Origin of the sequence: Paraburkholderia sp. BL10I2N1 (assembly GCF_004361815.1) — a bacterium.
GTDB lineage: Bacteria > Pseudomonadota > Gammaproteobacteria > Burkholderiales > Burkholderiaceae > Paraburkholderia.
The window spans coordinates 1,600,134-1,656,286 of the sequence record NZ_SNWA01000001.1; the positions used below are offsets into that span (position 1 = coordinate 1,600,134).

General features: G+C 62.3%; 53 protein-coding genes, 1 tRNA gene and 1 pseudogene (2 of these 55 cut by a window edge). 23 read left to right on the top strand and 32 right to left on the bottom strand.

Features of this window, described 5'->3' with window-relative positions:
* The 3 genes and pseudogenes from B0G77_RS07465 to B0G77_RS07475 all read left to right on the top strand — a co-directional run.
* Window positions 1–945 carry the 3' portion of an NAD(P)/FAD-dependent oxidoreductase gene (locus B0G77_RS07465; RefSeq protein WP_133661538.1) on the top strand. It extends 162 nt beyond the left edge of the window, so only the last 945 of its 1,107 coding nucleotides appear in the window; its start codon lies off the left edge, out of view; its stop codon occupies window positions 943–945.
* 168 nt (window positions 946–1,113) lie between these two features.
* Entirely contained in the window at window positions 1,114–1,425 is a 312-nt protein-coding gene (locus tag B0G77_RS07470; RefSeq protein WP_133661539.1) for a high-potential iron-sulfur protein, read from the top strand.
* A gap of 128 nt (window positions 1,426–1,553) precedes the next feature.
* Window positions 1,554–1,916 (top strand): annotated as a pseudogene (locus B0G77_RS07475) (hypothetical protein); the annotation flags it as partial.
* Here B0G77_RS07475 and B0G77_RS07480 read toward each other — a convergent pair.
* Both B0G77_RS07480 and B0G77_RS07485 read right to left on the bottom strand, forming a co-directional pair.
* Complete coding sequence (locus B0G77_RS07480) at window positions 1,917–3,422, bottom strand: amidase family protein (RefSeq protein WP_133661540.1); 1,506 nt, start codon at window positions 3,420–3,422, stop codon at window positions 1,917–1,919.
* Between the two features lie 189 nt (window positions 3,423–3,611).
* The gene (locus B0G77_RS07485) at window positions 3,612–4,310 is read right to left on the bottom strand and encodes a dienelactone hydrolase family protein (RefSeq protein WP_133661541.1); all 699 of its coding nucleotides are present in this window, start codon (window positions 4,308–4,310) and stop codon (window positions 3,612–3,614) included.
* A 737-nt stretch (window positions 4,311–5,047) separates the two neighbouring features.
* On the opposite strand from B0G77_RS07485, the gene B0G77_RS07490 reads away from it, so the two are divergent.
* Window positions 5,048–6,193: a branched-chain amino acid ABC transporter substrate-binding protein gene (locus B0G77_RS07490; RefSeq protein WP_133661542.1), complete on the top strand. Its 1,146-nt coding sequence runs from the start codon at window positions 5,048–5,050 to the stop codon at window positions 6,191–6,193.
* A gap of 390 nt (window positions 6,194–6,583) precedes the next feature.
* On the opposite strand, the gene B0G77_RS07495 is transcribed toward B0G77_RS07490, so the two are convergent.
* Window positions 6,584–7,795, bottom strand: coding sequence for an MFS transporter (locus tag B0G77_RS07495; protein WP_133661543.1), 1,212 nt, complete (start codon window positions 7,793–7,795; stop codon window positions 6,584–6,586).
* Window positions 7,796–7,990: 195 nt separating this feature from the next.
* Here B0G77_RS07495 and B0G77_RS07500 point away from each other — a divergent pair, with 195 nt between their 5' ends.
* The 3 genes from B0G77_RS07500 (at window position 7,991) to B0G77_RS07510 (ending at window position 10,859) form a co-directional block, all read left to right on the top strand.
* Window positions 7,991–8,653, top strand: a complete 663-nt coding sequence (locus B0G77_RS07500; RefSeq protein WP_133661544.1) for a pyridoxamine 5'-phosphate oxidase family protein — start codon at window positions 7,991–7,993, stop codon at window positions 8,651–8,653.
* 391 nt (window positions 8,654–9,044) lie between these two features.
* The gene (locus tag B0G77_RS07505; RefSeq protein ID WP_133661545.1) at window positions 9,045–9,344 is read left to right on the top strand and encodes an H-NS histone family protein; all 300 of its coding nucleotides are present in this window, start codon (window positions 9,045–9,047) and stop codon (window positions 9,342–9,344) included.
* 270 nt (window positions 9,345–9,614) lie between these two features.
* Window positions 9,615–10,859 carry a cation diffusion facilitator family transporter gene (locus B0G77_RS07510; protein WP_133661546.1) on the top strand — a complete coding sequence of 415 codons (1,245 nt, stop codon included), beginning with the start codon at window positions 9,615–9,617 and terminating at the stop codon, window positions 10,857–10,859.
* Between the two features lie 52 nt (window positions 10,860–10,911).
* On the opposite strand, the gene B0G77_RS07515 is transcribed toward B0G77_RS07510, so the two are convergent.
* The 3 genes from B0G77_RS07515 to B0G77_RS07525 form a co-directional block, all read right to left on the bottom strand.
* A complete protein-coding gene (locus tag B0G77_RS07515) occupies window positions 10,912–11,370 on the bottom strand; it encodes an Lrp/AsnC family transcriptional regulator (protein ID WP_133661547.1) in 459 nt (152 codons plus the stop codon).
* Between the two features lie 96 nt (window positions 11,371–11,466).
* Window positions 11,467–12,093: an exonuclease gene (locus B0G77_RS07520; RefSeq protein WP_133661548.1), complete on the bottom strand. Its 627-nt coding sequence runs from the start codon at window positions 12,091–12,093 to the stop codon at window positions 11,467–11,469.
* The gene (locus B0G77_RS07525) at window positions 12,090–12,734 is read right to left on the bottom strand and encodes an MBL fold metallo-hydrolase (RefSeq protein WP_133661549.1); all 645 of its coding nucleotides are present in this window, start codon (window positions 12,732–12,734) and stop codon (window positions 12,090–12,092) included. Before B0G77_RS07525 ends, B0G77_RS07520 begins: the two co-directional genes overlap by 4 nt.
* Window positions 12,735–13,361: 627 nt before the next feature.
* Between B0G77_RS07525 and B0G77_RS07535 the strand changes: the two genes are divergently transcribed.
* On the top strand, window positions 13,362–13,958 hold the full coding sequence (locus tag B0G77_RS07535; RefSeq protein WP_133661551.1) for a septal ring lytic transglycosylase RlpA family protein: 597 nt from the start codon (window positions 13,362–13,364) through the stop codon (window positions 13,956–13,958).
* 111 nt (window positions 13,959–14,069) lie between these two features.
* On the opposite strand, the gene rsmI is transcribed toward B0G77_RS07535, so the two are convergent.
* Window positions 14,070–14,942 carry a 16S rRNA (cytidine(1402)-2'-O)-methyltransferase gene (rsmI, locus tag B0G77_RS07540; protein WP_133661552.1) on the bottom strand — a complete coding sequence of 291 codons (873 nt, stop codon included), beginning with the start codon at window positions 14,940–14,942 and terminating at the stop codon, window positions 14,070–14,072.
* Between rsmI and B0G77_RS07545 the strand changes: the two genes are divergently transcribed.
* From B0G77_RS07545 to B0G77_RS07570, 6 genes are all read left to right on the top strand, one after another.
* Complete coding sequence (locus B0G77_RS07545; RefSeq protein WP_133661553.1) at window positions 14,941–15,429, top strand: YraN family protein; 489 nt, start codon at window positions 14,941–14,943, stop codon at window positions 15,427–15,429. The two genes, rsmI and B0G77_RS07545, sit on opposite strands and share 2 nt — an antisense overlap.
* Before the next feature lie 188 nt (window positions 15,430–15,617).
* Complete coding sequence (locus B0G77_RS07550; RefSeq protein ID WP_133661554.1) at window positions 15,618–16,205, top strand: phosphoheptose isomerase; 588 nt, start codon at window positions 15,618–15,620, stop codon at window positions 16,203–16,205.
* A 20-nt stretch (window positions 16,206–16,225) separates the two neighbouring features.
* Entirely contained in the window at window positions 16,226–17,023 is a 798-nt protein-coding gene (locus tag B0G77_RS07555; RefSeq protein WP_133661555.1) for a BON domain-containing protein, read from the top strand.
* 62 nt (window positions 17,024–17,085) lie between these two features.
* Entirely contained in the window at window positions 17,086–17,379 is a 294-nt protein-coding gene (locus B0G77_RS07560) for a c-type cytochrome (protein WP_243751108.1), read from the top strand.
* Between the two features lie 63 nt (window positions 17,380–17,442).
* Window positions 17,443–17,518 (top strand) — tRNA-Ala (locus B0G77_RS07565).
* A gap of 120 nt (window positions 17,519–17,638) precedes the next feature.
* Window positions 17,639–18,730, top strand: a complete 1,092-nt coding sequence (locus B0G77_RS07570) for a site-specific integrase (protein ID WP_133661557.1) — start codon at window positions 17,639–17,641, stop codon at window positions 18,728–18,730.
* 180 nt (window positions 18,731–18,910) lie between these two features.
* Here the strand turns inward: B0G77_RS07570 and B0G77_RS07575 are convergent, their stop codons facing one another.
* The 4 genes from B0G77_RS07575 to B0G77_RS07585 all read right to left on the bottom strand — a co-directional run bounded on the left by B0G77_RS07575 (window position 18,911) and on the right by B0G77_RS07585 (window position 23,714).
* Complete coding sequence (locus B0G77_RS07575; RefSeq protein WP_133661558.1) at window positions 18,911–20,335, bottom strand: hypothetical protein; 1,425 nt, start codon at window positions 20,333–20,335, stop codon at window positions 18,911–18,913.
* Window positions 20,332–21,516, bottom strand: a complete 1,185-nt coding sequence (locus B0G77_RS07580) for a caspase family protein (RefSeq protein WP_166656122.1) — start codon at window positions 21,514–21,516, stop codon at window positions 20,332–20,334. Before B0G77_RS07580 ends, B0G77_RS07575 begins: the two co-directional genes overlap by 4 nt.
* Window positions 21,517–21,520: 4 nt before the next feature.
* Complete coding sequence (locus tag B0G77_RS43085) at window positions 21,521–22,708, bottom strand: hypothetical protein (RefSeq protein WP_166656123.1); 1,188 nt, start codon at window positions 22,706–22,708, stop codon at window positions 21,521–21,523.
* Between the two features lie 637 nt (window positions 22,709–23,345).
* On the bottom strand, window positions 23,346–23,714 hold the full coding sequence (locus tag B0G77_RS07585) for a hypothetical protein (RefSeq protein WP_133661560.1): 369 nt from the start codon (window positions 23,712–23,714) through the stop codon (window positions 23,346–23,348).
* A gap of 159 nt (window positions 23,715–23,873) precedes the next feature.
* Here B0G77_RS07585 and B0G77_RS07590 point away from each other — a divergent pair, with 159 nt between their 5' ends.
* The gene (locus B0G77_RS07590; protein WP_133661561.1) at window positions 23,874–25,694 is read left to right on the top strand and encodes a hypothetical protein; all 1,821 of its coding nucleotides are present in this window, start codon (window positions 23,874–23,876) and stop codon (window positions 25,692–25,694) included.
* A gap of 222 nt (window positions 25,695–25,916) precedes the next feature.
* Here the strand turns inward: B0G77_RS07590 and B0G77_RS44130 are convergent, their stop codons facing one another.
* Genes B0G77_RS44130 through B0G77_RS43790 form a run of 3 tightly spaced genes read right to left on the bottom strand, consistent with a single transcriptional unit; the run spans window position 25,917 to window position 27,380 of the window.
* On the bottom strand, window positions 25,917–27,014 hold the full coding sequence (locus tag B0G77_RS44130) for a DUF29 family protein (protein WP_133661562.1): 1,098 nt from the start codon (window positions 27,012–27,014) through the stop codon (window positions 25,917–25,919).
* Window positions 26,996–27,196 carry a hypothetical protein gene (locus B0G77_RS07600; RefSeq protein ID WP_133661563.1) on the bottom strand — a complete coding sequence of 67 codons (201 nt, stop codon included), beginning with the start codon at window positions 27,194–27,196 and terminating at the stop codon, window positions 26,996–26,998. The genes B0G77_RS44130 and B0G77_RS07600 overlap by 19 nt, the downstream gene beginning before the upstream one ends.
* 16 nt (window positions 27,197–27,212) lie before the next feature.
* Entirely contained in the window at window positions 27,213–27,380 is a 168-nt protein-coding gene (locus tag B0G77_RS43790; protein WP_208116403.1) for a hypothetical protein, read from the bottom strand.
* Between the two features lie 524 nt (window positions 27,381–27,904).
* Between B0G77_RS43790 and B0G77_RS07610 the strand changes: the two genes are divergently transcribed.
* Entirely contained in the window at window positions 27,905–28,150 is a 246-nt protein-coding gene (locus tag B0G77_RS07610; RefSeq protein WP_133661564.1) for an AbrB/MazE/SpoVT family DNA-binding domain-containing protein, read from the top strand.
* A complete protein-coding gene (locus tag B0G77_RS07615) occupies window positions 28,147–28,545 on the top strand; it encodes a type II toxin-antitoxin system VapC family toxin (protein ID WP_133661565.1) in 399 nt (132 codons plus the stop codon). The genes B0G77_RS07610 and B0G77_RS07615 overlap by 4 nt, the downstream gene beginning before the upstream one ends.
* Window positions 28,546–29,321: 776 nt before the next feature.
* Here the strand turns inward: B0G77_RS07615 and B0G77_RS07620 are convergent.
* From B0G77_RS07620 to B0G77_RS07670, 11 genes are all read right to left on the bottom strand, one after another.
* Complete coding sequence (locus B0G77_RS07620; RefSeq protein ID WP_133661566.1) at window positions 29,322–30,335, bottom strand: IS110 family transposase; 1,014 nt, start codon at window positions 30,333–30,335, stop codon at window positions 29,322–29,324.
* 374 nt (window positions 30,336–30,709) lie between these two features.
* Window positions 30,710–30,973 (bottom strand): hypothetical protein, encoded by a 264-nt coding sequence (locus B0G77_RS07625; RefSeq protein ID WP_133661567.1) that lies wholly within the window; start codon window positions 30,971–30,973, stop codon window positions 30,710–30,712.
* Between the two features lie 555 nt (window positions 30,974–31,528).
* Entirely contained in the window at window positions 31,529–31,792 is a 264-nt protein-coding gene (locus B0G77_RS07630; protein WP_133661568.1) for a hypothetical protein, read from the bottom strand.
* 674 nt (window positions 31,793–32,466) lie between these two features.
* Window positions 32,467–32,730: a hypothetical protein gene (locus B0G77_RS07635; protein WP_133661569.1), complete on the bottom strand. Its 264-nt coding sequence runs from the start codon at window positions 32,728–32,730 to the stop codon at window positions 32,467–32,469.
* Between the two features lie 414 nt (window positions 32,731–33,144).
* Complete coding sequence (locus tag B0G77_RS07640) at window positions 33,145–33,363, bottom strand: YXWGXW repeat-containing protein (protein ID WP_133661570.1); 219 nt, start codon at window positions 33,361–33,363, stop codon at window positions 33,145–33,147.
* Between the two features lie 57 nt (window positions 33,364–33,420).
* Entirely contained in the window at window positions 33,421–34,569 is a 1,149-nt protein-coding gene (locus B0G77_RS07645; RefSeq protein WP_133661571.1) for a DUF1501 domain-containing protein, read from the bottom strand.
* 5 nt (window positions 34,570–34,574) lie between these two features.
* Window positions 34,575–36,026, bottom strand: a complete 1,452-nt coding sequence (locus tag B0G77_RS07650; protein ID WP_133661572.1) for a DUF1800 domain-containing protein — start codon at window positions 36,024–36,026, stop codon at window positions 34,575–34,577.
* 74 nt (window positions 36,027–36,100) lie between these two features.
* Complete coding sequence (locus B0G77_RS07655; RefSeq protein WP_133661573.1) at window positions 36,101–36,595, bottom strand: periplasmic heavy metal sensor; 495 nt, start codon at window positions 36,593–36,595, stop codon at window positions 36,101–36,103.
* The gene (locus B0G77_RS07660) at window positions 36,592–37,011 is read right to left on the bottom strand and encodes a hypothetical protein (RefSeq protein WP_133661574.1); all 420 of its coding nucleotides are present in this window, start codon (window positions 37,009–37,011) and stop codon (window positions 36,592–36,594) included. Before B0G77_RS07660 ends, B0G77_RS07655 begins: the two co-directional genes overlap by 4 nt.
* Entirely contained in the window at window positions 37,008–37,568 is a 561-nt protein-coding gene (locus B0G77_RS07665) for an RNA polymerase sigma factor (protein WP_133661575.1), read from the bottom strand. The genes B0G77_RS07660 and B0G77_RS07665 overlap by 4 nt, the downstream gene beginning before the upstream one ends.
* A gap of 262 nt (window positions 37,569–37,830) precedes the next feature.
* On the bottom strand, window positions 37,831–39,513 hold the full coding sequence (locus B0G77_RS07670; RefSeq protein WP_133661576.1) for a SulP family inorganic anion transporter: 1,683 nt from the start codon (window positions 39,511–39,513) through the stop codon (window positions 37,831–37,833).
* A gap of 467 nt (window positions 39,514–39,980) precedes the next feature.
* Between B0G77_RS07670 and B0G77_RS07675 the strand changes: the two genes are divergently transcribed.
* A complete protein-coding gene (locus B0G77_RS07675; protein WP_133661577.1) occupies window positions 39,981–41,492 on the top strand; it encodes a sensor domain-containing diguanylate cyclase in 1,512 nt (503 codons plus the stop codon).
* Window positions 41,493–41,750: 258 nt separating this feature from the next.
* On the top strand, window positions 41,751–42,107 hold the full coding sequence (locus tag B0G77_RS07680; protein ID WP_133661578.1) for a hypothetical protein: 357 nt from the start codon (window positions 41,751–41,753) through the stop codon (window positions 42,105–42,107).
* Window positions 42,108–42,180: 73 nt separating this feature from the next.
* On the opposite strand, the gene B0G77_RS07685 is transcribed toward B0G77_RS07680, so the two are convergent.
* Window positions 42,181–42,822 carry a glutathione binding-like protein gene (locus tag B0G77_RS07685; RefSeq protein WP_133661579.1) on the bottom strand — a complete coding sequence of 214 codons (642 nt, stop codon included), beginning with the start codon at window positions 42,820–42,822 and terminating at the stop codon, window positions 42,181–42,183.
* A gap of 73 nt (window positions 42,823–42,895) precedes the next feature.
* Between B0G77_RS07685 and B0G77_RS07690 the strand changes: the two genes are divergently transcribed.
* A complete protein-coding gene (locus B0G77_RS07690; RefSeq protein ID WP_133661580.1) occupies window positions 42,896–43,555 on the top strand; it encodes a TetR/AcrR family transcriptional regulator in 660 nt (219 codons plus the stop codon).
* Window positions 43,556–43,764: 209 nt separating this feature from the next.
* Window positions 43,765–45,072, top strand: coding sequence for a solute carrier family 23 protein (locus tag B0G77_RS07695; protein WP_133661581.1), 1,308 nt, complete (start codon window positions 43,765–43,767; stop codon window positions 45,070–45,072).
* Between the two features lie 166 nt (window positions 45,073–45,238).
* On the opposite strand, the gene B0G77_RS07700 is transcribed toward B0G77_RS07695, so the two are convergent.
* The gene (locus B0G77_RS07700) at window positions 45,239–46,903 is read right to left on the bottom strand and encodes a Na+/H+ antiporter (RefSeq protein ID WP_133661582.1); all 1,665 of its coding nucleotides are present in this window, start codon (window positions 46,901–46,903) and stop codon (window positions 45,239–45,241) included.
* Window positions 46,904–47,272: 369 nt separating this feature from the next.
* On the opposite strand from B0G77_RS07700, the gene B0G77_RS07705 reads away from it, so the two are divergent.
* Entirely contained in the window at window positions 47,273–48,574 is a 1,302-nt protein-coding gene (locus tag B0G77_RS07705; RefSeq protein ID WP_133661583.1) for an EAL domain-containing protein, read from the top strand.
* Between the two features lie 4 nt (window positions 48,575–48,578).
* Here the strand turns inward: B0G77_RS07705 and B0G77_RS07710 are convergent, their stop codons facing one another.
* The 4 genes from B0G77_RS07710 to B0G77_RS07725 all read right to left on the bottom strand — a co-directional run bounded on the left by B0G77_RS07710 (window position 48,579) and on the right by B0G77_RS07725 (window position 54,056).
* Entirely contained in the window at window positions 48,579–50,789 is a 2,211-nt protein-coding gene (locus tag B0G77_RS07710) for a glycoside hydrolase family 3 C-terminal domain-containing protein (RefSeq protein WP_133661584.1), read from the bottom strand.
* 36 nt (window positions 50,790–50,825) lie between these two features.
* Window positions 50,826–51,890, bottom strand: coding sequence for a porin (locus B0G77_RS07715; protein WP_279571345.1), 1,065 nt, complete (start codon window positions 51,888–51,890; stop codon window positions 50,826–50,828).
* Between the two features lie 207 nt (window positions 51,891–52,097).
* Window positions 52,098–53,450 (bottom strand): GntP family permease, encoded by a 1,353-nt coding sequence (locus B0G77_RS07720; RefSeq protein WP_133661586.1) that lies wholly within the window; start codon window positions 53,448–53,450, stop codon window positions 52,098–52,100.
* A 78-nt stretch (window positions 53,451–53,528) separates the two neighbouring features.
* Window positions 53,529–54,056, bottom strand: coding sequence for a gluconokinase (locus B0G77_RS07725; RefSeq protein ID WP_347814155.1), 528 nt, complete (start codon window positions 54,054–54,056; stop codon window positions 53,529–53,531).
* 175 nt (window positions 54,057–54,231) lie between these two features.
* Between B0G77_RS07725 and B0G77_RS07730 the strand changes: the two genes are divergently transcribed.
* Window positions 54,232–55,260 carry a LacI family DNA-binding transcriptional regulator gene (locus B0G77_RS07730; protein ID WP_133661588.1) on the top strand — a complete coding sequence of 343 codons (1,029 nt, stop codon included), beginning with the start codon at window positions 54,232–54,234 and terminating at the stop codon, window positions 55,258–55,260.
* A 60-nt stretch (window positions 55,261–55,320) separates the two neighbouring features.
* Here the strand turns inward: B0G77_RS07730 and B0G77_RS07735 are convergent, their stop codons facing one another.
* A protein-coding gene (locus B0G77_RS07735) for an indolepyruvate ferredoxin oxidoreductase family protein (RefSeq protein WP_133661589.1) crosses the window boundary here: on the bottom strand, window positions 55,321–56,153 show its final stretch. The gene runs 2,788 nt beyond the window's last position; only the last 833 of its 3,621 coding nucleotides appear in the window; the start codon falls outside the window, past its right edge; its stop codon occupies window positions 55,321–55,323.

The window sequence follows — 56,153 nt, forward strand, 5'->3', positions numbered from 1 at the left end:
TACTACCCACGTGGCTCGCTGAAGGCAACGCTTTGCGTGCGCGGCCGCGAAATGCTCTACGAATACTGCGCGGCGCACAGCGTGCCCCACCAGCGCTGCGGCAAACTTCTTGTCGCGACGGCGCGCAACCAGATTCCGCAACTCGAGGGCATTCTGGCGCGCGGCAAGGAAAACGGCGTGCTCGACCTGATGCGGATCAGCGGCGAAGCAGCGCAGGCGCTCGAGCCTGCCCTGCAATGCGTCGAGGCAGTGTTCTCGCCGCAGACGGGTATCGTCGACAGTCATCAATTGATGCTCGCCATTCAGGGCGACGCCGAGCGCGATGGCGCGGTGTGCGCGTTCCACGCGCCCGTGGAAGCGATCGAGGCGAACAACGGACGCTTCGTCGTGAAAGTCGGCGGCACGGCGCCCACGACGATCATTGCCGCCTGCGTCATCAACAGTGCCGGTCTGCAGGCGAATGCGCTGGCGTGCCGGATCCGTGGGCTCGACGCCCGTCACGTTCCGCCGCTCTATCTCGCGCGCGGCAACTACTTCAGCGTGTCCGGCCGCGCACCGTTTAGCCGTCTGATCTATCCGATGCCGAACGACGCGGGGCTTGGTGTTCATCTGACCATCGATCTCGGCGGCCAGGCGCGCTTTGGTCCGGACGTCGAATGGGTCGACAGCCTCAACTACGATGTCGATCCGCATCGTGCCGAAGCCTTTTACGCCGCAATCCGGGCCTACTGGCCGCAACTCCCGGACGATGCACTGCAGCCCGCCTATGCCGGCATTCGTCCAAAGCTCTCCGGGCCGGGTGAGCCGCCTGCAGACTTTCTGATCCAGGGGGCGGCTGCGCACGGTGTGCGTGGCCTCGTCAACCTTTTCGGCATCGAATCGCCGGGATTGACGGCGTGTCTCGCGATTGCGCAGCGCGTCTGCGAACTGGCGGGACGCGGCTGAAGGGACGTCCCCCAGTTGCGCCGGGCGCAAGTTCCGCGCCCAGGCGCTCCCGTGCGGATTCGCTTATTCCAGGCATTTAAGGGAACCCAGGCGGCCGCTTCATTGTTATTCTTGGGGAAGCGCTGTCGTCAGAACGGCGTTCAGTTTAATAACATGGAGTGTGTCCCCATGAAGTCATCCCGTCGTACGTTTTTGATTACGAGCATCGGCGTTGCGTCGACGCTCGCTCTGTCCCGCCAGGCGTTCGCCGATGCACCCAAGGTAGCCGAAACCGATCCGACCGCTGTGGCGCTCGGCTACAAGAGCGACGCAAGCAAGGTCGACAAGGCGAAGTTCACGAAATTCGTCGCCGGCCAGAACTGTGGCAACTGCAGCTTCTTTCAGGGCAAGCCTACTGACGCCTATGCCGGATGCCCGATGTTCGCCGGCAAGCAGGTCGCGAACACGGGATGGTGCAGCGCATATAACAAGAAGGCCTGATAGTCTGAAGAAGCGCATTCATGCTGCGTCTCGTCTGAAAAGGCGGCGCAGCATGACATTGTGCCCTCTTCCGCTCGTTACGGAAGCGCCTGTCGCGGAATGCGTCCGGCGCTTTTTTGTGCCTTGAAATCTACGTGCTGATCAGCTATCTGCCCGCCTTCGCCGTCAAGAAACTGAAGCTGCCCTACGCGCAGTCGTTCTACGCGGTGATCTTCGGCAATCTGCTGTTGATGGTACTTTCGCCGATCGCGGGCGCATGATCGGATCGCCGGGGGCGCAAGGGGCTTACGCTGTGGTCGCCGATCACTACGCTGGTGCTGATCTATCCGCTCTTTCCATGGCTCGCTGGCGCGCCAAGCGCGTCGAAGCTGATTCTCGTGCAGGCGATCCTGTTGGTGACGCTGGCGGGCCTCACGCTGTCGATCATCGCGGTGGCCTGCATTCCGGCGATGCGCCACGTCGATCTCGACGCGCGGCGCAAGCCAGCCTGATCACGCGCGAGCCTGCATGAGCGGCGGCCGCCGGTCGAACCACGGACGCGCCGCCTCGAGTTGTGCGGCGAGCCGAAATAGCGTGGCCTCGCCACCGTCGCGGGTCGCGAACTGCACGCCGACCGGCAGGCCGCGCGAGTTCCAGTAGAGCGGCACCGACATCGCCGGCTGCCCGGTCAGATTGAACAGTTCGGTGCAGCCCGCCCATGCGAACGCCTTGTTCGACGCTTCTTCCAGCATCTTCTTCATCAGCGCTTCGATCGGCATGGCGGTGACCGCGCGCATCTGCATCCGTTCGAACTGGGTGGGCAGCATTTCGCCGATCTTGATCGGCGCGCCGGCGAGCGTTGCACACAGGATCACGTCATAGCGCGTCAGCAGATTGGTCACCTTCGCCGTGACGCGACGCTGCTCTTCAAGTGCGGCGGGCAGGGCGCGCTCGCCGAGCTTGCGGCCGATATGCGCCATCGCCCACGTCGATATCTCGAACTCGGTTCGCAGCGGCTTGCGGCCCGTCACACGTTCGGCATTCAGCACGATGTCTTCCGCCACAACCGACCAGATTGTGAGGAACGGCTGCCGGACGGCTTCGAAGTCGATGCCGAGCGAAACGGGCTCGACGCGATGCCCGAGCGATGTCGCGAGCTGCGCGGCATCTGCGAGCGCGGCACGCACATCGGCAGACAGGGTTGGTGCGAGCATGGGATCGGTTACGTAAGCGATGTGCAACGGTTTGCACGGCTCGCCGGTTGCGCTGAGAAACGTGCCGGGTGCGCCATGCGGGAGTGCTGCGTTGCCGCCGGTGAGATCGAGCAGCAACGCGCTATCGCGCACGCTGCGCGACACCGCGTGGTCGACGCCGAGTTCGCCTGGCGTTTTCAAGGCTGCAGGCGGTTGCCGGCTGCGCGACGGCTTGAGTCCGAACAGGCCGCAGCACGAGGCGGGAATGCGGATCGAGCCGCCGCCGTCGGACGCGTGCGCGATCGGCACGATGCCTGCCGCGACGGCTGCCGCTGCTCCGCCGCTCGAGCCGCCCGGCGTGTGATCGAGGCTCCATGGATTGCGGCACGGACCGAACAGTTCGGGCTCGGTGTAGGGCATCTGCCCGAGTTCCGGCGTGCTCGTCTTGCCGAAGATGTTGAAGCCGGCCGCCTTCGTCAGCGTGACGATAGGCGCGTCTTCTGTGGGAACATAGTAGCGGTAATGACGGCTGCCCATCGTCATTCGCAAGCCAGCAATCGGTGCGCCGAGATCCTTCATCAGATACGGCACGCCGGCGAATGGCCCATGTTTCGCACCGTTCGCACCATTTGCACCGTTCGCGCCATGGTTCGATGCGCGCTGACGGGCCGCATCGTAGTCCTTCAATATCAGTGCATTGATCGCGGGGTTGACCGCTTCGGCACGCGAGATTGCAGTGTCCAGCAATTCGCGCGCGCTGACTTCGCCTTTTCGCAGGAGTTCGGCAAGGCCGATGGCGTCATGGGACAGATAGTCTGATTGCACGACGGATGCGCCCCCGCGGTTGAGTGTTCTTGGCTGCACGTTACATGCAATGCATGTGACGTCGCCGTGACAGCCAGATGAGCGTTGGCTGCATTATTTGTGTCATCGTTCCGGCGACGCGTAAGACCCGACGCATCGCAGGATACACGCGGCGCCGTGTGTGCTGGCCGCGTGCTGATGGATTGCAGCTTACAGGCGTTCGCCGAGGAACGTCAGCGTGCGGCCGTGCGCGAGCGCAGCGGCGTGCTGATTGTATGAAGCACGGTCCGGACAATTGAAGCCATGATCGGCGTTCGGATACAGATGGAATTCGGCGTCGTCGCGACCGGCGAAACGTTCTTTCACCTGACCCACTGCGTCGAGCGGGATGCCTTGATCGAGTTCGGCGTAATGGAACTGCATCGGTACCTTGATTTGCGCGGCCAGATCCAGGTGGTTCTGGATGCCGCCGCCGTAGTAGGCCACTGCGCCGTCGACCGTGCGCTGTGCCGCCGCCAGATACGCAAGGCGGCCACCGAAGCAGTAGCCGATCGCCGCCACCTTGCCGGTTACCTCGGGCATGGCTCGCAGCGCCTGCGCGCTCGCGCCGATGTCCGCAACGGCGAGGTCAACGTTGGTCTTCTGCAGGATCTCGATACCCTTGTCGCGGTCGGCGCCCGCGTAGGCCAGTTCGACACGCGGCTGCGTGCGCCAGAAGATATCCGGTGCAAGGGCGATATAGCCATCCTGCGCGTACTGGTCGGCGACGGAGCGGATATGGCTGTTCACACCGAAGATCTCCTGAACGATGATGACGGCCGGCCCTTTGCCGCTCTTCGGCAGCGCCAGGTAGCCCTCGAAGCTGTCATTGCCGGCAGCGATGTCGATCCATCGGGAAGTTATGCTCACGTCGATCTCCTTGAACGAATGATGAAGCGGTTGATGCGAAATGCGGCCGGTCAGTGTGCCACCAAAAGTCCGGCGTTGCAGTGGCGCTCGACCTTGCGTACGAGGCCGTCGTGGCGTGGCGCTTCCCGCAAGCGGATTGAAACGATCCGGATTGTTCACTTTTCCGCCGCGGGCGGCTTTGGTAGGGTGGGTCAACGCCTGCCGACAGCGACTATGTGCCGTTGTGGGCGGGCAAGGCGCGAACCGCAGCGCAGCGACGGTCTGACCGCTGCCGGGCTGGTCGATCAACTGCACGACCCAAGGCGTGCGGCAGCAGCGAAAATCGCTGTTGCCGCGGACTGCCAGAGGCCACTTCGTGCTCGTTTGAATTAATAAAGGTGTTGCAAATACAGACCCTTAGCGATCTTCCTGCGGCCCTTTTAGAAGAAACCTTCACGTAGCGGAAACCCGCATGGGCTGGCGGTTTCCGCGTGACAGACCGGACCCCCGACGCGGTTTTGGGATAAACACTATTAGTAGTGATCCCACTTTCTCAAAAAAATCCCACAAATTAATTTGATGGCCTACACTTGCGCGCAAGTACGGCTGGCCGCCTGCCAAAAACAGACTGGCTGACGTACTTGCCAAGTGCATGAACGATGCAACCGGCGTGATCGTCCACGGGATGTAACGACACGTGCAGGAAGCGGGGACACAGGGCGATTACGTTGTTTTTGGGACCGAAACTGGAGACTTACATGAACATCAAGATTCAAAAGCTGTTGCCGATTAGCGCTGCGGTGATGCTGTTCGCGACGTTGGCAACATCGGCTGCCGCCGACACGGTCGTCAAGATCGGTCACGTTGCGCCGCTGACTGGCGGTATCGCCCACCTGGGTAAAGACAACGAAAACGGCGCACGTCTCGCCGTTGAAGAAATCAACGCGAAGGGCCTGACGATCGGCGGCCAGAAGGTCACGCTGGAACTGGACGCGCAGGACGACGCGGCTGACCCGCGTACGGCTACGCAGGTTGCGCAGAAGCTGGTTGACGACAAGGTCGTGGCAGTGGTTGGCCACCTGAACTCGGGCACGTCGATCCCGGCTTCGAAGATCTACAGCGACGCAGGCATCGTGCAGATCTCGCCGTCGGCAACGAACCCGGCTTACACGCAACAGGGCTTCAAGACGACGTACCGCGTCGTGGCGACCGATGCGCAACAAGGTCCGGCACTCGCTAACTACGCGTCCAAGACCATGAAGGTGAAGAGCGTCGCGATCGTCGACGACTCGACCGCTTACGGCCAGGGTCTGGCAAACGAATTCGAGAAGACCGCCAAGTCGCTCGGCCTGAACGTGGTGTCGCATGACGCGACGAACGACAAGGCAGTCGACTTCCGCGCAATTCTGACGAAGATCAAGGGCGAAAACCCGGACGCGATCATGTACGGCGGCATGGACGCCACCGGCGGCCCGTTCGCCAAGCAAGCGAAGCAGCTCGGCCTGCGCGCGAAGGTGCTGGCAGGCGACGGCGTGTGTACCGACAAGCTGTCGGATCTCGCTGGCGACGCAACCGACAACATCGTCTGCTCGGAAGCCGGTATGGCGCTCGAGAAGATGTCGGGTGGCGCAGCGTTCCTCGCGAAGTATCAGAAGCGTTTCGGTCAGCCGATCCAGATTTACGCTCCGTTCACGTATGACGCTGTGTACATCGTCGTCGACGCCATGAAGCGTGCAGGCTCGACCGATCCGGCGAAGATCCTGGCGGCAATGCCGGCCACGGACTACAAGGGTGTGATCGGTGAAACCACGTTCGACTCGAAGGGTGACCTTCAGCACGGCGTGATCTCGCTGTACAACTACAAGTCAGGTAAGAAGACGCTGCTCGACGTAGTGAAGATGTAATACCGGCTAGCGGGGAGACCGGGTTCGCCTGGTCTTCGCAAAGTCATGAACGGCACGCGAGGCGCAAGCTTCGCGTGCCTTTTCTTTTGTTGTTCGGGCGGGACGCTGACGCTACATGCGAGCGTGTCGACGTTTTTGCACGGGAAGTGCAGGCGCAATCGTTTGCGCTGGTTTGATCTGGCGTTGCAGGGTGGACACGCGCACAACATGGCGGTTTGTTGAGCAGCACTACTTCCGGAACTGGCTCGCGATGCTCACGCGTATGAAGACGACGATCATCGCGAGTTCATCTGCAACCTCGTGTCGCTGGAAGCAGCCCGCCAAACGGGTCAATGAATATCGGTGCCCAATTCGTGATGTGCCGGCAAAGCGTTCGGCGCGACAATCACATCAAAGCTTCAGCCACCGCAGCACCCTCGGCCCCGTGACCGCGATCAGCGCGGAGCACGCCGCGACAACTGACAGTCCGATGGACAGGTTCGTCACCTGCGCGACGCCGCCGATAATCACTGGCCCCAGCATCAGCCCGAAGTAGGCGAGCCCCGCGACGTGCGCGAGCCCTTCAGCCGCATGGATGCCGTCGACGCGCGCGGCGGCTGCGAACAGCACCGGCATCATGTTCGCCAGACCGAGACCCATCAGCGTGAATCCGGTTAGCGCCGCGACCGGATACGGCAGCAGCAGTGCGCCGATCATCCCCGCGCAGGCGAGCGATGCGCTCGCCATGATCAGTTGCGGCGCGCCGAAGCGGGCGCGTACAGCGTCACCGGCGAAACGGGCCGCGGCCATGCCGCCCGAAAACGCCGCGTACGCGGTGCTCGCGAGAGCGGGCGTCGAGACGACGACATCGCGCATGTAGACGGTGGCCCAGTCGTACATCGCACCTTCGGCGATGAGCGCAATCAGCGCGATCCCACCAAGTGCCCACAGCGCAGGCGAGCGCCAGCGGTTCGCGCGCGGCATGCCGGCATCCGGACGTTCGTGGTGTGGCACGTGCGGCAGCACTGAGGGGCAGGCAATCAGCAGGACCAGCGCGCTGAGCAGCGCGGCGAGCAGCAGATGCACAGCGGGTGCCATCCCGCGCGAAAGCAGCGCGCCGCCGACCGCCGCCCCAGCCATCCCACCGATGCTGAACATGCCGTGCAGCGCCGACATGATGGGCCGCCCGAGTGCCTCCTCGACGGCGCTTGCCTCGGCGTTCATCGCGACATCGAGCGTCGCCATCGCGGCGCCGAACACGGCAAGCACGACGAGCAACAGCCAGTAAGCCGGCACGACCAGGATCAGCGCGCCGCAGAAGGCCATCGTCAGGCCGCCCGCGAGGCACGCGCGGCGCGAGCCGACGCGTGCAATCCACTTAGCATTAAGCGCCATCGCGGCAATCGAGCCGACCGCGACCGCAAGCAGCGCGAACGACAACAACGCTGGATTGAGATGAAAACGGTCGCGCACCGTAGGGACGTACACCCCCCACGACGCGTACATCATGCCGGCAACGAAAAAGAGCGCCATCGTCGCGTAGCGGGCGCGCCGACGCGCGGCGACTGGCAGACTGGCGTGGGCGGCGGGAAGCGCAGCGAAATCGGAGGGGCGATCGGACACAGGAATCTCGCTGAAAAAGAAAGCGCGCTGAAAGCGAAATGTCGATTCTATCGAACCGATCGATCCCATGCTGGAAGGCCCTGAACTAATATCTACTTCTACATGAACGCGACGATGCCGTGCGGCCGACTCACGACGCCGCGTGATGCCGTGCGATCCCGTTCTCCGCTACCGTCTTCCGTCGAGGCTTTCCGCTTGAAACTCCCCGCTCACGCTCCGCTTCATCTGTTGCATCAGGCCGCCGCCGGCACGCTTGCCACGCATTCGCGCCAGCCGGAGGGTTATCCGTATCCTTCGGTGCTGCCGTTCGCACCGGACGCACGGCATCGGCCTACCATCCTCGTCAGCCGGCTTGCCGAGCACACGCGCAATCTGCAGGCGGATCCGCGCTCCGGTTTTCTGATCGTGCACGCGCCAGATGGAGACGTGCTGAACGGTCAGCGGGTCACGCTGCTGGGTTCGTTCGAACCGGTCGAGCCGGCGCCGGAAATCGCGCGACGCTATCTGCGCTATCACCCGGATGCCGAACGCTATCTCATGCTCGGCGATTTCACTTTCTGGGTTCTTTCGCTGGAGCGTCTGCGCTATATCGGTGGCTTTGGGGCGATGGGCTGGCTCGACGCGGATGAACTCGATCCCCTCGAACCGCTTTCGTTCGAAGAAGAAGAGGTGCTCACTGAATTTTTTGATCGACATCCCCGGCGCGGCGGGGATGTCGACCTGGCTGGCATCGACCGTTACGGAGCCGATCTGAAAATCGGCGGTCAGCGGGCGCGCTTCATCTTTGATGCGCCGAAAATGGATTCGTCATCCTTGCATGAGGCGCTAGCTGATTGCATCGAGCGTCACGCGGATTAACTCTGTTGCATCGGGAAAACACTGGTTTGCGCCGCGGAGTATCCCGATAGTAGCGGTCCACGCGTGGATGAAATGAGAAAACTCTCACGCCGTGAAATGTTTTTGTTAAAAAGGTAGATTAATTTTCATGATTCGATAATTTTAACGAGATATTTATAAGACTTGGTAAGGGTTTTTCGGAAAACGATGAATTCCCCTGAAATGAAAAGCACTTGTCTGAGAAGGCGCTACGCGAATTCTTTTGAAACGGGACATAATAATTTTTGGTTGTGGCTTTTCTCCGGTTTCGATTTTGTGTTAATCTCGCCAGCAAATTCCGAGGCATGAACATCTTCAAAGGGCAAGCCAGCACCGAGACTGGCAGTCATTTAACCGAACCACAAGGGAACCTATGTCTTCCTACAAGGAACTACTCGCGCAGCGAGAGAAGCTGGAAAAGCAGATCGAAGAAGCAAAGTCGCGCGAATATGCGGAAGTGCTGAACGAAATCAAGCAGAAAATGGCCGACTACGGCATTACGCTTACCGAACTCGGTGGCGGCCGTGGCAAGGCTGCAAAGGCGGGTCGTCCGCGCGCTGGCGTGGCGCCGAAATATCGCGATCCGGACAGCGGCAGCACATGGTCCGGCCGCGGCAAACCCCCCCGCTGGATTGCGGGCAAGGATCGGGAAAAGTTTCTGATCTCGAAGTAAAGAAGATATTCAAGGGTTGCCGTTTCGCCTGAGAACCGGAAAGCCGCAACCGCTGCAAAGAACCGTGCTACCACAAGGAGCGCGGTTTTTTTATTATTCGCCGGACGGGTCAGGATTTCCCGGCGAGCAGCGCGGTTTCCCGGGAAGCGGAATGCGAATGCTTCGTGTTTTTATAACAGGCTGATTTAAAAGGGAATTTTTCGAGGGCGACCGGTATTTCGACCTTCGGCCCGGTAGAATGACGGCATCGAATAACCCGTTTGCCTTCGTATGTCTTTCGCTGCCACCGAACCTTCCGCAGAAAAACATCAAGTCGCGCGCCGGACCACGTGGGTCAGTATCGCGTTAAACGCGATATTGATGGCGCTGCAAGTCATCATCGGCGTGTTTGCGCACTCGCAGGCACTTGTCGCCGACGGCATCCATTCGCTTGCCGATCTCGTTTCCGATTTTGTCGTTCTATTTGCGAACCGTCACAGCGGGGCGAAGCCCGATGCCGATCACAATTACGGACACAGCCGGTACGAAACGGTGGCCTCTCTGTTCCTTGGCGGACTGCTGATCTCGGTCGGCGTCGGGATGTTGTGGCGCGCCGGTACGCGTCTCGCCAATCTTGGCGATATTCCTGCCGTCCATGTGAGTGCGCTCGTGGTGGCGGTGCTGGTGCTTGTCTCTAAAGAGGGCCTCTTTCGTTACATGCTGCGCGAAGCGCAGCGCGTGCGCTCCGCCATGCTGATTGCCAACGCGTGGCACGCGCGCTCGGACGCGGCTTCGTCGCTGGTGGTCGCGATAGGGATCGTCGGCAGCATGGCTGGCGTGCGCCTGCTCGATCCGATTGCGGCAGCGATCGTAGGCTTCATGGTCGCGCGCATGGGATGGACCTTCGGCTGGGATGCGCTACAGGATCTATCCGACCGCGCGCTGGACGAGGCTTCCGCCGCCGACGTGCGCGCCCTGCTGATGGCAACGCCCGGCGTGCGCGACGTGCATGAGCTGCGAACCCGCAAGATGGGCGACCTTGCGCTGATCGATGCGCATATCCTGGTCGATCCGATGATCTCGGTGTCGGAAGGGCATTACATTGCCGAGTCGGCAAGGGCGCGTGTCCTGACTGACAACCGCGTACTGGACGCGTTGATTCACGTGGATCCAGAAAACGACGCGGTGGCGCGACCTCCGGTCAATTTGCCGCCGCGCGAGCGGATTGTCGCGAACGTTGAGGCGGCGCTTGCCACCCATGGCGCAAAGCCGCTGGCGGTCAACTTGCATTATCTGAGCACGGGTCTCGACATAGAGGTCACGCTGCAACCACGAGCAGGCGATGTTCGCGAAACGGATGCGCAGCTACTGGCGCGTCTCGATGTGGCCGGACTAAAGCGCGAACTGGGTGCGCGCAGGCTGAGCTTGGTTCGGGCACTGTCGGCGCCGGGAGCGTCCGGCGCCGACAGCGAGTCGGGTATCTCACGCGCGTCAGGCGCGAGCCCGGCTGTGCAGGAACGGCACGAGGCGGACTGAGCGTGGCGGGCGGGTGTCGGTTGTTTCGGGCGGAGCGGTCACACCAACCGGGCTAGAGCGGCAGTTGCGTATCGAACTTGATCTCGCGCAGCACGACGCTTGTGCGGACCTGCGCCACAGCGGGAATCTTGAAGATGCGATCGTGCAGGAACGTGTCGTAAGCCTTGATGTCCGGGGCGACGATCTTGAGGATGTAGTCGGATTCGCCGGTGGTGCTGTAGCACTCCGTCACCTCCGGACACGTCGAGATTTCCCGTTCGAACTGCTCGACCCCACCCTCGGTGTGCCGTGTCAGATGGATATGTGCAAGCGCGCAAACGTGCAGCCCGAGTTTCTCGCGATCCAGCAAAGCCGTGTAGCGCTGGATCACGCCGGACTGCTCCATGTCCTTGATGCGCCGCCAGCAGGGCGTGCTGGACAGGCCGACCTGGTCGGAGATCTCCTGCACGGAACGGCGTGCATCGAGCTGCAAAAGGCGCAGGATTTTTTGAGAGAACGTATCGAGTGTCAACTGCGCCTCCGTTTGCTTCGCCAGGTTCCTGAAGCTGAATGGTAGAGGTCGCGAAAACGAAACGCAATGTAAAACGCTGCTGACGAGGGAGATTCCCTAATTTGCTGGTTCGTCGGCGGCTTTTTGTCCTGAGCCGTCCCCATCTTCGTCGATCACGCGCGCTTGTTGCGTGGTGCGCAATTCCGCCAGCATGTTGCAGAAGAGCGCGCCCTGCTCGATTGCGTCGTCGAGCGCGACGTGGGTGTGGGGATGATCGTCGAACCAGTGCTTCGGAAGGCGCGGCTTGATGCACTTTCGGTACGGCAGGCCGGTCATGGCGAACGCGAGCGTCTTGATGTCGAGCGCGGACCAGGAAAACGGGCAGCGGCCGGTAAAGCGCATCATGTACCAGAACATGAAGGTGAAATCGAAGCCCGCCGGCATCGCAACGAACACCGGCTTGCCGGGCAGCGCCTCGACCCATCCGACATAGGCATTGAGCGCCGCGTCGGGTTTCTGAAGGTCCTTGCGGCAGGCAGCCCACGCGTCGGGTTGCGTTTGCCACCACGCGGCCTGCACCGGATGCGGCGCGGCGCCGTCCAGCAATTCGAGATTGGCGGAGAACGTGGCGACGAGCTTTTTGTCAGCGGTATAGGCCGCCGACGCGAAACTGAGCATCGAGTGCGGGCCAGGAATCGGGCCGTCCGCTTCGACGTCAGTGCTCACATAGATTTCAGCGGTCATGCGCCGGCTCCGTCTGCGACGTAAGGGTTCGTGCGCCGTTCGGCGCCGAAGGTCGACGTTGGCCCGTGGCCGGGCACGAAGGTCACATCGTCGCCGAGGGGCCAGAGCTTTTCGCGGATCGCACGGACCAGGTCGCCATGATTGCCCCGTGGGAAATCCGTACGTCCGATTGAGCCGGCAAACAGCACATCGCCGACTAGCGCAAGCCGATGCGCGCGGCTAAAGAAGATCACGTGGCCGGGCGTGTGGCCAGGGCAATGGTAGACCTCGAGCGTCTCGTTGCCGAACTGGACCGATTCGCCATCCCGGAGCCACCGGTCCGGCTCGAAAGCCTCCGCGGCCGGAAAGCCAAAGCGCGCGCTTTGCGTCGGCAACTGATCGATCCAGAAGCGCTCTTCTTCATGCGGGCCCTCAATCTGCACGCCGTAGTGCGCGGCGAGTGTCTTCGCGCCAGCGCAGTGGTCGATGTGACCGTGCGTGAGCAACACCTTCTCGACGGTCACCTTCTGGCGCGCAACCTCACCCTGGATCACGTCGAGGTCACCGCCGGGGTCGACGATCGCGGCGCGCCCGCTCGACTCGCAGACGAGCAGCGAACTGTTCTGCTGGAAGGGGGTAACGGGGATGAGAGTGACTTTCATGACGACGCCGCAACGCTGCAAAAGCCCTGATTGTACCGGCCGCCGTCGCCCGCCGCCCATGTGCCGAATGGCGGATAGGTAGTGCTCATTTTTGCATCAATAGTGAAAATGAATCAAGGTTTTGAGTCGCTCGCCATCCCGAAAAACTGTTTTGGGTATAATGACCGAATCGTGCACGGAAATCGTGCTGTCATCAGGCGATGTGTCACCCTTTTTTGGGGTGGCTGAATTGGTCGTCATCAAGTAAGTGCCGTCGGTGTTCGACGGCAAATCACGCATCGACTGCGGTCGATGCGCACGTCTTGTCCAGCCAGACGCAACGCGTCTGCAACGGCCTTGCTGCCGTGCTGCTGGATGGGGCCTACGCCGCTGTTCCTGCGTCCTGCGTTCTGGACGCAAGAACGTGATTGCCACGTTCGATGGCGGCTTGTGGGGTCTGGTCAGGCTGCCGGGGACAGGTTGCGCCAGACGTGAAAACTAACCGTGCGGTAGCGGCAGAGTGTGTCGCATCCGGGCTTTCGAAGCTCTGCGCATAGCGCAGCGTTTCGCTTTGCCTTGGCCGCCGGAGTCGCATGCAATCCGTAGCAACTGGCTGCGAGATGCGGCTCGACAACGAAAAAACGTCTTATGAATGTCCGACTAGCTCGACGTATCGGGAGTCTTTTTGCCTTTTTAGTGCTGACAGGGTGCGCGATGCCCCCTGGCCCGGCCGAACAGACCGGAGGCGCGTCGCTGCCCACAAAGGGTGCGCGTCTGGCGGGCACCGGTGCGCCTCAGGCGTACGGCGCGGGAACGGGCGCGTCGGGCGACGCGAACGGCACGTTGCTTGCCAACGCCGAACCGCTCTCTGACAAGGGCACCGACGTTTCCGATTTCCATCAGACGGGCCGCGCTTCCTGGTACGGCCGATTCTTCCATGGCCGCCGCACTGCAAACGGCGAACGCTACGACATGCACGCCCTCACGGCCGCGCACAAGACGCTGCCGCTCGGCTCGTACGTCCGTGTGACGAATCCTGACACCTCGCGTTCGGTTGTCGTACGGATCAACGACCGTGGGCCGTACGTCCGCAGCCGCGTGATCGACCTGTCGTATGCGGCCGCCAAGGCCATTGGCATGCAGCACCTCGGCACGGCGCGCGTGAAAATCGAAGGGCTGACGCAGCAGGAAGCGAAGACGGAAATCAATGAGACGTTGGCGTCGAACTCATCTGCAGATAAGTGACGGAAAACCGGCGGCGCGTTGTCTACCGGATGCATTGAGAGCCGATGTCGGGATCTGAACGATCCGTCCGTCAACCGGTTGTGACTGAGGAAGGGCCGCTGCGTGCGGCCCTTAGTTTTTTCTGAGCGCGAGAGCGCGCGTGTAAAGCGCGTTGCGTGATGCACCGGTGATGGCCGCGGCCACTTTCGCTGCACTGCTCACTGACATTTCCTCCATCAGGATGCCAAGTAGCGCGTCGTGATCGGCTTCGCCCGCCGTCTCAGGTCTGGCGCCTTCCACCACGAGCACAAATTCGCCGCGCTGACGGTTGGGATCGGCCTCGAGCCACGTTGGCCCTTCGGCCAGGGTGCACGGGTGCAGCGCTTCGTGTAACTTCGTTAGTTCGCGTGCAATCAGCAGCCTGCGTTCGCCACCGAATGCATCGGCGAGGGCCTGCACTGTTTCCATGATGCGATGCGGCGCTTCATAGAACACCATCGCGTGCGTGTGAGCGGCGAGTTGCTGAAGCGCGGCCGCTCGTTGCTTTGGTTTCGAAGGCAGGAAGCCGAGAAACGAAAACGTCTCGACCCAGTCGCCGGCGGCGCTCAGTGCGGTTGCGAGAGCGCTTGGCCCAGGCAGCGGAATGACAGGCAGGCCGGCGTCGCGCACGGCGTCGACGAGTTTCGCGCCAGGATCAGAAATGCCGGGCGTGCCTGCGTCAGAGACATACGCTACGCGTTCGCCCGCCTGCAGATGCTCGATTACACGCTGCGCGGCTGCCCGCTCGTTGTGCTGATGCACGGCCACGAGCGGCTTCGAGATGCCATAACGCGAGAGCAGTTGTCCTGTGTTGCGCGTGTCTTCGGCGGCGATCCGGTCCACCAGCCCGAGCACGTGCAGTGCGCGCACTGTGATGTCGGCGACATTGCCGATCGGCGTCGCCACCACATACAGCGCGGCCGCAGGATAGTGCTGCGCTTGCGCGAGTTCGGAGAGAGGAGTCATGAGGCAGAAGACGCAGACAGACAGAACAAGGCCGACATTGTGCCACGCAGCGGTTCGCGCGCCGGAGCCGGCGCGCGGCATATCGGTCGCCGCTGCCGGTGGCGCCGCTGCCGACAACTTTTCGGGACACGGTAGGTCCAATGACGTCGGAGCAGCGTTCGAGGCGCGCGCGCTGGAGTTCCTACGGCGTCAACGTCTGCGCTTCGTCGCTCGCAATGTGTTGTGTCGTGGCGGCGAACTCGATCTCGTGATGCGCGAGCGCGACGGCACACTGGTCTTCGTCGAGGTGCGTGCCCGCAGTCGGCGTGGCTACGGTGGTGCAGCGTCGAGTATCGGCTGGCAGAAGCGCCGGAAGATCGTGCACGCCGCACAGCACTTCCTGATGACGCGAACAGCGGGTACAGTCGCGTGCCGCTTCGACGTCGTCGCGTTCGAGGCGGGCAGGCTCGTATGGTTGCGCGACGCGTTTCGTGCCGATGAAGTGTGAACGTACGTTCCGGACGCTCGCGTGAGTACGCTAAACTTGCGGACGCGTGCGGGCCGTTACGGGGCCGTGCGACGTCGGACACGCGACGGGCAGCCTGCATGTCCGAAGCCCTTTGCATCGTTACGAACAAGCCGCGTGCGCTGCGGCCTCGTCGCAGTACCAACCTTGCGGCACAAGATAGAGACTCGATGTCAGTCGAACGCATTCAACAGCACTTCCGCGACAGTGCGGCGGTCAAACTCGAAGCACTTGAAACCCTGTCGATGCCGATCGCCGCAGCGGTCGACACGATGTTCGCCGCGCTTGCCAATGGCAATCGCATTCTCGCGTGCGGAAACGGCGGTTCGGCAGCCGACGCACAACACTTTGCGGCCCAACTGATCGGCCGTTTCGAGCGTGAGCGCCCTGGTCTCCCGGCGATTGCGCTGAGCACGGATTCGTCGGTTCTCACCGCGATTGGCAACGACTATTCGTTTGAGCAGATTTTTTCGAAGCAGGTGCGTGCGCTCGGTCAGCCCGGCGATGTGTTGCTCGCGATCACTACGTCGGGCAATTCGGCGAACGTGCTGGCTGCTGTCGAAGACGCGCATGAGCGCGAGATGATCGTCGTCGCGCTGACCGGCAAGGGCGGCGGACGGATGAACGAAGTGTTGACCGACACCGATATTCAAATCTGCGTACCTTCCGATCGTACGGCGCGCATTCAGGAAGTGCATTTGCTAACCATCCACTGCCTGTGCGACGGCATCGATGCCATGTTGCTGGGCGAAGACTAATTTCGAAGGGGAACGGGTTGATGAGCGGAAACCGCGTCAAGAACACGCTTGCGAGGACCACGCTGGTGGTTAGCCTGGCTGCCGGACTGGCGGCGACATTGCAGGGCTGCGTGCTGGCCCTGGCGGGCGCAGCGGGCGGCGGCGCGTTGGTCGCGACCGACCGGCGCACGCTTGGCGCGCAGACCGAAGATCGGGAAATCCAGGTCAAGGCGTTGTCGCAGATCAACGATAACGTGCCGGACGCGTCGCATGTCAACGTAGCGGTGTTCAACCGACGCGTCCTCATCACCGGTGAAGTGCCGAGCGACACGTACAAGCAGAAGGCCGAGGCTGTGGTGCGCAATATCAACAACGTGAACGCGATCATCAACGAACTGGCCGTGGCGCCGGCAAGTGCGTTCTCGTCGCGCACCAACGATACGTACCTCGAAGGCCGGGTCAAATCGGCACTGATCGCGGAGAAGGGCATCTCGGCGAACTACTTCAAGGTGGTCAGCGAACGCAGCAATATCTATCTGATGGGGCTTGTGACCGCCGACGAAGGCAATCGCGGCGCCGATGTCGCGAGCCGTGTGCCGGGTGTCGCGCAGGTGGTGAAGGTGTTCCAGTACATTCAGCCACAGGAAGCCGCGGCGGCGAACGCTGCGGCAGCTTCGTCGGCGAGTGCGCCGGGCGCCTCGCAGCCGCCTTCTGAAGAAGCCACGACCGGCGCGGTGCCGGATTCGTCGGTGAGTTCGCGTCCGCTCGAGACGCAGGCGCCCGCGCCGGTCACGAATTCGACCTCCGTGCAGCCCGGCAATCCGAAGGCGAGCCAATGAAGAGAGTGGTTCGTTTGCAGCGTGGCGTGCCGGCCGCGTGTATCGGATTGGGGCTGTACGTCATGGCATCGACGGCCGCTTTTGCTGCCGATGCTCCGCGCGGGATGACCATCGCCCGCAGCAACGCGTGCATGGGATGCCACGCCGTCGACCACAAGCTCGTCGGGCCATCGTTCCAGCAGATCGCCGGCAAGTACAAGGGCGATCCGCAGGCGCCGGGAAAACTGTCGGAGAAGGTGAAGGACGGCGGCTCAGGCGTCTGGGGCGCGATTCCGATGCCGTCGCACCCGGCAATGAGCGATGCGGATATCCGCACGGTGGTGGACTGGGTGCTCGCCGGCGCGCCGTCGAAGTGACTTCTGGCGGCGTAGCTGGGCGTCGCAAAAGAAAAAAACGTTGTGCTAGAATCGACGCGTCGTGGGGCGGTAGCTCAGCTGGGAGAGCGTCGCGTTCGCAATGCGAAGGTCGTGAGTTCGATCCTCATCCGCTCCACCAATAGAATCAAGGGCTTAGCTGATGGCTAGGCCCTTTTTGTTTGGTAGATTCGATTTATTGCGCCAATTTTGCGCCACTCGGGCAGTCGAAGGCTGGGGCGCAGCACTTGAGGAGCAGTGAATGGCATCTATCACCCGTCGAGGCGATCTTCAGTGGCAGGCCCGCGTTCGCCGCAAGGGCTACCCCGTACAGATCAAGACCTTCAATACGCGAGCTGAAGCCGAGGCTTGGGCCCGACAGATCGAGTCCGAGATTGATCGCGGCGTCTTCGTCAGCCGAGCCGAAGCAGAGTCGACCACACTAGCCGAAGCGCTCGACCGGTACGACCGCGAAATCGCCGCCTCCAAGAAGGGATACGCCCAGGAAGCATCACTGCTGCGCACTTGGAAGAGCACGGCCATCGCGTCCAGACCGATGGCATCGGTGCGGAGCGCAGACATTGCCAAACTGAGGGACGATTGGCTGAAACAGGCCAATTCTCCGCTGAAGCCGGCCAGCGTGCTTCGGCGCCTCGCAGTCCTCTCCCATGTCTTCAGCATCGCTCGAAAGGAATGGGGTATGGAAAGCCTGCTCAATCCCGTCGAGCTCGTGCGCAAGCCGCACGCCAACAATGCGCGCACCCGCCGGATTGTTGCTGCCGAAGCAGACACAGCGTCCGCTCGCCAAACGGAGGCGGGGGAGCTGGAGCGCGTCGTCGCGGCAAGTGGTTCGGACTTGCTGCCTGCCATTATCTGGCTCGCCGTCGAAACAGCTATGCGACGCGGGGAAATCGTCGACCTCCTATGGGAGCACGTCGATCTACGTCGGCGGGTCGCACATCTCCCGGAGACCAAGAATGGGAGTTCCAGAGACGTTCCCTTATCGACACGCGCCGTCGAAGTGCTCAAGGAGCAACGAAAAGCTGCCAAGATGCGTGAAGACGATGGCAGGGTCTTCCAAATCCGTGGCGATGCGGTAACGCGCGCCTTCGAGCGGGCTGTTGAGCGTGCGCGGTCCAGCTACCTAACCGAATGCAAAGACGCTGGGAAGGTGCCCAGCAAATCCTATCTGGCGGATCTCCGGTTCCACGATCTTCGCCATGAGGCGACTTCCCGGCTGGCGTCGATATTCCCGATGCACGAGCTTACCAAGATTACCGGACACCGTGACCCGCGTATGCTCATGCGGTACTACCATCCTCGTGCTGAGGATCTAGCGAAACGGCTGAAGTGACCAAACGTAGCAAGATACCCCGTTAAGTGGGCCATGCGTTGCTTGCCACGGGAGTACCGGGAAGCGCATGGCGCCAGCCTCTCGTCCTCACGGCAGCCTCGTTGAGGGCGGCCTGCCATGGCCAGGTTGGCGGCTACCGAGTACTGAGCGTGGAGGGCGAGAGCTTGCGCGGAGGACCTGTCAGGGCGACGAGATCTGCGGCACTGTCTCGAGCACGTTCTGCAGGAACAGTGTCTTCGCCGCACTGCCTGGCACCGTTTGCCGCGGCACGGACTCCAGCACGTCGACTCCCAGTCGAAGTGTTTCCGCGGCAATGCGAAGCTGTCGGCGGGTTGTCTCGTTGTCCAAACTTGGAGGAAGTCTCACAGTCTCGAAGTCCGTGAGGACGACCATCTGCCGAACTGCTTCAGCCAGTAGCTGGCCACCTCGCACCTCTTGCCGCCGCTCGAAGGCCTGGTGAGCCGACATCGGTTTGTCGGGCGCCTTCCCCGCGAAACCGAAGCTCAGCCCGAATGGGCGGGAGGAAGCGAGCATCATTCGCAGCGTTTTTGCAGTGTGCGTATTCAGCGGCCGCTCTGCCTTCTCGGCCAGTGCGAGGAGGTCGCTGAGCAGCGAGCTGGCCTCCGCGAACAACGGGATGCCGTGATCCAGGAAGGGCGACAGCGTTTCGACGGCAAGATTGGCTGCCTCGTCCATGGGCATGCCACGTTCGATCTGGCTTGTGGCGCGAATCAGCTTCGCATCGGGGATCCCTTCATACCATCGGGTCAGGTTGTCCAACCATCGAGCGGGCAAGCGATCCCAATCGCGCTTGCGCAGCAGGTAATAGGCTGCGGCCGTCGCCGCAATGGGATCCGTGATCTTGTCTTGCAGCAGCCGATGCGCCAAGTCACTACCGGGATCGAGCATCGATTCAACCGGGCTGAGCTTGCCTGCACGCAGGAACTCCATGATGGCCTCGGCATTGGGGCTATAACTGCCCACCACCACCCGCGGTGTCACCACGCCCGACAGGGTCCGCAACGACGTTACGAGGACGCTGGTTTGCGCACTGGGAAGTGACACGACCTGTGGCGTGTCACTGTCGAGGCGCACCACCAATGCACGTGGGTTGGGTGAGTGCCGAAGCTCCAGTTGAATCGCTTCCTGTGAGTGCGGAAGGCTTGTCAACTGCTCGTCCATGGGGATCTGCCGCCAGCGCAAGGAATCAGGCGTCTTTTCCCAGAGTTGGAACCAAGCTTCTCTCATGCCTGGTTGGCTGAGCAAGGCGCCACCGTGCCGCTTCATATCCAGGCGCACCGCTGACCATGCCATCCAATCGGAAGTTGCGGCGTCGTCACCAATACTGAAAGCCACTTCGTCGCGCCACATGCGATCAGGCGTTTGGAGTGGCCGCGTCTCGCTGGTGCCGTTGGGCAGGGTCAGTCGAACGAAGAGCGGTGCCTCGCCTCGTTCGTAGCGCAACTGCGCAGCGCGTGCTGTGCTGACCGTGCCTGTACTGAGCACCTGGCCGCGTGCGTCGATGACGTTCACAGGGAGGAAGGACGGGAAGTGTCCGCGCTCGCCACGCACGTTCAGGTGGATTTGCAGACGCTGCTGGCTCATGGCTGGACCTCCACGGGCAGGTGGTAGAGCGGCGGCTCGAGGTACTGTGCTCCGCTGGCATAGGGTTGGTGCATCACGGAAGCAATCCGGACTTCATACATGCCCTTGTTGGCTTCGGTGCGCCAGATGCCCTCGCTTAGGCCTCCCGTGAGCGGCGGCACCGTGGAATCGACAAGGTTGTGGATCTCGTAGCTGCTGACGATGCGAAGTACCTCTGGTGTCAGTTCAATCTCCACCTTGACCTTGGGCGCCGCGGTCGTCACGTGCAGCGGCACGTCCACCGCGCCGGAGGGATGTGGAGTGCAGGACTGGGGCTCGCCGCCACGCTCCTTGTTCACCATGGCCAGCAGCTTGGGAATGGCCTGTGTAAGCGCGCTGCCATTGACCAGCCAGTTCGGTGTGCCGGGCTGCGGGGCTCCGCAGTAGCCGCCCAGCGCCTGCAGCAACGCAGCCGTGAAGCGTGAGACTCCGTTGCTGTCGCCGTAGGCCGGTTCGCCTTCGGTGGTGGATTCGATCCAGGTCGTTCCACGATTGACGTTGGCCGAGGAGGCTCCATCGTCCAACAACGCCGCCGGCCGTGAACCGAGTCGTTCACCCACACGCCGGTCATAGGTACGGCAGGCGTCGATGAAGACGTAGAGCTGCGCCGGCACCTGCCGCCAGAGCGCGCGCACCGTGTTGGACAGATCGAAGCTACCGGTCTGGAAAGGGCGATTGCGATTGGCGCCGTGATCATCCAGGAGCAGGATGTGCTCTGGGCCATTGCCCATCACACCGTGGCCGCAGAAGTACAGTACGCCCACATTGTTGGGGTGGCGTTGCACCTCGTCGAGCCAGCGGTCGAAGCCTGCCTGGACTAGGGGCAGCGAAGCCCGCTCGATGTCATGCACGGCACCGGCCGCGTTGAGTTGCTCGCCCTGTTCCGAAGAAACAAGGATCTCCAGCGTCGTCAGCGGCGAGTTCGGGTTGTGCAGGCCGCCGCCTGGTGCGCTATTGCCGTTGACTACCCAGCGCGCCAAGTGCATCGCAGAGATCGGCGGCGACTGCAGGACATTGAGTCCGAGGTGCACCCCGTTGCGGGGTTCCGGGCCACCACGCAGATGGCGGTAGTAGCCGACGCCGATGATCAGCACATGCGTGCCCGGTGTCTCATCGCTGGAGCGCAGTCGAATCTGTGTCATCGTATCATTGTCCTTCCAAGCGCTGGGCCAGCCGCTTGTAGAAGCTTGGCCACTTGAAGTAGCCGGAATGCGCGCCGGTGACGGGGTAGCCGGTGTTGTACTTGAAGTCATGGACTGTGTCGGGCACGGCCGCGGTGAAGACCGGCAGGACCAGGAAGCCCAGCACGTCATTGGTGTCGACGATATTCAGCCAGCGCTTGGCCCGCGTCGGAGATGCGATGGCTTCGCGAGGGGTTGCTGCACGGTCCACGCGACCGGGACTGCTCCACAGCAGCGACATCTCCTCGAACAGGCCGACCTGCGAGCCGACGGTTACCCAGGCGTCGATTTCCAGGTCTGAGTCCTTGGCATAGTGGGTCAGGATGTCGTAGACGATTTCGCCACCGAAGCTGTGGCTGATGACCACCAAGGGCTCCTTCTTTTCGCGCGAGAGTGCTGCAGCCTGCTGAAGTGTCTGAAGGACGGTCGAAGCAATCGGGCCTGGCTGCGCGCCATCCTCCCGTTCGGTCAGGTAGCGGAAGGCGTCGCCGATGAACGTGGCGAGTTTGCGGGTCAGGGGCCGGCGCGAACGGCCGACGATGGCGTGGGACAGTTGATCCGGCCCCAGCAGCTTCAGCCGTTTGGCACCTTCTTCCAGCCTGGCCCAGAAGCCGGCGCCGCCAAAGGTCTCGTCCTTGCCTGTGGGCTGCTGCGGACTGATGACATCGAGGACCTGGTCCAGTACATCGTCCTTCGTGGCCTGCGCCAGCCAGGGCTCTCCCGTATCGGCCAGGCGATCCTGGGCCAGTTGATACGCCTTGGCCACGGCCAGGATGTCCGCATCGGTTTTGGCATCCTGGATAAGGGCATCGAACAGCAGATCGATCGCCACATCTGGATGCTTGCGCGCTAGGGCGTGCAGTGTGTCTCCTGTCTGCACGGCGCCCTCGGCCACCGCAATCCCCAGCGATGGCGGCAGTTCGTTCTCATCCGGTCCGAATGTCTCGACCTCACTGCCTTTGGGAATCACCGCCAGGTCGCGCCAGAAGCTGACCCCAGCGCCGCCCCAATACGGCGCGAATACCGGGTGTGCTGGATCGATACCGACGACTGGGGCGACGATTTCCGTGAGGAAAGCCGCCCGCACCTTCTCTTCCCGCAGATAGTCGGTATCCTGGCGATTATTGACGCCGTGAACAAACACGAATGGCATGAAATCCCCTCCTAACGCAGTTATGACGTTACCTTAGCCGATAGTTGGGAGCGAATACAGAGATCCGCACCGAAGTGCGTCGCGCAGAACAATCGATCGCGATCAGTTGGCCGACCACGGAGGCGGCGCAGTGTGCTGCCTAGTCGTAGAGCGAAGCAAAGACGCCAATTCAGCCCGTACAGCCCCGTAGGTGCGGCTTTGACTTCCATGTAAATTTCCGGGTAGGGGCACCTTGGTCTGGTAAGGCTTTGCCTTGCGTCCCCAAATTAAGTTGTATATTAAGCAATAGCTTGCCGACTCATGTTTTTGTGGGATGTCGGACGCAAAGAGACGGCAGAAAGCGGCCGCCAATTGCGCTCCTACGCGACAGGCCGCTTTGGGGGAGCGTGTTTCTCGGGGATTTACATTGCGCGATGTGGGCGAATAGCGATGTCCCGCTGCGTTGGCGACACTCCACGTTGTGCGATGGACAAGAGGTCCGGCCATGCCCGTCAGCAGGCAAGACATCGCCAAGAACTGTCGCTTGTGCGACTTACCGTCCCGGTTGGTTCCTTCCCGAATCGCCACACAATCATAACGCCACGCCCGCGGCGCAAACCGCTGCGGACAGGTTTGCGCCGTCACTCCCGCTGGCCGATCAGTCCGGCTCGCACGTATCCGGGGGAAGCGACGTGCAATCTTCCAAGGTCTCGTGAGCCTCTATCACAATGGCGCGTGCCTCGTTGAATGCGGCCATCGAGACCGACTCCGGCTCGAGCAACCGGGCTGCATGACACAGGCTTGCAGGCAACCCCTTCGTGCGCACCATCTCTTCGCCGTACGGCAGGTCGTCGAGACTAAGCCGGCGGTGTTCATTCACCTTCCTGAAGTCGTCGTCGATATCGCCGGCGCACGTTCGATAGTGTGATACCGCTTCCTGCATCTCGGCGACGGCCTGCTCCAGTTGCTCGGTCTGCTCCGAGTTTGGATTGGAGTCGGCTTCGTCGGGAATTAAAATATCGGGCATCTTCTCACTCCAATTGTTCAAAAGGCGAAGGCCACGCCGCGCCTACGATTGATAAATAAAGAAAAACTCCCCGTATGAAGCAGCGAATCGCCGTCCCACTCGGGAAGGCCGATGCTAGATGGCTGCGGTTTTTTCGGGAACCGGAAAGGACAAGAGGCGATGAATACGCCGGCAGATAACAGATTCGCGACGATCCCGACCTACGCAGAGCTGATCGAGGAATTGGCCGTTGGATTCGGGCTGGCAGACTCGCCCGCTCGGAAGCTGTCGACGGCGCGCTCCTGGATCGTCAAGCAGGCACGCTACGCGACAAAGACTCCCCACCCCAAAAACCGCGGATTGGCGGATGAACTGGTGATGCTGCTAGCCGGTGAAGCGCCGGAGTTGGCCACCAAATTGGACAGCTGCTTTCGCCAGTACGAAGGGCTGCTGTCGCATCTGCGGGGCAGGGCTCTCTTCAGCAGGCGCAGCCATTTACATGGGCTCGCATATTTCCTGACAGGATGGGTATTTCCGCAGGTGGCAGTGCTGCTTTGGCGAGGAAAGGACTGGTACGGACCGTCTTCGCCGCTATTCCACATTCCGGATCTGCTACCGCCATTCGGGGACGGCGACTACGACGCCGTGAGGCGCGTCAAGCAAGCGGTAAGGGCGCAGCTACATGTAGAAGGTGAAGTCTCAACGGCCGATTTCCGCAACGCATTGAACAAACTCGATGCCCGATCGGACAAGAAGCTGACTACTATGAATCGGGAGCTTAAGGCGCTTGGCGATGAGCTGCGCCCCCAGACCGATGCTGTGTTGTTAGCGAGCGTGGTCTCCAAGGCGCGCGCTGCCTATGTCGCGGGCATTGCCGTCAAGCGCTTCCTTGGACGCCTGCTCAGGCTCGCGCCTGGCAATCCCGCGCAGTTCTTGGGATCGGTTCGCTACTACTATGAGATGTTGCAGGATCCTGAAAAGGATCCGGAAGGGGCCCGCTTTATCAGCAGCCATCTGCAATTGTTCAATGAATTGATGTCATCGGACCTGCTCGATGTCGTGGATCCGGACCGAGCGGACTCGCCCTTCCTGCTATTGGTCGATTGCCATTGGAAAGCCGTCGGGGAGATCGTGCCGGGCGAATGCGCGCCCCTCAGATCGTTGTGGGCGCTCTTCAACGAGAGGAGAGTGAGCTCCGCCGCGTTCGAGTTGGCCAGCACGGCGTTCGAGCACCATACAGACTACGCCGTACTGATGCCTTACGCGGCCGCTGCCCACGCGTGTTTTGCCTTGGCGCGAGGAGATGTCCCCAATGCCCAGGCGGGATTCCATCGCGCCTTGCAGCGCGCTGACCGGCAGCAGCTCGGCGAGCTAGGCGAGTTAGCCGCGAACTGCGCGATAGCGCTGGAGGTCATGTTCAGCGCGCACTGGCGGCCAGGTTGTCTGGACCCTTTAATCACGTACCTCGCGCAGACGAAGAAGCAGCGATCGACTCTGTCGCTGGGACACCCCACGCCCTTTTGCACGTTTTCCGACCTTCCCGCCCGCACGGCGGCGGATGAACTGGTGCTGGACGCCATCTGCTATTTCAATGCCTGGCAGTATCCGACCGTCGTCGGTGTGGAGCGGATTTTCTGCAATCCGCTCGCCCGGTTCGACGGTACGATGGGGACCTTCTTCTCCTACTTCGATCGGGAGATCGACCAGCACGTGGGCCGCGATCTGGCAATCCAGAATGCAGTCGATCGGACCTTCAACACGACAGCGAGAGCACAGACCGTCATACGGTTTTTGCATGTCACACCATATGAAGCGTTACGGGATCTCTGGTTCTATATGCCCCGCCTATTCGGCAGCGACGGCATCGTCCGCTTTACCGCGCTGAACCCGTATCTGGAGCGCTACATAAGACTTCCGGAGAGCGAGGAGCGCGCCATATTACATGCGCTGGATGCTGCCTGCCACGACAAGGATATCGGCCGGTATCATGGCCGCCGATGACTGGACGCGTCCGCTCCCTGCGCGGGTGCCGGATTCGCTCCGCCGGCGCACGACCCAGCAGCTTGCGAGGTGATGTAAGACTGCGGAACTGCCTGAGCCAAGACCCGCAGTCATGTACCTATGCCCCTCGCGGCGCCGCTTCCCATTCGCGCTTCACGTTCGCTGGTCGCGTGGGCCTAAACTAGAAACGGCGACTATGGTAAGCCTCTAATGGAAGTTCATTCATAGCTCGAACCCGTGCGGGAAGGGCAATCGCACTAACTGGTTCAGACCAGTCGCGAAATTGTGGCGCCAGTCTAGTCGCACATACTCTGGCGCCCTATCCAACAGTGCGCACACGTCATCGTGTACAGCACCCACGTCACGCCTGAGACGCCGCGCGAGTTCTTCAATGGACTCCGGGTCGGCTCCTATGACGGCCTTGATGATTGCCCAGCGCCGTGGTGTGAGCGCCTGAAACAAAAGCTCAGGTGTCTCAAACGTGATGAATTCCCCCTGGGCTGAGCCTTTCATCGCGGAGACAAAGCGCGCGGAAACCGCGTCGCGAGAATCGACGCCTAGAGTCACGGTGCGCATATCGGGCCGCGCATCGAGATTCATATCGCCTATCGTTACTGACCGCTCCGGTTTGCCGATGATGCCTTTAAGAGCGTCCTTCGGTTTGGTGTTCATGGGCACCGTGGGGTCGACTATTTCGAGCGGTGCGTTGAAGTCGTCCGACACGCTGAGGTTGCCAGCTAGTGCACCGAAGCGACGACGCGGTGCGCCTTCGATGCCCGGCTGAGTGCCGCCGAGATTGGCAAGCAGCTTGGCGGATCGAGAAGCGCGCTCCAACGATGTAGGGCCTTCCTGTTTGTTGTTCCACTCACCAGGCCAGAATGCAGGATCAAGCGCTTGAGAAGGGCTGTAGGGGCACGTTTCAGGAAAAAGGCGCTCAGATAGCCCCATCGCGCCGCTTGCCCGCTCTCGTGCTTCCTGCCACGCTTCGGCCAAGGTTTCAGACCAGTTCGTGCGCAGGCTCGGCGCATCTTTGAGGATGGCCGGGATCATGCCGCGCTCTTCGACAATTGCGACGTACCACGCCGGCAGGCGCATGCCGTCCAGATAGTCCCATTGGACAAGGTTTTGCAGCAGTCGTGCGAGGCGCTCGACCAGTTCACGTCGCAACGCACGCGCAAGGCTCTCCAACTCTTCCGCGATGTTGTCGCGGTCCAGTTCGGTGACCTTGCCGGCGCGCAGTTTGGCCGCCTGATCTTCGGTCCACAGCGCAAAGTCGGTGTTGTAGTCCGTCATGATCTCAGTCAGCGGTGCTGCTCCCATTCGTCCCTGATCCTTTGCTGGTATTCAGGGCCATCAACGCCCTTGAAAGAGGTCGCGTCTATTTCCTGCATGGCGGCGTCGACCTCGCGACGCGCCTTTGTTGAAAACACTAGACGGGCGAGCCACAGGCCGGCACCCACGGCGGCGACCAAGCGGACCAATTTCATTTCCATGCTATTCATCGCCCGCCCTTCTCCGTCATGGTTTGTCCGTGTCGAGGTCGTCGAGCTCGACACGGACTGTCGATTGGTTCTCACGTTCCTTGACGATCCGGATCAGCTCAAACTCATCACCGTCCGGCGCTATTCGCAGCCAGGCCCCGAGCGCTTCCTTGACGCAGTGCTGGCACAGATCGATGCTGACCATGCAGCCGTCGCCAAAGATCGAGTCGAAGCCGCCCCGATAGGAAACCGACAGTTTTTTCGAAAAACTCGGAGCAATTAGGGCCGTCAGGTGTCATGCGTCGTCCGCACCGGTCGCAGGTGCAGCCGGCGATTTCCTGCACGGTCATCGTCTTGGGCTGATAGTCGAACATGAGCTGACCTGTTGCAAGCAATGGCAATGGCAATGGCAATGGGACAGTGTAGCGAAGGGGGACACCACTAGCCTATCGGGGGTGCCGTCAGGAAACGGAATAAATCGTACGTTAGCCGCACCGCACAATCAGTAGAATCAACAACCTATGGTTACCGTCCGCTGCCACGCTGGTCGTCGACAAGTACGGAAGAACGATTCCTTATCCGACAAGGGTTTCCGGGCTGCTGGCGTACGCAAAAATCCGAATCCTAAGTGCACCCCTTTGAGGGCGGCGAATCGTGTGGCGGGTGTCCATTTCGCCCTTGCATTTTCCTTTGCCTTACCTTAAAGTAAGGAATATTTGGAGGGTTACTATGACAGCAGCAACCATCACATCGAAGGGCCAGGTCACGATCCCGGTGGATGTGCGCAACCAGCTTGGCCTGGAATCCGGCGACCGGATCGAATTCAGCTTCAACGAGGAGACGGGCCGGTACGAGGTCTATCCGGCCACTCGCTCGCTCGCGTCGCTCAAGGGTATCGTGAAGAAGCCTGCCAAACCGGTTTCGATTGAGGACATGAACCGTGCCATCGCCGAGCAGGGGGCATCGGCGCGATGATCGGACTGGATACAAACGTGTTGGTCCGCTACTTCGCCCAGGATGACGCGCCGCAGTCGAAGAAGGCGACGGCGCTCATGGAGTCCTTTTCGGCCGAGCGGCCGGGCTACGTTTCGCAGGTTGCGCTAGTCGAGGTCGTGTGGGTGCTCGGGCGCTGCTACGGCGTCGAGCGAGACCAGATGAAGGACATCATCGAATCCATGCTTGGCACGAAGGAACTGGTTGTCGAAGGTGCGGACACGGTGCGAAAGGCACTTCGCGTCTTCGCGGCGTCAGACAAGGCGGATTTCGCAGACTGCCTCATCGAGCGGTCGGGGCACGCTGCGGAGTGCGAGTACACCGCGACGTTCGATGTGACTGCCTCTAAGGTCGTCGGAATGATGTTGATTAAGTAATGACGGCGAAAGTCGATAACAGGGAAAAGCCAAACATGCAGGAGCGTGAGCGATGTTCATACGAACCGCTCTGTAACGCGGTTCGCAGCAAGTTCCAGGGCGAGGACGACATTCAGATCCTCTGTTGGAGAGCGCCACACAAGTGCAAACCTCTGATCTTCGTCCAAGATCGGGAAGTGTCGGTACAGCGGGTCAACTTCACGCAACCCAACAAAAAAGACAATTTACGCATGCCGATGGCGCGATAGTTTCGTTGGAGACAACGGTCGTGGATGTTGAGTGGGACAAGCGCCGGAAAGATGGCATGCCTCTCACACCCCTAGCTTCGCATCCTACCCGAAGGTTTCCGACAGGGGGCACCCATTAGCCGGCCGGAGTCAAGAACAAAAAAAAGTGCGTCGCAAACAGTTGCGTCAATTCACAGCGACAACAGCGCGCCACCTTCATCGTGCAAACACTAACCGCGTCCGTTTTCTCACTCGTTGGTTGCGAACCGAATCGCACCAGACACCCGTCGGGATCAAGCCTGTCGCAATGCTCCGCGACTGCCCTGGCGGCAGTTGCCGCCCCAGAGAAACTTTGGTACCAGGCCGTGTCCAAGGGGGCTGCTTGCATTCCCTGTGGCTATCGCCGTGACGACGCCAGTCCTTTGATGGCTCACGGTCTGGGCGATTCAGCGTTCTGCATCCATTCAGATGGCGCAAGGGCGGCGTCCAAATCATTCGGGTGGCTTCACACCAGTCCCTTGTCCTGGCTCATCGCCCCTGGCCAAACCGTTACCCGAAACACAGGTGCACATCGAAGGGCTTCTGGTCTCGCAGCATGTGGTAGCACGCCCGCGCAAGCTTGTGTGCCAGAGCCTTGATTGCCAGGACGCGGTTCGTCCTGCTCTTCTTGCGATCGTAAAAGCTTCTGGCTTGCGGGCAGTAACGCATGGCGAAGTTCGCTGCCTCGACAAACGCCCACGCGAGATACTTGTTGCCGTTCCTGGTATTGCCTTCACCCTTCTTCCTGCCGTTACTCTCCCTCAGGCTGTCAACGCAGCGACAGTAGGAACTGAAGTTGCCGACCTGGGCAAAGCGGCTGATCGATCCGGTCTCGAGCATGATGGTGGTCGCGAGTGTGTCGCCGATGCCCGGCACCGTCCTGAGCAGGTGGTACTCGGCACGCAGAATCACGCGTTCCCTCAGTCGCTTCTCGAGCGCTTCAATCTGCTGCCCCAGCGCCTGGCTGACCGCGCGGTTGGCCTCCACGGCCAGCGCGACATCGGGCGTAAATGCGAATTCATCGACCTGGCCGGCCGTCAGCCGTTTGACTGCCTCGCCATTTATCGTGCTCCCCGTCTGCCGCATCAGGATGCCCTCGATCGAAAGGATCTGCGCTGTGCGATAGCGCACCAGTTGCATGCGCTTGCGTGCCAGGTCGCGTGCGCTGCGTTCTTCGCGCGGATAGACATAGCCCTCGGGCAGCAACCCGAGCCTCAGCAGCTGCGCCAGATAGGCCGCATCGGCGAAATCGCCGCTGTGCTTAAGTCCGTCGTATTTCCTGATGGCAGCGGGATGGGCCAGGTGGACCCGGTAGTCTGTGTCCATCAGTCCATCCACCAGCCAGTACCAGTTGTACGTACTCTCCACGACCACACCTGCCAGTTCGCGCCGGTACGGTTCAAGCGCCGCCGTGATCTGCGCGAGCTCGTTGGGCAGGCGTTTCTGGTACACGATCCTGTCGTTCTCGTCGCTGACGATCACGACGCAGTTGTTCGAATGCAGGTCTATGCCACAATAGTTCATGTCGGTCTCCGCAGGGTCAAGTGCGTTTCCCAAACTGACTTTAACCCTCGTCGCATAACCGCGGCGAGGAGGCCGGCTACATGATCATCATTCAACAATGCGCGACGTGCGAAACGGCTCTGCCGCTCGCTAAAGGAGCTTGCGGTCTGCCGGGGTGGTCATCATCGCCATTGCCGAGTCCCTTGCTCGAAAGATTGCTCAACCGTACCTCGTACACGCCAAAAGAGCGCGTGCGAAAAAAAGCCCGTCCTTGCGAAGGACGGGCTTTGACGAGTACCTGACATACTCGTGAGGAAAACTGACGTCTGTGGGAACCGCTGAAATGGAACCCATACCCCCGTGACGCGTTCTCCTTCGGAAATGATTGACGAAAGTTAAATCTGCTTCGCGAGAACCTGGCCGCCGAGGTTATTGATCGAATTGGAAACGGTGGTCAGATCGAGGTACGTCTTTGTCGATGCATCGACCTGGGTGACGGGCGCCGAAATAGTGTTCGGGCTGGCGAACGAGAAGCCGCCGCCATTGGCAATAGCGTTGACGCCATTGTTCTGGAATACGCTGCCGCCGCTAACGGCGGTCATTTCCTTGCGGCTAAGTTCTTTGTCGAGGGACAGGTCTTTGATCATCAGCGAGGTCATGATAAATCTCCTTGATTTGCTTCGGTTCAGGTTGGGAAGAGCACGATTTGTTTGCGCTCGCAGCTACATATGCACGGGGTGTGCCAGTCTCGGCCCGGTGGCCCGATAAACGATCTAATGGACTGAAAATAAAGGAGATTAATTTCGCGGCGCTCGTTGAATGAGGTTTCAGGCTGCGCCGGAAAAAAACGAAGTCTTGTTTCAGCAAACACATTCCCGGGCAACTGTTTGCGTTAATCGAACAGGGCCGTGCCAAGCGGTCGTCGTGGCGGCAGGGCTGTGCGCCGCCGATGCGAATAAGGCTGTGACGTGGCTAGCAGACCTATTGTCCTGACCGATGCCAAGCGTGCATCCCACCATCGTCACGCGGCTGCACAGCTCCGGTTCGGCCTCGTGTACGCCGAAAAGCGTGCAATAAGAAAAGCCCGTCCCTGAGAGGGACGGGCCTGGGCGAGCACCTGACATGCCCGTGAGGAGAACTGACGTTTGTGGGAACCGCTGCAACGGAACCCATACCCCTGTAACGCGTTCTCCTTCGGAAAGGATAGCCGACGCTTAAAATTGCTTCGCCAGAACCTGGCCGCCGAGGTTATTGATCGAATTGTTAAGCGTGGTCAGGTCGACGTACGTCTTTGTCGATGCATCCACCTGGGTGACCGGCGCCGTAATGACGTTCGGGCTGGCGAACGAGAAGCCGGCACCATTGGCGATAGCGTTGACGCCGTTGTTCTGGAACAAGCTGCCGCCGCTTACTGCGGTCATTTCCTTGCGGCTAAGTTCTTTGTCGAGGGACAGGTCTTTGATCATCAGCGAGGTCATGATAAATCTCCTTGATTTGCTTCGGTTCGGGAAGAGCACGATTCGTTTGCGCTCGCAGGTACATATGCACGGGGCGTGCCAGTCTCGCCCCAGTGCTCTGGAGGCTGACGTAACAGCCTGAAAACAAAGGAAATTGGTTTCGCCGCCGCTCTTGAAAGAGGTTTCAGGCTGCGCTTTGAAAAATGAAGTCCTGTTTCGGCAAACACATTGCAGAGCACCTGTTAGCTCTGACCGAACAGAACTCGAGCTCTTCAGTCGTCGTGCCACAAGACTTGAGCGCGGCCGATGCGAGTAAGGCTCTGACATGGCAAGCGAGCGTTTTGCCCTGACCGATGTCGAGCGTGCATATGCGCTTCAGAAAACAGGCGGGAGGGGCTAGGCAAACACCATGAGCGCGCGTCAGACCGAAGGCAGAACGTCGCGGATGTACGCGGGCGAGAGTGGGATTTGCGATGAGAGACCACGGTTGTGCCACCATCGTCACGCGGGTGGAAAGCCGCGATTCGGCCTCATAGACACCGAAAAGCGTGCAATAAGAAAAGCCCGTCCCTGAAAGGGACGGGCCTGGACGAGCACCTGACAATGCCAGTGAGGAAAACTGACGTTTGTGGGAACCGCTGCAACGGAACCCATACCCCTGTAACGCGTTCTCCTTCGGAAATGATAGCCGAAGCTTAAAACTGCTTCGCCAGAACCTGGCCGCCGAGGTTATTGATCGTATTGGAAATGTTGGTCAGATCGACGTACGTCTTTGTCGATGCATCGACCTGGGTGACGGGCGCCGTAATGACGTTCGGGCTGGCGAACGAGAAGCCGCCGCCATTGGCGATAGCGTTGACGCCGTTGTTCTGGAACACGCTGCCGCCGCTTACTGCGGTCATTTCCTTGCGGCTAAGTTCTTTGTCGAGGGACAGGTCTTTGATCATCAGCGAGGTCATGATAAATCTCCGTGATTTGCTTCGGTCGGGAAGAGCACGATTCGTTTGCGCTCGCAGGTACATATGCACGGGGCGTGCCAGGCGCGACCCAGTGGCCCGCTGGATGACGTAACTGACGGAAAACAAAGGAAATTGGTTTCGCCGGCGCTCATTGAACGAGGTTTCAGGCTGCGCTTTGAAAAATGAAGTCCTGTTTCGGCAAACACATCGCAGAGCACCTGTTCACTCTGACCGAACAGAGGTGTGCTTTTCAAGGTTGTTGCCGCTCGCGGCAATAACCTGCTCGCTCGGGCGGCGCTGATTTCATCACCCGGCGCCTCTGGACTGGGCGGTTCTGCGGACCCGGCTCTGAGCCGGGATTGCCGTTCGCACGACGCCCTGCTGTCTCGCCGGGCAATGCGCCGAGGCGCGTCGTCAGTCTGGCGCCCAGTGCCCGTGAATCCATGCCCAGTGGTTGCCTTCCCAGCGGTAGTGTCCTTTGACCCAGTGATAGCCGGGGGCGGGCGCGACCGGTACGACTTCGACAACGGGCTCCGGTTGAGGTGGTCGCGCGGGCTCGACGACGCATGCGTTCAGCGACGCCGCACACAGACTCCAAAGAAACGCTCTGCTGACTACACCTCTGATTTTCATTTCCACTCCCATTGACGTTTTATGTATACGATGTGCGCTCGACAGGCCAACCGGGATTCACGAACGCACCAGCCCGGTCAACGGACGCGTCGTCCCTGCCTGTCCAAACAGCGCCGCCGCAGTTCGATGAGGATCTATCCCGAGGCTCTCGCTCGCTGCGCCGGAGATCAGTGCGTCGAGTGATGTCGTGGGCTTGAGGTCACGGGCTTCGTAGAGTTCGCCAGGTTTGAGGCCTGGCCAGTCGGCAAGCACACGTCCACCCGCGACCGCGCCACCGATCAACATCGCTACGGAACCCGTGCCGTGATCGGTGCCGCCTGTGCCATTGGCCGCGGCGGTTCTGCCGAACTCCGTGGCAACCAGCACGGTGGTTTTGTTCCATAACGGACCCATGCCGTCACGCAGTGCCGCGAGCATCGTGTCGAGCGCCTTCAGCTGATTCGCGAGACGCGGATTCTGCGCGCTATGGGTGTCCCAGCCACCGGTCTCGATCATCGCGATGCGCAGGCCGTCGTCACGCGCAAGAAAGCTGGCTGCGAGCTTGCCGAGGCTCGCTGGATCCTGGCGTGCGCCGGCGTCGCCCGCCAGCCCGCGCGCGGTCATCGCCGATTCCCACAGAGGGCGCAATTGCGCATCCTGTTCGTAGAGTTGGGACACCCGCATAAGCAGATCGTCGGGTGCCTGAGGCAACGCCGATGGCGCATAAGATGTCACTTCCGCCTTGCCGCGCAAGGCCATCGGTACGGTGGGCGCGAATGCAATGGCGCTTTCGCGGGTGGCTGGCAGCAGCGCGACAAGCCGGTTCAGCCAGCCGTCCTTCACCTGATAAGGCGATGCGCCGCCCGTTTCCAGCACGTTCTGTCCGTCGAAGTGCGAGCGGTCCCGATACGGCGACGCCACCGCGTGCACGAACAGGGCCTCGCCATGGGCATACATCTTCGCGGTCTGCGCGAGCGAGGGATGCAGCGCAAACGTGCCGTCGAGTCTCGTCGCGGTTGACGCATCGATAGCAAGCGCACCGCGCAGTTTCGCGTAGTCCGGTTCGGCGTAGGGCACGACGATGTTCAGCCCGTCGGCCGCGCCGCGCTGGATCACGAAGACGAAGCGGCGTTCGGTCTGAACGCTGGCGAACGCGATGTGCGGAGACACAAGGATGGCCCCCGCGCCGGCGGCGGCAAAGCTCAGGAACGTGCGACGGGAAAGCATGACGTTCATCTCCGTTGAAAGTCCGGCGAGACCAGCAACAGCGCAATCGCTGTCGACGCGCTTTCCGCGTGCGACACCGCGGCTTCGGTCGCGGGGCTGAGCGAACCGCCCAGCAGCGTCTGTCCAAGCGCGCGCGCATCGAGCTGGTCGCCGACACGCGCGGCGAGGCGCTGGGCGACTTCGACGCGGCGCACGAGGGCGTCGGGCGCGGCCCAGCTTGCTGCGATGTCGTCGTAGCCGGCGGGCGATCCCGGTCGCCAGACGGGCTGGCCAAGTTGCGTCAGGAGCGGCGCGGCCTGAAGGTTGCCGGTGTCTTGCCAGCCGAGGCCGCGCAGCGACGAAATCGCCCACTCCCACGGGGTTTTGAACTTCACGGCAACCGGGGTCCAGGCTTCCGGCGCATCGAGCAGGGCACGATAGACCGTCGGCAGATCGCCGCCGCTGCGCCTGAACGCGTCCGCGAGACGGGCGCTCAAACTGGCGGGCGGATTGTCGGCGACGAAGTGGCGCGCGAGCTTGCTGGCGATATGCTGCGCGGTCGAAGGCGACGCAGCGAGGTCGTGCAGGATCGCCAGCCCCTGATTCTCACCAGGCTGGTCGTAGCGCCGGTCCAGGATGGTCCGCGAACCGGGTTCGTGCAGCGCCGCACGGAATACGTATTCGCCTGGCGTGGCGCCAGGCGGCTGCGGCCCCTGAACGCCGGCAATACTCCAGCCGGTCAACGCGCGAGCGAACTCCGTCACGTCGTCCTGCGTGTAGCCGCTGCGCACGCCGAGCGTGTGCAGTTCCATGATTTCGCGCGCGAGGTTCTCATTCAGACCGCGCTTGCGCTCCGGGTTACGCTCTGCGGCACGCATCGCGGCCATGCTGTCGGGGCCGACCGAGCGTGTCTGATCCAGAAAAACCTGCATGGCCGGATGGCGTTCCACTGCGACCAGCATGTCTTCAAACCGTCCCAGCACATGCGGACGAATGGCCTCTGCCTCGAATGCACCCGCAATCGCCGCGACGGCGGGCTTGTCGCCGGATACCGCGAAGTGATTCGCCCAGAAGTGCACGAGCCGCTCGACGAACGGCGCAGGCGTGGTCAGCGCGCTGTTGACGCGTGCGTTCACTGCCGAGCGATACACGTCGCGAACTTCTTCGCGAATGGCCTTGTTGGCGGCCTGCCTCGCCGTCGCGTCAGCCGCCTGGCCGGCGCTGGCGCTTTGCTGATCCGGGGGAGTCTGCGGGATTTGCGAGCTTTGTAGCTTCTGCTGACGTTGCTGGGCAAGTTCGGTTGCAAGTGACGCCGCAGTCGGCTGGTTGGCCCATGCGGCAGGCCGTGGTTGATACTGGTCGAACTGCGCGAGCAGCCACGCCTTGGGTTCGCGAGGCGGTGCGTCGTCCGGGCGCGCGCCGAGACCGAAGCGGTTCAGCGCGATAGCCGCGGCAGTGTCGTTTGATGAAATTGCCATGCCGTTCTCTTCAGGCGTTGGATATTCCCTTAAACGACACGCGCCGCAAATTCCGTCGCGCCATGCAAAAAGATTTACTGGCTGGCGGGCTGGCTCGCGGCGACGGCCGGTTGCGGCTCGCGCCATTGCCCGCGCTGTTTGAGGCTGTCGGCGAATTTGACGCGCTCCTCCGGCGTAAGCGAGGCCGCGAAATCCGCGACGCTGCTTTCGACCTGCGCCCGCAGCGCGCTATCGGCGGCCCGCGTGCGGGCCAGCGCGGCATCCAGCGCAGCGCGGTCGAGTTGCGGTGCGGCGAGCAGGCGCAGCACCTCGCGACGGCCCTCACGGCCCTCGCGCGCGAATTGCCGCCCCTCCCGGCGTGCTTCCTTCAGATCGTCGAGGAACGCTTCCTGTCGCTCAGCCGACAGTTCCCCGGCGGCGAAGCGCAGCGCCCGTTGCTGGGCCACCGCCACGCCCGACGGGCGGTGTGCGGCGAACCATTGGTACGCCCCGCCGGCAATCGCGCCAAGCAGAAACACATTGAGCACCAGCGAGCCCACCAGCAGGAACTTCCATCGTCCGCCGTTCATTCGCCGCTCCAGTCGGCGGTCGATTCGCCGAAGCCCGTGGTTAGATAAGACGAGTCGTGCGCCGGCGACGTCGCGCCAGCCAGTACGAAGAACGACACTGCGAGCGCACCTGCGAGTCCGCCCGTCAACCCAACGCCCGCGAGCGCCGCGCCCGACCACCACATCCTGTGGCGGAACCACGGCGCACGCCGCGCCGGCGCGCTGGCAACGACGCGCTGCTGAAGCGCGCGATCCGGCGGCGCGACTTCGTCACAGGCAAGCCACGCGTCGACGCTTGACGATTCGGCGAGCGCGGCGTCAGCCTCGGCGCGGTGCGCAGCCGCCCACGCCTGCGCTGCCGCGCGCTCCTGTTCCGGCCAGCGACGTGGATCGGCGCCATAGGCTTCGACGATGGTGTGGAATCTTTCGGGTGTCATGGTTTGTCCTCGGGAGCGCCGCTCCCGGCCAGTTGGGCGCGCAGGTTGCGACGGGCGCGCGCGAGCAGGCTTTCCAGCGCTTCGACGGTGATGCCCATCAAGGCGGCTGCTTCGATGTTCGACAGTTCCTGGTAGTAGTTCAGCACGAGCGCCTCGCGCTGCCTGGCGGGCAATGCTGCCAGCGCAACGCGAATCCGTTCGTCGCGGGTGTGGCTTTCGAGCTGAACGTCGGGGGATGCGGCTGGATCGGCTTGATCCGGCAATTCGGCAACCGGCTCTTCACGTTGTCCGCGCAACCGGTCATAACAGAGATTCAGCATTACACGGTGCAGCCACGTATCGAATCTGGCCTCGCCTTCGCGCCAGCTCGGCGCCTGTTTCCAGATTCGCACGAAGGCCTCCTGCGCGACGTCTTCCGCTTCCATACGATCTCCCAACATGCGCGTGGCGAGCGCGAGCAGGCGCGGCAGCTTGCGCGCGACGAGCGTGCGAACCGCGACCGGGTCCTGTGTACCAACCCGCGCCACCAGTTCCGCATCGGGATCCCGTTCGCTCAAGACGCGCGGTCCCACAGCATTCGCGGCGTGACTGACTCACGCCGCGACGCCCTGTACGATTGACGGGAGACACAAATTTTCTTCACTTCGCGCCGCTCCCTGAGTGCGTTTTCACGCCTGCTTCAACCTTATCCAATGCGTCGTGCAAGCCACCGGTTTCACGCGTGGGGGTAACCAGCGGTTTCGCGGTCAATAGTTGACCACGCAAGCGGCTCCGTTTCTCCTTAAACGCGGGAGCGGGAAAAATCCGTCGCGGGCAGACCTACGCATCACCCGCATGCTGCATCGCAGGGGCCGCGTCCACTGCGGCGAGCGCCTCGTGCAGTGTCTGGAAGATGTGCTTCTCGCCGATCGTCCCCGTGATGCCATGCCGGTCCATGTCGGAGCGCAGGTACACGTTGACCCGCGCAAAAATCACGACGATGCCGCGTTGCGTCAGCGCGTCGCACAGGTCGCCCACCGACCGGGCCGCCGAATAGTCCAGATCCGTAACGGCGCCCGCATCGACCAGGAACCAGCGCACGGGAGCCGGCGCACGGTCGATGAGCTGTCGCACTTCGTCGACAAACAAATGGTCATTCGCGAAGAACAGATCCGCCCCGAACCGGTAGACGATCAATCCCGGCGCGGTCTCGGTGCCGGCTATGGCAGGGACCGGCAGCCAGCGTCCGTCGGAGCCAGGTGCGAGCATCATGGTGTGAGGGCGGTAGCTATGCCGCACATGTCGCATGAGCGATAGCGCGACCGCCAGCAGGATCCCGTGCTCGACGCCGATGAACACGACAGCGGCAGCCGTGACGAGCGCCAGCGTGAATTCGCCGGGACTCTCGTGTCGAATAGCCCAAAGGCTTTTCACGTTGACGAGCCCCACCGCGATCGTGAAGACGATGCCGGCAAGCACGCAATGCGGCAGGTACTGCAGCGATCCGCTCAGCAACAGCAGCACCACCACCACGACCCCGGCGAAGGCAAGTTGCGCGAACTGGCTGCGTGCACCCGCGCGTTCGGCCATCGCAGTCTGCGTCGGACTGCCGTTGACGACGAAAGCCCCGGTTAGCGCGGCAGCCGCATTGGCTGCAGCCAGACCCATGATGTCGGCGTCCTCATCGACACGCTCGTGATAGCGCTCCGCGAAGACGCGGCCCGCAGCTGCGCTCTGCGCGATGATCATCACGAAGCAGGAAGCGGATACCGGCACAAGGTCCAGCGTTTCCTGCCAGCCGGGAAGCGGCACATGCAGGGACGGTAGGCCGCCCGCTACAGGTCCGATGACGGCAATGCCGTGACCGGCGAAATCGTAGGCATAGCTCGCAGCGATCCCGCCGACGACGGCGAAGAGCGGCACGGGCAGGCGCGGCAGGTAATGCCTGACGCCCAGAATGCAGCTCACCACCAGGACCGAAATCGCGAGTGGGGCGAGCTGTACATGGTCCAGTTGCCGGACGATCAGTCCGATCTGGTCCAGGGTGCGCGACGAGTGCACCGCGAGGCCCAGCATGTCGCCCATCATCGCGATGCCGACCTGTACGCCCACACCGGCAAGAAAGCCGAGCAGCACGGTGCGGGAAAGGAAGTCGGCGAGGAACCCGAGCCTGAAGATTCGCGCCATCAGCAGAAGCGCGGCGGTCAGAAGGGCTACCGTGCCGGCGAGCACGACGTAGCTGGCGCTTCCGGTTGGCGCCATCGTTGCAAGCCGGCTCGCGACGATGGTCGCTGTCGCCGAGTCGGCGGCCACGACAAGGTGGCGTGATGCGCCGAAAATAGCGAACGCCACGAGTGGCAGAAACACGGTGTAAAGACCGGTCACCGCGGGCATTCCCGCGATGCGCGCATATCCCAGCACTTGCGGGATGTTCATCGACGCAAGCGTCACACCAGCGAGGGCATCGCGCCAAGCCCCGGCGCGATCGAGCGGAAGAACGCCCTTCAACAGGTCAAACCGCATTGTATTTTTCCTTGAGATAGCCCGCGTGCGGGCGCCGTAAAGGCGACGGCGATGTCGGCGTATCGTGCCGTGACTCGAACCGGAAAAGCAAGGCAGGGTTTCAAGGCACGGTGTTGGCGAGGCCGATGCACCGGACGTTCGCCATAAGACTAGCTGGCGCCGCGCAACATGCGCCGAAGGTTGGGCGCCGTGTGCAAGGCGAGTCCGCGCGCCGGTTCCGCAATCCCCTGACGAAAATTACGGTGGATCAAGAAAAGTCACGAACATGCCGTTAAACACCGAAGAACCTGAAAAAGACCGCGCTATCCGGCCGATTGGCGGACGCCGATTACCGGTAGGCTGTCAGATTGCAGCATTGCACGCGTCGCTCGCTTCCGGCTTGCCGGATGTCCCGGTATCGGGCGCAGTCGAAACCGACGCCCCTACAACGAGCCCGCCATCCCGCGGTTTCCCGAACACATCTAAACATGGTGACCCGCCGACCGAACGCTGTGATCGTCATCAGTCTCGTGCTTGCTGCCGCCATCCTCGCGATTTCGGCGTGGGTGCTGTTCGAGATGCGCAAGGATGCGTTGCGCCGCGCGCAGGAGTCTGCGTTCAACGTCTCGCTGCTGGTCGAGCGCGACACGTCGCGCAATCTCGACATCTATGACCTGTCGCTGCAGGCGGTGATCGAAGGGGTCAGGCAGCCCGGTGTGATGGCGCTGCCGCCGCCGATCCGGCAGATGGTGCTGTTCGACCGCTCGGCGACTGCCAAGGACCTGGGGTCGCTGCTGGTGGTGGACGAGAAGGGCGACATCATCGTCGATTCGCAGGCGGTGCCGGCGCGTCGCGTCAACGTCGCTGATCGGGATTACTTCCAGGTCCACCGCGCGTCGCCCACGGTCGGGCTGTATGTCAGTCATCCGTTCATGCCGCGGCTCTCCAGCGGCACAGTCAGCATTGCGTTGAGCCGTCGGCTGTCGCATCCGGATGGCAGTTTCGCAGGCATCGTCGTGGGTACGATGCGGCTGAATTACTTCCGCAAGCTGTTCGACGGCGTGAATCTGGGCGAGGGCGGCTCGATGGCGTTGATGCTTGCAGACGGGACGATGCTGATGCGCCGCCCATACGACGCGCAAATCACAGGCCGCAGCCTGCAGGGCACGGCGAACTATACGCGCTTTACCGAGGCCCCGAGCGGCGACTTCTTTGGCACGGCCGCCATCGACGGCGTGGCGCGCTGGTACGCGTATCGTCACATCGCGGGCTACCCGATGATCCTCGACGTGGCAATCGCGACGGGGGATATCTATACCGAATGGCGGCGTCGCGCCTGGATCATCGGTTCGCTGGTCACGGCGGTCGATGTCGCGCTGGTCGCGCTTGCCGTGCTGTTCGCGCAGCAATTGCGAAGGCGCATCGCGGTGGAAGAGGAACTGCGCATGCTGGCGCGCACCGACGGCCTGACGGGCCTGAATAACCGGCGCGCATTCGAGGAGATCATCGAAGCCGAATGGCGGCGTACGCAACGCAGCGCACGACCGCTTTCGATGCTGTTGATCGACGTCGACAACTTCAAGGGCTTCAACGACCTGTACGGCCACTCCGCGGGCGACGATGCCCTGGTTGCCGTGGCGCGCTGCATCGCAGGCCACGTGCGCCGTCCGGGAGATAGCGCGGTGCGCTACGGCGGCGAGGAGTTTGTGGCACTGCTGCCGGACACCGGCGAGGCAGGCGCCATGCGCATCGCGGAGCAGATCCGCGCGGCCGTGCAGTCGCTCGGCATGCGGCATGTCGCGAGCGCGCACCACGTGCTGACGATCAGCATCGGCATCGCCAGCACCGAGCGTCAGCGCTTCGGTACGTGCCGTGCGTTCGTCAATGCTGCCGATACGGCTCTATACGAAGCAAAGGGTGCCGGACGTAATCGAGTGGTCGTGTGGCCGGTGGAAGCGCGCGCCGAGGAACCGCAAACCGTCGATCAGCCGGCTGGGTAGGGGCGGCCGCGATCCCGGCATCGACGCCGTTACTGCCGGACAATCCTGAACACTAACGGATATCGGCGGATATCCGCGGCTGGCGGTGAGCGAGGGCGGATCGATGACCGCGCCATGCCAATCAATTGGAGCGAAAAAAAACCGTTCACGTCGGGGAACGTGAACGGCGAGTCGGAGAGTTACAGCATTTGCCAAGGCTACAAGTGAACTAGCAGCCTGCTGGACAGTGTAGGTACTTTCAGAATGTCGATACATCAGATGAATCCTAAGTGCGCGAGACATGGTCACGCGCCAGTATCTCGCCTGACCGTCACTACCGAAGAAGGCCGCAAGCTTCAGGACGAAGTCCTCAGGAAGGGCGCTGCGTGGGAGGCAGTCGTGCATCAGCAGATCGGGATCGAGCCGATACCCGTGGGCGGCGATAACGCGGAGCGGGTGCGCCGTGCGATCGCCGCGAGCGTCGCTATGCGCGAACGTATCGTTGCGGCGATCGACTACCGCCGCAAGGAGGCCAATGATGCGCGGGACCACGCGTCGGCCGGATATCGCCGGATGCTTGTCGTGATGTGCTTGCTGGTGTTCGCTTCGATGGCCGCGGGCATTCTGCTCGCGTGACCTGGCGGCTGACGGGTGGGCATGTCAGCCTGGCGATGACGTCTTGCCGTCATCGCCGGCCGGCATGACATCGTCAAGCTTCGGCGCGCTGCCGGGCAACTTCTTCGCGATACAGGGCGACTTCTTCGGCCAGCGCCCTGGCTACGACTGGACGTTGCGCGACTCGTCTGTAGTATGCATCGACAGCCGGCCATTGCGACAGGTCCACGCCGGAATACTGCGCCCAGTTCAGCACGGTGAACAGATAGCCGTCCGCCACCGTGAAGCGGTCGAGCAGAAACTCCCGTTTGTCGAGATGTTCCTGCAGGACGCCGAGGCGCAATGCAACCTTGCGGCGCGCGTAGTCCCCGACATCGGCTGGTGCCTGCTGATCGAGCAGCGGCACGAACACCGCCTTGTGCAATTCCGTGCTGATAAAGCCTAGCCACTGCTGCAGCTTCGCACGCTCCGCCGTACCCGCGGGCGGCGCGAGTTGGGCGGATGGAAACTGATCGGCGACGTACGGCAGGATCGCCGTGTTTTCGGTAAGCAGCCAGCCTTCGTCAGTGCGCAAAACGGGCACCTGTCCCAACGCATTGACGGGATAGAAATCGGAGCCATCGTGTAGCCGCTTGCGCTTCGTGTCCACCTGGATGAATCCGGCTTGCGCACCGGCTTCGTACAGGGCAATCCGGGTGGCGAGCGAGCAGGCGAGCGGGGCGAAATACAGATCCATGTGGGGGTCTCCAGTCTGTTTCGATTATTTTTGTACTATAGTGAACAAAAATGAACGTCGCCAAACTATTTTTATGCATAACGGTACAAAAACTGAAAAGAGAGCGCGCGGCCGTCCCCGTGCGTACGATCCGGACGAGGTCATCGCGAGTGCGAGGGATGCGTTCTGGCAGGGCGGCTACTCAGGAACGTCACTCGACGCGCTGAGCGAGGCGACCGGCATGAACCGGCCAAGCCTGTACGGCGCTTTCGGCGACAAGCACGCGCTCTACCTGAGCACGCTGGATCGCTATGTCGAAGCCGGCCTGCACGCGATGGAAGCTGCACTTGGCGGCGGTCTGCCGCTGCCGCGGGCGCTGCAGCGCGTCTATGACGCGGCGCTCGCGCTCTATCTGCCAGCAGGCGAGGAGCCGCGCGGCTGCTTCCTGATCGGCACCGCGACGGTGGAGTCGAAGGTCGATGCCGATGTTCGCGCCAGACTGGCGAATGGGCTGCGCACCTTCGATCGTGCGTTCGAGAGGCGTCTCAAGCTCGCGCAGGCGCAGGGCGAACTCGTGTCGGCCGCTGATCCAGCGGTGCTCGCCAGAGTGGCCTCGGCGATCTTGCACAGCCTTGCACTGCGCTCGCGCGCCGGTGATACGCGAGCGTCGCTGCGCGCCACCGCCGCGGCCGGCGTAGCGCTGATCTGCGGCACGCCGGCGAGCAACCAGCGATCCCGTCGTAATCCCGCGTGAAACGCTAGCGGTTTCGGCCCGGCCGCGCGCCCGCGGCCGCCGGGACCGGCGATTCAGGCTGGTGGAGCGCGCGGCATGTGCATCGCAGGGGCGAACCCGACGCTCCGGCTTGTCAGCGTGCGCCCCTCTCCGTACACTCGCGCGTAATTCCAGAACAGCGCCGTCAGCGGCGCGTCCCAGATATACGTCGACAAAGGAGACCTCCCGCTATGGCCGATTCCTACTTTCCCCGCTGGCGTGCCCAGTCACGAGCGATCGAAGGCCGCGTGGTCGGCACAGAGGAGCGGCTCGCCTGGCCGCAGATGTTCGCGCTCGGTATCCAGCACGTCGTCGCGATGTTCGGCTCGACTGTGCTTGCCCCGCTTCTGATGGGTTTCGATCCGAACCTTTGCATTTTCATGTCGGGTATCGGCACGCTGCTGTTCTTCGTGCTCGTCGGCGGCCGGGTGCCGAGCTATCTCGGTTCGAGCTTCTCGTTCATCGGCCTCGTCATCGCCGTGACCGGCTACAGCGGGCATGGGCCGAACATGAATATTCCGGTCGCGCTTGGCGGGATCATCGCGTGCGGTGTCGTGTACTCGATCATCGGCCTGATCGTGTCGGCGGTCGGCACGAAGTGGATCGAGACGTTGATGCCGCCGGTCGTCACCGGCGCCATCGTCGCGGTGATCGGGCTGAACCTTGCGCCGATCGCGGTGAAGGGTGTCAGCGGGAGTGCCTTCGATACATGGATGGCGCTAGTGACGGTGCTGTGCGTCGGCGCGGTGGCGGTGTTCGCGCGGGGCATGTTGCAGCGTCTCCTGATTCTTGTCGGTTTGCTGATTGCCTATGTGATCTATGCCATCGTGACGAACGGTCTGGGCATGGGCAAACCGATCGATTTCACGATTGTCGCGAACGCGGCGTGGTTCGGCATGCCGCACTTCACGGCGCCGGTATTCAACGCGCAGGCGATGACGTTGCTCGCACCGATCGCTGTCATCCTCGTCGCGGAAAACCTTGGCCACATCAAGGCCGTGAGCGCGATGACGGGGCAGAACCTCGATCGTTATATCGGCCGCGCGTTCATCGGCGACGGCCTCGCGACCATCGTCTCCGGGTTCGCGGGTGGCACTGGCGTCACGACCTACGCGGAAAACATCGGCGTGATGGCGGTCACGAAAATCTATTCGACGCTCGTGTTCGTGATCGCTGCGGTGATTGCGCTCGTACTCGGCTTCTCGCCGAAGTTTGGCGCGGTGATCCAGACGATTCCGGGCCCTGTGCTTGGCGGCGTGTCGATTGTGGTATTCGGGTTGATTGCGGTGACGGGCGCGCGCATCTGGGTCGTCAACCGGGTCGATTTCTCCGATAACCGCAACCTCATTGTCGCGGCGGTCACACTCGTGCTGGGCGCGGGCGACTTTTCGCTGAAGCTCGGTGGCTTTGGACTGGGCGGTATCGGTACCGCGACGTTCGGCGCGATCATTCTTTACGCGCTGCTGCGGCGCAAGCCGGCGCAACAGGCGGCTGTCTGAGCGTTGGTGCGAAACGGCGCATCCGCAATGCGATTGCGCTGCGCCGCGTCAACCCATTCCCGTCGACGTGCCTTGCGCTTCGACCGTCAGCGTGCCGGGCAAAGCAGGGTAAGGCGTAACGGCCTCATCCTGCGAAATCCATGTCGACGATGCCTCTCACGTCACCTCAGGTTCGCGCCCGCCCGCGGTTCGTCAACGCCACCTCCGACAGATCCACTTCGCGCATCAGCCGCGTCAGCGTTTCGTCGTTAATTTTCTGGTCGGTGCGCAACGACAGGAATACCGCACGTTCCGCGCGCATTGCGGCGAGCCGCATCTGCAATTCCAGCGTTTCGGCGCGGCGTGCGAGTTCGCTTGGTTTCTCGTTGTCATCGAGCGTGGCGAGACGCCGGCGGTAAATATCCATCACGCGTGCGGTCACATCTGCGGCGTACGCGGACGCCGATTCGTCGAGATCGGCGCTGGCTGTTTCATGCAGGTCGTCGACCGCGCGAATCGCGGCCTGGGCGGCAAGCGTGCGCGCAAGCTTTTCTTCGGCGGCGTGCGGATCGCGGCCGCGGCGGGAGCCACGCGTGAGCAACGGCAGCGCGACGACCCCCACCAGCAGCGACGCGAGAATCACCCCCGATGCGATGAAGATCGCCACCTCCCGACCCGGCAGCGCCTGATCATCCGGTAACGCGACCGGCAACGACAGCGCGCCTGCGAGCGTCACCGCGCCGCGCACGCCGGCGACCGTCATGATTGCGACCGTCCGCAACCCAGGCACCGCGTTGGTGACGCCCTGGCGTGCCGCGCCACGGCTCGCGAACCAGCGTAGCAACCAGACCCACACGAAGCGCAGCGCATACAGCGCGAGCAGCACCGTCGCGACATAGCCGATGAGGCGCAAGGCCTGCGCGTCGCTGGTGTGATGCGCGTCGAGCAGCGCGTCGCCAAGAATGTGCGGAAACTGCAGACCGAGCAGGATGAAGACCATCCCGTTGAAGACGAACTCGATCATCGTCCACGTACTGGCGGCACGCACACGCGACGCGACGGGTCCCGCGTGCGCGATGCTCGCGTAGTTCATCATCATGCCGGCGGCAACGGCCGCGAGAATTCCCGAGCAGCCCAGATGCTCGGCGAACAGGTAGGCGGCGAAGGGAATCAGCAGCGTCATCACGACGCCGGGTGCAGGGTCCCCTTCGCTCGTGACATTCAGGAAGCGCGCCGACACGACACTGAAGAGCCAGCTGACCGCTGCGCCGGTCGCGAGGCCGCCGGCCGCGATGATGACGAAGCTGATCGACGCGTCGCGCAGCGAGAACACGCCGGTCAACGCCGCGGCAATCGCGAACTTCAGCGCGACGAGGCCGGACGCGTCGTTCATCAGCGCCTCGCCTTCGAGGATATGCATCAGCTGCGGCGCAATCCTGCCTTTGCCAGCGATGCCCGTCAGCGCGACCGCGTCGGTGGGCGACAGGACGGCGGCGAGCGCAAATGCGACCGGCAGCGAGATTGACGGCACCAGCGCATGAACGAAGTAGCCGATGGCGAGCACCGTCATGAACACAAGACCGAGCGCGAGCATCAGGATCGCGCGGCGCTGCATGAAGAACTCGCGCTTCGGGATGCGCCAGCCGTCCGCGAACAGCAGCGGCGGGATGAACAGCACCATGAAGATGCCCGGGTCGAAGGTGACATGCAGCCCGAGTTTCGGCCACGCCAGCAGTGCGCCGATGGCGATCTGCACGAGCGGCAGCGGCAGTTTGACAGGCAGGAGCCGGATCAGGATGCCCGAACTGGCAACCGCGAGCAGCAGGATGAGGACGGTGAAAACGATTTCCATCAGGCTTGGTTCGGACGAAGCTGCGCGACGTTCACTGGCAGCGCCGCAGGCGCGCGGAGGCTCGTCCGACAGGAAGGCACAAGTGCGAAGTGTAGCCCGACGTGCCGGCAATCCGGCGCGAAGCGCGCATCGGATGCACATGGGCCGCTGCCCGTCGGCGCACCATGTTGCACCGCCATGGTGCGTTTTGCGCCCCTGCTCGACGCATGCCCTTTACCGTCGCTGCAAGCTGGCGCGCGAATTAACGCGATACGCGGTCGACCGTGCGCATGGAGCTTGCTTAAGTGATATCGATGACGCACATTTTGAGAATGGAGCTGCCCCGGTCGTTCCTCGACTGGAAGCCTCACTCTCGCGTGAGAGGATTGCATGACCATTGCGCAGCAGGACAGGACGGCCGCCGCGCCGCACGGGTTTGAGGTGAGTTTTACCTCGGGCCTGCAACGCTATTCGACGCAGCACGGGGATCTGGAACTTACCAGTGTCTTCCAGCCTGTTTTCAGTCTGTCGCACATGCGTGCGGTTGGCTACGAAGGCTTGCTGCGCGCGCACGATTCGCTCGACCGGCCGGTTTCGCCGCTCGACGTGTTCGGCCAGGCCGCGCGTCTGGGCGACGTGCTGCAGGTCGACCGGCTTGCGCAGGCGCTGCATCTCGAGAACTTCAAGGCGCTCGGCGCGGAAAAGGAATGGCTGTTCCTGAACGTGCATCCGGGCGCGCTCACCGATCCGTATCACGCCGCCGCGCTGCTCGCGAACCTGCGACGCCTCGATCTGCCGCCGCGGCGCATCGTGCTCGAAGTGCTCGAGCAACGTGCGGACGATCTCGAACGTCTCGCCGAAGCCGTGCGTCAGTTCCGCGACCGCGGCTTCCTGATCGCCCTCGACGATTTCGGCGCGGGTCATTCGAACGTCGAGCGAGTCTGGCAGCTAAATCCGGATATCGTGAAGCTCGACCGTTCGCTGCTCGCGCCCGGCGCGATCAGGCCGCAGGGTTCGTCGATCCTGCCGGGGCTCGTGTCGTTGCTGCATGAGGCGGGCAAGCTCGTGCTGATCGAAGGCATCGAGACCGAGAGCGAAGCGCACATGGCGCTCTCGTGCGATGCGGACTTCGTGCAGGGCTTCTTCTTCGGCAGGCCGAGCGCAGCAATGGCCGATGCCTCGACGAGCGCTGCGCTGATTGGCGGCCTTACCGAACGCAACCGGGCGCTGACCGAAATGCGCGAGAAGCGTGACGCGTCGCGTCTTGCGCCGTATGTGCAGGCCTTCGAGCGCGCGGCCGAACGCCTGTCTGCAGGCGAACCGCTCGACGAGGTGTGCTGGAATTTCCTGTCTCTCGACCATGCAGCACGCTGCTTCCTGCTCGACGAGAACGGCCGGCAGTCGGAGCGCAACGTCGTGCTGCGGGCCGACCGTGCCGTGCAGATGTCGCGCTTTCTGCCGCTGTCCGATGCGAAGGGTGCGAGCTGGCTGCGACGGCCATATTTCCGCGCGGCGATCCGCGAGCCGCAGCGCGTACAGGTTACGCGGCCGTATCTGTCGATCAATGAAGCGACGCTGTGCGTGACGCTGTCGATCGCGACGCGCGTCGGCGACAAGGCGTGCGTGCTATGCGGCGATATCGACTGGCATCACGAAACCGATGAAGCCGTTACCGCCGGCGCGTTGATCTAGGCCGTCAAGGGCCGAAGCGGCGGTCGGTCAGACTGACTGACTGGACGAGCTTCAGGTCGCCGGAAGACGAACCGACATAGACCGGATAAGTGCCTGCCGAGACACGCCATTTCCCCGCATCCTTGTCAAAAGACGCGTACAGGCGCGGGTCGATGTCGACGGACACCCGCTTCGTTTCTCCCGCCTTCAAGTCGATCTTCTGGAAGCCGGCAAGCCGCTCAGGGGCGTGGGCTCCAGCCGGCAGGCCCATGTAGACCTGCGCGGTTTCCTTGCCGTCGCGCTTGCCCGTGTTGGTCACGTTGAAGCTGACCGTCAATCCGCGCGAGTCGCCGTGCATACTGGCCTTCGAATATCCAAACGTCGAATACGACAGACCGAAGCCGAACGGAAACAGGGGCTTCTGGCTGGTTTGCTCATGCCACCTGTAGCCAACTGCTGCGCCCTCGATGTTGTAGTCGACTGCTGCGTCAGGCGCGATTGCGGGTCGCGGCAACTGGGCGACGCTGGCTGGGAATGTGACCGGCAGACGCCCGGATGGATTGACGTCGCCATACAGTACGTTCGCAATCGCCTCGCCGCCTTTCGCGCCCGGATACCATGCCTCGAGAACCGCGCTCACCTTCGACAGCCACGGCATCAGTACCGGATTGCCGGTTTCCAGCACGACGACCGTATGCGGATTCGCGGCGGCCACCTGCGCAATCAGTTCGTTTTGCTGATCCGGCAACAACAGGTCGTTCGCATTGTCCAGTGTTTCGGCGCTCCACTGGTGGGCGAACACGATCGCCACGTCGGCACTCTTCGCCAGTTCAGCCGCTCTCGCGGGGTCCGCGCCATCGTCGTAACTCACCTTGGTCTCGCTGCCAGCTTTCGCCCCGATAGCCTTGAGCGGCGACGACGGATCGTAGATCACCGGATTCGGGAACGAATAGCCGCCCTGCCCAACAGCGGGACCACCGACCGGCCAGACCTGCGATGAACCGCCGCCCGATAGCACGCCTACGTCCGCATGCGAACCGATCACCGCAATCGTATGGCCGGCGGCGAGCGGCAGTTGCCGTGCGGCATTTTTCAGCAGTACGATCCCTTCCTCTTCGTCGGCCTGGGCGATCGTGGCATCCGCGGCGACATCGATCGGGCGCAGCGACGGCGGATTGTCGAATACACCCTTGGCGTACATCGTGCGCAGGATCCGATGCGCCATGTCCTTCAGGCGGCTCTCCGGCACGGTGCCGTCTGCCAGTGCCTGCTTCAGCTTGTCGCCGAAGAACGGACCACCGTTGTCCTTGTCGAACGATTCTCCGGACTCCTGGTCGAGGCCGTTCAACGCATCCTTGATATCGTGAACCGCGCCCCAGTCCGACATCACATAGCCCTTGAAATGCCAGTCGTGCTTCAGGATCTGGTTCAGCAGCATGTCGCTCGAGCACGCCCAGACCGTGTTGACCTTGTTGTAGGAGCACATCACCGAACCGGGATCGCCTTTTTCGATCGCAAGCTCGAACGCAAGCAGGTCCGATTCGCGCGCGGCGGTCCAGTCGATGTTCGAACTGACGCTGAAGCGGTTCGCCTCCTGATCGTTGAGCGCGTAATGCTTGATGGTCGCGATCACGTGGCGGCTCTGGATGCCGGCGATCGCCGCGCCGACCATCGTGCCGGCGAGCAACGGATCTTCACCGGCATATTCGAAGTTGCGACCATTGCGCGGGTCACGCGCCAGGTCTGTCCCGCCGCCAAGCAGGACATTGGAGCCGAGCCTGTGCGCTTCCTCGCCAATCATCGCGCCACCATCGAAGGCACGCTGCGGATTCCAGGTCGAGGCGGTCGCCAGCCCCGACGGCAACGGTGTTGCCGCTCCGGTATCCGCGCCGCGAACCGGCAGCCCATTGGTCTTGTCGAGCAGAGACCGGATGCCGAGACCCGCATCCGACTCCACCTGGTCCGGAATTCCGAGGCGCGGAATGCCGGCGATGATGCCCGACGGCATCAGCGGGCTCTTCGCATACCGGCCATAGAGGCCATGCACCAGTTGAATCAGCTCATCCTGCGTCATCTGCCGGATGACGGCATCCGCGCGCTGGTCCGCCACCGTTGGGGCGTCAATGGACGGCGGAGCGGCTGCATAGGCAACGGTTGCACAGAGCGCCTGGACCAGTATCGCGATCGCTTTCAGTTTGCCGGCCGTCGCAGTCGGTTTGGTTCGTTCAATTTTCATGATGAGAGTCTTCTTTGCAGATTGAGGACGGGTGCATCAGAACCGGTGCAGGATGCCCGCTATCGCGGCGGTCTGGATGCCGGTTGACGAGGGATTCGACAGGCCGTTGATCCACGCGGTCCCGCCGCTGCCATGCATGTAGATCACGTTCAGATACAGGTCAGTGCGCTTGGACAGGTAGTAGCTCGCGTTGCCGCCAATCTGGTGATACTTCGCGTTGCCGCTGGCCGACTGGTGCACGGTCGTGAAGTCGTAGCCCACACCGAGCTGCCAGGCGGGCGTCGCCCAGTATTGGGCACTCGCCTCGTAGTTCGAAAAGTCTTTGTTGCCGGTCGGCATCTGGAAGTTCGACTGCGTGTGCAGCAGCGCAATGCTCAGCCCGCCGAGCGTGTATGCGCCGCCGACGCCCCAGATCTGCTGACGCTCCACGTTCGAGACCACCGAGGTCGGGTAATAGTTATCCGACGGAATCGCGCCGGTGGTGTTCAGGCCGGGGTGGTCGAGCAGTGCGTAGGCTGCATCGATACGCAGCGGACCGTTCAGGTACTGGGCTCCGACGCTCCAGCTACGGTTGTTCTTCGCGCTGGTGTCGTTCGAGAATGCGTAGAGCGCCTCGGCCTGCAGCCCCTTGATCCGTGGCGAGGTGTACTTGACTGAGTTGTCGGAGCGGAAGGTATTGTTCAGGTTATCGTTGTCATACAGGATGTTGCCGAACTGGGTATAGGCGCCGACACCGTCGTTGGACAGGTAGTCCTGGACCGGATTGAACTGGCGACCGGCAGTGACAGCACCCCAATTGTCACTGCTCAGACCGACCCATGCGCCACGACCGAACAGGCGGCCGCCCTGTTTCAGCACGCCGGTGTAGGTGTCAAAGCCGTTTTCGAGCCGGAAAATCGCGTGCAGGCCGCCACCCAGGTCCTCGGAGCCCTTGAAGCCCCAGCGCGAACCCTGCTGGTTGCCCGCCGTCGCCTGAAACAGACTCTTGCCGAGCTGATTGCTGGTGTAGGTGAAGCCACTGTCGACGATCCCATAGAGCGTCACGCTGCTCTGTGCGTGCGCCATGCCCGGTCCGGCACCGACGAGCGCAAGCAGGGAAATGCTTGTGACCTTGGCCGGCCATCGCGCGGCGGAAAAGTTCGCCCCTGCTCGCGCCAATCCTGTTTTAAGCAATTTATTTAGCATCGCTGATTATATGATTTATTGGATTTCTTCAAGATTGCATATCTTCTTGGTTCTAATCCGGTTGGTAAAAAAAATGCTTCGCTTACTGTTCTTTGGGTATCTCGGCGGAGGCGAACAGGAAACTCAGACGAACACTGACAGGATCATGATCAGAATGATCGCGACGATCGAGACGATGGTTTCCATCGCCGTCCACGTCTTGAAGGTTTCGGTGACCGTCATGTTGAAGTACTGCTTGACGAGCCAGAAGCCTGCATCGTTCACATGCGACAGAATCAGCGAACCTGCGCCAGTCGCAAGCACCAGCAGTTCGCGGTTTACGCCCGGCACCATGGCCACCACCGGGGCAACGATGCCGGCGCCGGTGATCGTCGCCACGGTTGCGGATCCCGTCGCGACCCGTATCACTGCCGCGACAAGCCATGCAAGCAGGATCGGCGAAATGCGCGCATGCACCGCCATCTGGCCAATTGCGTCACCCACACCGCTTGCTACGAGCATCTGCTTGAAGCCACCACCGGCGCCGATGATCAGAATGATCGCGGCCACCGGCGCGAGGCTGGCGTCGACAAACTTCAGCACCTGTTTCGCGTCGAAACCACGCGCGGCGCCGAAGGTGTACAGGGAAACCAGCAGCGCGACGAGCAAGGCGGTGACCGGATGGCCGATCATGTCCATCCACACGCGCAAGGTGCTGTGTTGGTCGAGGACGATATCCGCAAACGCCTTGAGCAGCATCAGGAAGACGGGCAGCAGCACTGTCGCCAGCGTCACGGTGAAACCCGGCAGATCCCTGGCTTCGGACTCGTGCGCCAACTGGTCGAGCAATTCCTGCGACGGCGAACCCGGAACGTATCTGGCGATGAACGAGCCAAACAGCGGGCCGGCGATGATGGCCGTCGGCAGTCCGACGATCAGGCCATAAAAGATGGTCTTGCCGATGTCGGCGCCGAATACGCCGATTGCCAGCAGCGGCCCGGGGTGAGGCGGTACCAGTCCGTGGACGACCGAGAGCCCCGCGAGCAACGGCATGCCGACCTTGATCAACGGCACGCCGGTACGCCTTGCCACAATGAAGACCAGCGGAATCAGCAGCACGAAGCCGATCTCGAAGAACAGCGGAATGCCGACCAGAAAGGCGGCGCACATCATCGCCCATTGCACCCGCTCCCGGCCGAACGCACCCACCAGGGTGCGCGCAATCTGGTCTGCCCCGCCGGACTCGGCCATCATCTTGCCCAGCATGGTGCCAAGCCCGAGAACAATGCCGACAAAGCCCAGTACGCCGCCGAACCCGTCCTGGAACGACTGCATGATCTTCGCGACCGGCATGCCGGATGTCAGGCCGACCAGGCCGGCCGCCAGCGTGAGCGCGATGAAGGGATGAATCCTGAAGCGGGTAATCAGCAGGATGAGCACGACGATCGCAATCAGCGCGTCGAGCAGTAAAGAAATGTTGCTGGGCAAGCCAGACATAATGATCCCCGAGGTTAGAGGTCCGCTGTTTCCCGATTTCGGTAGGGTGCGGACAGGCAAAAATAAGATAGCGCTATCTCAAACGACCAAAGCAGTCTGGAACGGATTGCGAGTCTCGCACCAGGCAGTCGCCACCCGGGTGATTCTGGTGAGCGGCAACGTGGCGTCGACCGTGAGCGTCAAGGGTTCATCAAGTGGCGCTTCGAGGTCGGCAAACTGGCTGGCGACCAGCGTGGCCGGCATGAAATGATTGCCGCGCCCGGCAACGCGCCTTGCGGCAACCTCACGCGGCAAATTCAGAAAGAGAAAACCGAGCCCCGGCACAGCCTGGCGGAGCCGCTCGCGATAGTGGCGCTTGAGCGCTAAGCATGTCAGTACAGGCCGCTCGTGCGCCATGAGCGCACGGCTGAGTTCTCTCCCGAGCCGCTCCAGCCAGCCGGCCCTGTCAACGTCACCAAGCGGGATGCCGGCGCGCATCTTTGCAACGTTCGCTGCCGGATGGAACTCATCGCCTTCGATCAGGTACCCGCCGATTTGCTCCGCCAGCGCCGCTGCGACGCTGCTTTTGCCACAGCCGGCTACGCCCATCACGACCATTGCAGACATCATCTCCTCCATTTCAACCTCATTCAGGTCTTAAGACAGCGCTATCTTTGCGGCCTGAAGAAAACGGCCGTTCACGGCCGTTCCATCTGTCGAGAGCTCTGCAGCACGCTTTTTCTACTTCTTGATTCGAACCTTCTTTGTGTAACAGTAGAGGTAGCGCTATCCTAGACGGCTTATGGCAAATTCGACACGCAGGAAAACCCGAGGTACTGGCCGCCCGACGCTTGAAGAGGTTGCGCGTCGCGCCGGGGTGAGCACGATCACCGCGTCGCGCGCATTGCGCGGCGTCAACACGGTCGCGCCGGAACTCGTGCAACGCGTCCGCGATGCGGCGCAGGAACTGGGCTATGTGACCAATGCGGCGGCACGGGCACTTGCGTCCGCGCGCAGCGAGGTGGTCGCGGTGCTTGTCCCATCGCTGTCCAATCTCGTTTTCGTCGATGTGCTCGAGGCGATTCACCGCGTGCTCAGGCCGCACGGTTTCGAGATCCTGATCGGCAACTCGCATTACGCGCGCGAGGACCAGGAAGACCTGATCCGCCATTATCTCGCCTCCCCGCCAAGCGGCATGATCGTGACCGGGTCCGAATGCACCGAAGCGGCGTGGCGCATGATCGATGCGAGTGGCGTGCCTTGTGTTCATATCATGGAACTCTCACGCGGCCCCGGTGTGTATTGTGTTGGCTTCGCGCAGGTGAGCGCCGGCCAGACCGCCGCCGAACACCTGCTCGCGCGCGGCCGCACGCGCAACGCGTTCGTCGCGGCGCAACTTGACCCGCGGATCATGCAGCGTGGCGAGGGCTTTCGCCGGACGCTGCAAAAGGCGGGGTTGTACGACCCCGCGCTCGAGTTTCTGTCACCGGCACCGTCCTCGATCGGACTCGGCTGCGACCTGTTCGCGCAGATCATGGAGCGGCGCCCGGACGTCGACGGCATTTTCTTTGGCAACGACGACCTGGCGCAGGGCGCGCTACTCGAGGCGCTGCGCCGCGGCGTGTCCGTGCCGGGCGACGTCGCGATGGTCGGCTTCAACGACCTGCCCGGATCGGCCCATTCGTTCCCGCGCCTGACGACGATCCGCACACCTCGCGCCGAAGTCGGACGCCGCGCCGCGCTCATGCTACTTGCGATGATCAGGGGCGAGCCGGTGCCCGAACCGGTGGTCGACCTGGGTTTTGAGCTCGTTGTACGCGAAAGCTCCTGATGCCAGCAACTCTATCTGGGCGCGGTCCATAAACATAGTGACTTCATGTGTTGCGCTGGCTTACTTCGTTACCACCACCGGAATGCCGCTCAACGCACCGCTGCCACGCATCTGCGCGAGCGCTTCCTGCACGACTGCGGACGTTGCCGGCTCGATGTTCAGCGCACGGCTCGCCGAACGCTCACGTGCTTTCGCAGCGACCAGACTGTTCAGCTTCACTGGACCATAGCCGCGCACGCGCTGCATGACCTGCGCGAACTCGACCGCTTCGTCCATCGTGGCGGGCGTCAGCACGCGTAGCAGGGCTTCGATCGTCGCTTCGTAGTCTGTGGCCAGGGCGCGTTCCATCCGGCGTTCCAGCGAGCGGCCGAACGGATCGAGCGGCGTACCGCGCAGCGCGCGGATCTTCGCGAGGCTGCCGAGCACCGGCCACATCCACTGGCCGATCTTCACCTTCTTCGGACGCTCGCCGTGCGCAGCGCGCGTCACGGTCGGCGGCGCCATGTTGAAGCCGATGCGGAAGTCGCGGCCAGCAATGCCTTCGAACTGCGCTTCGATTGCGCGCCTGAACGAGCCGTCCGCATAAAGACGCGCGACTTCGTACTCATCCTTGACTGCGAGCAGCTTGAAGAACGTTGTAGCGACGGCGCGCGTCAGCGGTTCGCTGGGCGGTTTGCCTGCGGTGCCCGAAGCCCGCTGTTCCGCCGCGCGTACCTTGTCGACCAGGGCGCGGAAGCGCTTGACATACGCTGCGCCACCGTAAGCCGCCAGACGCGTTTCACGATCGGCGATCACCGCATCGACATCGCGCGCCGCATCGTTGGCGACGGAGAACGGCAATGCGATCGCATCGGCACGCGTTTGCAGCAGCGCATCGAGCGCCGCAGGATCCG

Bases quoted from the DNA above. Each gene is read 5' to 3' on its own strand.
- B0G77_RS07545 (WP_133661553.1), top strand. From the start codon at position 14,941: ATGAGGCAGAAGACGCAGACAGACAGAACAAGGCCGACATTGTGCCAC.
- B0G77_RS07630 (WP_133661568.1), bottom strand. From the start codon at position 31,792: ATGACCTCGCTGATGATCAAAGACCTGTCCCTCGACAAAGAACTTAGC.
- B0G77_RS07695 (WP_133661581.1), top strand. From the start codon at position 43,765: ATGGCCGATTCCTACTTTCCCCGCTGGCGTGCCCAGTCACGAGCGATC.
- B0G77_RS07510 (WP_133661546.1), top strand. From the start codon at position 9,615: ATGTCTTTCGCTGCCACCGAACCTTCCGCAGAAAAACATCAAGTCGCG.
- B0G77_RS43085 (WP_166656123.1), bottom strand. From the start codon at position 22,708: ATGCCATTCGTGTTTGTTCACGGCGTCAATAATCGCCAGGATACCGAC.
- B0G77_RS07660 (WP_133661574.1), bottom strand. From the start codon at position 37,011: ATGACACCCGAAAGATTCCACACCATCGTCGAAGCCTATGGCGCCGAT.
- B0G77_RS07700 (WP_133661582.1), bottom strand. From the start codon at position 46,903: ATGGAAATCGTTTTCACCGTCCTCATCCTGCTGCTCGCGGTTGCCAGT.
- B0G77_RS07610 (WP_133661564.1), top strand. From the start codon at position 27,905: ATGACAGCAGCAACCATCACATCGAAGGGCCAGGTCACGATCCCGGTG.
- B0G77_RS07560 (WP_243751108.1), top strand. From the start codon at position 17,086: ATGGCATCGACGGCCGCTTTTGCTGCCGATGCTCCGCGCGGGATGACC.
- B0G77_RS07635 (WP_133661569.1), bottom strand. From the start codon at position 32,730: ATGACCTCGCTGATGATCAAAGACCTGTCCCTCGACAAAGAACTTAGC.
- B0G77_RS07550 (WP_133661554.1), top strand. From the start codon at position 15,618: ATGTCAGTCGAACGCATTCAACAGCACTTCCGCGACAGTGCGGCGGTC.
- rsmI (WP_133661552.1), bottom strand. From the start codon at position 14,942: ATGACTCCTCTCTCCGAACTCGCGCAAGCGCAGCACTATCCTGCGGCC.
- B0G77_RS07470 (WP_133661539.1), top strand. From the start codon at position 1,114: ATGAAGTCATCCCGTCGTACGTTTTTGATTACGAGCATCGGCGTTGCG.
- B0G77_RS07525 (WP_133661549.1), bottom strand. From the start codon at position 12,734: ATGAAAGTCACTCTCATCCCCGTTACCCCCTTCCAGCAGAACAGTTCG.
- B0G77_RS07670 (WP_133661576.1), bottom strand. From the start codon at position 39,513: ATGCGGTTTGACCTGTTGAAGGGCGTTCTTCCGCTCGATCGCGCCGGG.
- B0G77_RS07580 (WP_166656122.1), bottom strand. From the start codon at position 21,516: ATGACACAGATTCGACTGCGCTCCAGCGATGAGACACCGGGCACGCAT.
- B0G77_RS07600 (WP_133661563.1), bottom strand. From the start codon at position 27,196: ATGAATAGCATGGAAATGAAATTGGTCCGCTTGGTCGCCGCCGTGGGT.
- B0G77_RS07655 (WP_133661573.1), bottom strand. From the start codon at position 36,595: ATGAACGGCGGACGATGGAAGTTCCTGCTGGTGGGCTCGCTGGTGCTC.
- B0G77_RS07725 (WP_347814155.1), bottom strand. From the start codon at position 54,056: ATGTCTGCAATGGTCGTGATGGGCGTAGCCGGCTGTGGCAAAAGCAGC.
- B0G77_RS07585 (WP_133661560.1), bottom strand. From the start codon at position 23,714: ATGCCCGATATTTTAATTCCCGACGAAGCCGACTCCAATCCAAACTCG.
- B0G77_RS44130 (WP_133661562.1), bottom strand. From the start codon at position 27,014: ATGGGAGCAGCACCGCTGACTGAGATCATGACGGACTACAACACCGAC.
- B0G77_RS07710 (WP_133661584.1), bottom strand. From the start codon at position 50,789: ATGAAAATTGAACGAACCAAACCGACTGCGACGGCCGGCAAACTGAAA.
- B0G77_RS07615 (WP_133661565.1), top strand. From the start codon at position 28,147: ATGATCGGACTGGATACAAACGTGTTGGTCCGCTACTTCGCCCAGGAT.
- B0G77_RS07645 (WP_133661571.1), bottom strand. From the start codon at position 34,569: ATGCTTTCCCGTCGCACGTTCCTGAGCTTTGCCGCCGCCGGCGCGGGG.
- B0G77_RS07690 (WP_133661580.1), top strand. From the start codon at position 42,896: ATGCATAACGGTACAAAAACTGAAAAGAGAGCGCGCGGCCGTCCCCGT.
- B0G77_RS07685 (WP_133661579.1), bottom strand. From the start codon at position 42,822: ATGGATCTGTATTTCGCCCCGCTCGCCTGCTCGCTCGCCACCCGGATT.
- B0G77_RS07730 (WP_133661588.1), top strand. From the start codon at position 54,232: ATGGCAAATTCGACACGCAGGAAAACCCGAGGTACTGGCCGCCCGACG.
- B0G77_RS07720 (WP_133661586.1), bottom strand. From the start codon at position 53,450: ATGTCTGGCTTGCCCAGCAACATTTCTTTACTGCTCGACGCGCTGATT.
- B0G77_RS07570 (WP_133661557.1), top strand. From the start codon at position 17,639: ATGGCATCTATCACCCGTCGAGGCGATCTTCAGTGGCAGGCCCGCGTT.
- B0G77_RS07680 (WP_133661578.1), top strand. From the start codon at position 41,751: ATGAATCCTAAGTGCGCGAGACATGGTCACGCGCCAGTATCTCGCCTG.
- B0G77_RS07490 (WP_133661542.1), top strand. From the start codon at position 5,048: ATGAACATCAAGATTCAAAAGCTGTTGCCGATTAGCGCTGCGGTGATG.
- B0G77_RS07520 (WP_133661548.1), bottom strand. From the start codon at position 12,093: ATGACCGCTGAAATCTATGTGAGCACTGACGTCGAAGCGGACGGCCCG.
- B0G77_RS07505 (WP_133661545.1), top strand. From the start codon at position 9,045: ATGTCTTCCTACAAGGAACTACTCGCGCAGCGAGAGAAGCTGGAAAAG.
- B0G77_RS07705 (WP_133661583.1), top strand. From the start codon at position 47,273: ATGACCATTGCGCAGCAGGACAGGACGGCCGCCGCGCCGCACGGGTTT.
- B0G77_RS07555 (WP_133661555.1), top strand. From the start codon at position 16,226: ATGAGCGGAAACCGCGTCAAGAACACGCTTGCGAGGACCACGCTGGTG.
- B0G77_RS07625 (WP_133661567.1), bottom strand. From the start codon at position 30,973: ATGACCTCGCTGATGATCAAAGACCTGTCCCTCGACAAAGAACTTAGC.
- B0G77_RS43790 (WP_208116403.1), bottom strand. From the start codon at position 27,380: ATGGTCAGCATCGATCTGTGCCAGCACTGCGTCAAGGAAGCGCTCGGG.
- B0G77_RS07575 (WP_133661558.1), bottom strand. From the start codon at position 20,335: ATGAGCCAGCAGCGTCTGCAAATCCACCTGAACGTGCGTGGCGAGCGC.
- B0G77_RS07535 (WP_133661551.1), top strand. From the start codon at position 13,362: ATGAATGTCCGACTAGCTCGACGTATCGGGAGTCTTTTTGCCTTTTTA.
- B0G77_RS07590 (WP_133661561.1), top strand. From the start codon at position 23,874: ATGAATACGCCGGCAGATAACAGATTCGCGACGATCCCGACCTACGCA.
- B0G77_RS07650 (WP_133661572.1), bottom strand. From the start codon at position 36,026: ATGGCAATTTCATCAAACGACACTGCCGCGGCTATCGCGCTGAACCGC.
- B0G77_RS07675 (WP_133661577.1), top strand. From the start codon at position 39,981: ATGGTGACCCGCCGACCGAACGCTGTGATCGTCATCAGTCTCGTGCTT.
- B0G77_RS07640 (WP_133661570.1), bottom strand. From the start codon at position 33,363: ATGAAAATCAGAGGTGTAGTCAGCAGAGCGTTTCTTTGGAGTCTGTGT.
- B0G77_RS07620 (WP_133661566.1), bottom strand. From the start codon at position 30,335: ATGAACTATTGTGGCATAGACCTGCATTCGAACAACTGCGTCGTGATC.